The organism is Fibrobacter sp. UWB15 (assembly GCF_900177705.1).
Lineage (GTDB): Bacteria > Fibrobacterota > Fibrobacteria > Fibrobacterales > Fibrobacteraceae > Fibrobacter.
Genome location: NZ_FXBA01000003.1, coordinates 1 through 57671, shown reverse-complemented (window position 1 = coordinate 57671; position 57671 = coordinate 1). Strand labels below are relative to the sequence as shown.

At 48.6% G+C, this 57671-nt stretch carries 52 protein-coding genes and 1 tRNA gene; 43 read left to right on the top strand and 10 right to left on the bottom strand.

The window, feature by feature from the left end:
- Positions 1–17: 17 nt before the first annotated feature.
- The 14 genes from cobA (at position 18) to B9Y58_RS06425 (ending at position 14217) form a co-directional block, all read left to right on the top strand.
- Positions 18–1505, top strand: a complete 1488-nt coding sequence (cobA, locus tag B9Y58_RS06490; protein WP_085534841.1) for a uroporphyrinogen-III C-methyltransferase — start codon at positions 18–20, stop codon at positions 1503–1505.
- A 36-nt stretch (positions 1506–1541) separates the two neighbouring features.
- The gene (locus B9Y58_RS06485) at positions 1542–2423 is read left to right on the top strand and encodes an NAD(P)-dependent oxidoreductase (RefSeq protein WP_085534840.1); all 882 of its coding nucleotides are present in this window, start codon (positions 1542–1544) and stop codon (positions 2421–2423) included.
- 125 nt (positions 2424–2548) lie between these two features.
- Entirely contained in the window at positions 2549–4030 is a 1482-nt protein-coding gene (locus B9Y58_RS06480) for a hypothetical protein (RefSeq protein WP_073055115.1), read from the top strand.
- 87 nt (positions 4031–4117) lie between these two features.
- Positions 4118–5089: a porphobilinogen synthase gene (gene hemB, locus B9Y58_RS06475; protein ID WP_085534839.1), complete on the top strand. Its 972-nt coding sequence runs from the start codon at positions 4118–4120 to the stop codon at positions 5087–5089.
- A 177-nt stretch (positions 5090–5266) separates the two neighbouring features.
- Positions 5267–5650 (top strand): hypothetical protein, encoded by a 384-nt coding sequence (locus B9Y58_RS06470; RefSeq protein WP_144066149.1) that lies wholly within the window; start codon positions 5267–5269, stop codon positions 5648–5650.
- Between the two features lie 74 nt (positions 5651–5724).
- On the top strand, positions 5725–7011 hold the full coding sequence (gene hemL / locus B9Y58_RS06465; protein WP_085534837.1) for a glutamate-1-semialdehyde 2,1-aminomutase: 1287 nt from the start codon (positions 5725–5727) through the stop codon (positions 7009–7011).
- Positions 7012–7081: 70 nt separating this feature from the next.
- Complete coding sequence (gene nirJ2 / locus B9Y58_RS06460) at positions 7082–8074, top strand: putative heme d1 biosynthesis radical SAM protein NirJ2 (RefSeq protein WP_073055120.1); 993 nt, start codon at positions 7082–7084, stop codon at positions 8072–8074.
- A gap of 135 nt (positions 8075–8209) precedes the next feature.
- A complete protein-coding gene (tadA, locus tag B9Y58_RS06455) occupies positions 8210–8704 on the top strand; it encodes a tRNA adenosine(34) deaminase TadA (RefSeq protein WP_073055122.1) in 495 nt (164 codons plus the stop codon).
- A gap of 15 nt (positions 8705–8719) precedes the next feature.
- Positions 8720–9550, top strand: a complete 831-nt coding sequence (locus B9Y58_RS06450) for a hypothetical protein (RefSeq protein ID WP_073055124.1) — start codon at positions 8720–8722, stop codon at positions 9548–9550.
- A complete protein-coding gene (locus tag B9Y58_RS06445; protein ID WP_233247870.1) occupies positions 9547–10272 on the top strand; it encodes a right-handed parallel beta-helix repeat-containing protein in 726 nt (241 codons plus the stop codon). The genes B9Y58_RS06450 and B9Y58_RS06445 overlap by 4 nt, the downstream gene beginning before the upstream one ends.
- A gap of 10 nt (positions 10273–10282) precedes the next feature.
- Complete coding sequence (locus tag B9Y58_RS06440; RefSeq protein WP_085534836.1) at positions 10283–11179, top strand: hypothetical protein; 897 nt, start codon at positions 10283–10285, stop codon at positions 11177–11179.
- Positions 11176–12915 carry a fimbrial protein gene (locus B9Y58_RS06435; RefSeq protein WP_085534835.1) on the top strand — a complete coding sequence of 580 codons (1740 nt, stop codon included), beginning with the start codon at positions 11176–11178 and terminating at the stop codon, positions 12913–12915. The genes B9Y58_RS06440 and B9Y58_RS06435 overlap by 4 nt, the downstream gene beginning before the upstream one ends.
- Positions 12916–12917: 2 nt before the next feature.
- Positions 12918–13553, top strand: a complete 636-nt coding sequence (locus B9Y58_RS06430; protein ID WP_073055130.1) for an OmpA/MotB family protein — start codon at positions 12918–12920, stop codon at positions 13551–13553.
- A gap of 7 nt (positions 13554–13560) precedes the next feature.
- The gene (locus B9Y58_RS06425; RefSeq protein WP_085534834.1) at positions 13561–14217 is read left to right on the top strand and encodes a hypothetical protein; all 657 of its coding nucleotides are present in this window, start codon (positions 13561–13563) and stop codon (positions 14215–14217) included.
- A gap of 93 nt (positions 14218–14310) precedes the next feature.
- Here the strand turns inward: B9Y58_RS06425 and B9Y58_RS06420 are convergent, their stop codons facing one another.
- Positions 14311–15561, bottom strand: coding sequence for a hypothetical protein (locus tag B9Y58_RS06420; RefSeq protein WP_085534833.1), 1251 nt, complete (start codon positions 15559–15561; stop codon positions 14311–14313).
- A gap of 3 nt (positions 15562–15564) precedes the next feature.
- Positions 15565–16953, bottom strand: a complete 1389-nt coding sequence (locus tag B9Y58_RS06415) for a hypothetical protein (protein ID WP_073055136.1) — start codon at positions 16951–16953, stop codon at positions 15565–15567.
- 151 nt (positions 16954–17104) lie between these two features.
- Here B9Y58_RS06415 and B9Y58_RS06410 point away from each other — a divergent pair, with 151 nt between their 5' ends.
- The 11 genes from B9Y58_RS06410 to hisD all read left to right on the top strand — a co-directional run bounded on the left by B9Y58_RS06410 (position 17105) and on the right by hisD (position 31356).
- Positions 17105–17881 (top strand): YkgJ family cysteine cluster protein, encoded by a 777-nt coding sequence (locus B9Y58_RS06410; protein WP_073055137.1) that lies wholly within the window; start codon positions 17105–17107, stop codon positions 17879–17881.
- Between the two features lie 2 nt (positions 17882–17883).
- Positions 17884–18681 (top strand): SprT-like domain-containing protein, encoded by a 798-nt coding sequence (locus B9Y58_RS06405; RefSeq protein WP_233247869.1) that lies wholly within the window; start codon positions 17884–17886, stop codon positions 18679–18681.
- A gap of 121 nt (positions 18682–18802) precedes the next feature.
- Positions 18803–20308, top strand: coding sequence for a lysine--tRNA ligase (lysS, locus tag B9Y58_RS06400; RefSeq protein WP_073055141.1), 1506 nt, complete (start codon positions 18803–18805; stop codon positions 20306–20308).
- Between the two features lie 35 nt (positions 20309–20343).
- The gene (locus B9Y58_RS06395; RefSeq protein WP_234989096.1) at positions 20344–20712 is read left to right on the top strand and encodes a four helix bundle protein; all 369 of its coding nucleotides are present in this window, start codon (positions 20344–20346) and stop codon (positions 20710–20712) included.
- Between the two features lie 37 nt (positions 20713–20749).
- The gene (locus B9Y58_RS06390) at positions 20750–21997 is read left to right on the top strand and encodes an ABC transporter permease (RefSeq protein ID WP_073322069.1); all 1248 of its coding nucleotides are present in this window, start codon (positions 20750–20752) and stop codon (positions 21995–21997) included.
- A complete protein-coding gene (locus B9Y58_RS06385; protein WP_085534831.1) occupies positions 21990–22661 on the top strand; it encodes an ABC transporter ATP-binding protein in 672 nt (223 codons plus the stop codon). The genes B9Y58_RS06390 and B9Y58_RS06385 overlap by 8 nt, the downstream gene beginning before the upstream one ends.
- 13 nt (positions 22662–22674) lie before the next feature.
- Positions 22675–25212, top strand: coding sequence for an ATP-dependent Clp protease ATP-binding subunit (locus B9Y58_RS06380; protein ID WP_085534830.1), 2538 nt, complete (start codon positions 22675–22677; stop codon positions 25210–25212).
- A 123-nt stretch (positions 25213–25335) separates the two neighbouring features.
- The gene (locus tag B9Y58_RS06375) at positions 25336–25989 is read left to right on the top strand and encodes an adenylate kinase family protein (protein WP_085534829.1); all 654 of its coding nucleotides are present in this window, start codon (positions 25336–25338) and stop codon (positions 25987–25989) included.
- 176 nt (positions 25990–26165) lie between these two features.
- On the top strand, positions 26166–28325 hold the full coding sequence (locus B9Y58_RS06370) for a polysaccharide biosynthesis tyrosine autokinase (protein WP_073055221.1): 2160 nt from the start codon (positions 26166–26168) through the stop codon (positions 28323–28325).
- A 9-nt stretch (positions 28326–28334) separates the two neighbouring features.
- Positions 28335–30026 carry a citramalate synthase gene (gene cimA, locus B9Y58_RS06365; protein ID WP_085534828.1) on the top strand — a complete coding sequence of 564 codons (1692 nt, stop codon included), beginning with the start codon at positions 28335–28337 and terminating at the stop codon, positions 30024–30026.
- A gap of 40 nt (positions 30027–30066) precedes the next feature.
- Positions 30067–31356, top strand: a complete 1290-nt coding sequence (hisD, locus tag B9Y58_RS06360) for a histidinol dehydrogenase (protein ID WP_085534827.1) — start codon at positions 30067–30069, stop codon at positions 31354–31356.
- Here hisD and B9Y58_RS06355 read toward each other — a convergent pair.
- Positions 31353–32348 (bottom strand): GGDEF domain-containing protein, encoded by a 996-nt coding sequence (locus B9Y58_RS06355; protein ID WP_085534826.1) that lies wholly within the window; start codon positions 32346–32348, stop codon positions 31353–31355. The genes hisD and B9Y58_RS06355 overlap by 4 nt on opposite strands.
- 82 nt (positions 32349–32430) lie before the next feature.
- Between B9Y58_RS06355 and B9Y58_RS06350 the strand changes: the two genes are divergently transcribed.
- Positions 32431–33675 carry an amidohydrolase gene (locus B9Y58_RS06350; protein ID WP_073055152.1) on the top strand — a complete coding sequence of 415 codons (1245 nt, stop codon included), beginning with the start codon at positions 32431–32433 and terminating at the stop codon, positions 33673–33675.
- 8 nt (positions 33676–33683) lie between these two features.
- Here the strand turns inward: B9Y58_RS06350 and B9Y58_RS06345 are convergent, their stop codons facing one another.
- Genes B9Y58_RS06345 through nadB form a run of 3 tightly spaced genes read right to left on the bottom strand, consistent with a single transcriptional unit; the run spans position 33684 to position 37022 of the window.
- Complete coding sequence (locus B9Y58_RS06345) at positions 33684–34343, bottom strand: CvpA family protein (RefSeq protein WP_073055154.1); 660 nt, start codon at positions 34341–34343, stop codon at positions 33684–33686.
- A gap of 21 nt (positions 34344–34364) precedes the next feature.
- The gene (locus B9Y58_RS06340) at positions 34365–35426 is read right to left on the bottom strand and encodes a serine/threonine protein kinase (protein ID WP_143154652.1); all 1062 of its coding nucleotides are present in this window, start codon (positions 35424–35426) and stop codon (positions 34365–34367) included.
- 24 nt (positions 35427–35450) lie between these two features.
- Complete coding sequence (gene nadB, locus B9Y58_RS06335) at positions 35451–37022, bottom strand: L-aspartate oxidase (protein WP_073055158.1); 1572 nt, start codon at positions 37020–37022, stop codon at positions 35451–35453.
- Between the two features lie 147 nt (positions 37023–37169).
- Between nadB and B9Y58_RS06330 the strand changes: the two genes are divergently transcribed.
- The 3 genes from B9Y58_RS06330 (at position 37170) to B9Y58_RS06320 (ending at position 41429) form a co-directional block, all read left to right on the top strand.
- Positions 37170–39122, top strand: coding sequence for a peptidylprolyl isomerase (locus tag B9Y58_RS06330; RefSeq protein WP_073055160.1), 1953 nt, complete (start codon positions 37170–37172; stop codon positions 39120–39122).
- A 69-nt stretch (positions 39123–39191) separates the two neighbouring features.
- A tRNA-Glu gene (locus B9Y58_RS06325) sits at positions 39192–39264 on the top strand.
- Between the two features lie 125 nt (positions 39265–39389).
- Positions 39390–41429: a putative bifunctional diguanylate cyclase/phosphodiesterase gene (locus tag B9Y58_RS06320; protein ID WP_073055162.1), complete on the top strand. Its 2040-nt coding sequence runs from the start codon at positions 39390–39392 to the stop codon at positions 41427–41429.
- Here the strand turns inward: B9Y58_RS06320 and B9Y58_RS06315 are convergent.
- Entirely contained in the window at positions 41417–42220 is an 804-nt protein-coding gene (locus B9Y58_RS06315; protein WP_073055163.1) for a TatD family hydrolase, read from the bottom strand. The genes B9Y58_RS06320 and B9Y58_RS06315 overlap by 13 nt on opposite strands.
- Positions 42221–42342: 122 nt before the next feature.
- Complete coding sequence (gene greA / locus B9Y58_RS06310; RefSeq protein ID WP_073055166.1) at positions 42343–42810, bottom strand: transcription elongation factor GreA; 468 nt, start codon at positions 42808–42810, stop codon at positions 42343–42345.
- A gap of 127 nt (positions 42811–42937) precedes the next feature.
- Between greA and B9Y58_RS06305 the strand changes: the two genes are divergently transcribed.
- The 14 genes from B9Y58_RS06305 (at position 42938) to B9Y58_RS06240 (ending at position 56585) form a co-directional block, all read left to right on the top strand.
- Positions 42938–43885 (top strand): PD-(D/E)XK nuclease family transposase, encoded by a 948-nt coding sequence (locus tag B9Y58_RS06305; protein WP_073055167.1) that lies wholly within the window; start codon positions 42938–42940, stop codon positions 43883–43885.
- A gap of 353 nt (positions 43886–44238) precedes the next feature.
- The gene (locus B9Y58_RS06300; RefSeq protein ID WP_073055169.1) at positions 44239–44508 is read left to right on the top strand and encodes a hypothetical protein; all 270 of its coding nucleotides are present in this window, start codon (positions 44239–44241) and stop codon (positions 44506–44508) included.
- 171 nt (positions 44509–44679) lie between these two features.
- Entirely contained in the window at positions 44680–45882 is a 1203-nt protein-coding gene (locus tag B9Y58_RS06295) for a DegT/DnrJ/EryC1/StrS family aminotransferase (RefSeq protein ID WP_073055223.1), read from the top strand.
- A 54-nt stretch (positions 45883–45936) separates the two neighbouring features.
- A complete protein-coding gene (locus B9Y58_RS06290; protein ID WP_073055225.1) occupies positions 45937–46599 on the top strand; it encodes a sugar transferase in 663 nt (220 codons plus the stop codon).
- A gap of 6 nt (positions 46600–46605) precedes the next feature.
- Positions 46606–47451 (top strand): glycosyltransferase family 2 protein, encoded by an 846-nt coding sequence (locus tag B9Y58_RS06285; protein WP_073055171.1) that lies wholly within the window; start codon positions 46606–46608, stop codon positions 47449–47451.
- A 2-nt stretch (positions 47452–47453) separates the two neighbouring features.
- Positions 47454–48566 carry a glycosyltransferase gene (locus tag B9Y58_RS06280; RefSeq protein ID WP_146196831.1) on the top strand — a complete coding sequence of 371 codons (1113 nt, stop codon included), beginning with the start codon at positions 47454–47456 and terminating at the stop codon, positions 48564–48566.
- 192 nt (positions 48567–48758) lie between these two features.
- Entirely contained in the window at positions 48759–48977 is a 219-nt protein-coding gene (locus tag B9Y58_RS14745) for a serine O-acetyltransferase (protein WP_233247867.1), read from the top strand.
- Positions 48978–49004: 27 nt separating this feature from the next.
- On the top strand, positions 49005–50063 hold the full coding sequence (locus B9Y58_RS06270; RefSeq protein ID WP_158278334.1) for an EpsG family protein: 1059 nt from the start codon (positions 49005–49007) through the stop codon (positions 50061–50063).
- A 3-nt stretch (positions 50064–50066) separates the two neighbouring features.
- Positions 50067–50807 (top strand): glycosyltransferase family 32 protein, encoded by a 741-nt coding sequence (locus B9Y58_RS06265; protein WP_199220954.1) that lies wholly within the window; start codon positions 50067–50069, stop codon positions 50805–50807.
- A gap of 20 nt (positions 50808–50827) precedes the next feature.
- The gene (locus B9Y58_RS06260) at positions 50828–52012 is read left to right on the top strand and encodes a polysaccharide pyruvyl transferase family protein (RefSeq protein WP_073055177.1); all 1185 of its coding nucleotides are present in this window, start codon (positions 50828–50830) and stop codon (positions 52010–52012) included.
- The gene (locus B9Y58_RS06255) at positions 51999–53006 is read left to right on the top strand and encodes a glycosyltransferase (protein ID WP_073055178.1); all 1008 of its coding nucleotides are present in this window, start codon (positions 51999–52001) and stop codon (positions 53004–53006) included. Before B9Y58_RS06260 ends, B9Y58_RS06255 begins: the two co-directional genes overlap by 14 nt.
- 43 nt (positions 53007–53049) lie before the next feature.
- Positions 53050–54471 (top strand): lipopolysaccharide biosynthesis protein, encoded by a 1422-nt coding sequence (locus B9Y58_RS06250; RefSeq protein WP_073055180.1) that lies wholly within the window; start codon positions 53050–53052, stop codon positions 54469–54471.
- Between the two features lie 30 nt (positions 54472–54501).
- On the top strand, positions 54502–55338 hold the full coding sequence (locus tag B9Y58_RS06245; protein ID WP_073055182.1) for an SDR family NAD(P)-dependent oxidoreductase: 837 nt from the start codon (positions 54502–54504) through the stop codon (positions 55336–55338).
- A 116-nt stretch (positions 55339–55454) separates the two neighbouring features.
- A complete protein-coding gene (locus tag B9Y58_RS06240) occupies positions 55455–56585 on the top strand; it encodes an acyltransferase family protein (RefSeq protein ID WP_083532244.1) in 1131 nt (376 codons plus the stop codon).
- A gap of 196 nt (positions 56586–56781) precedes the next feature.
- Here B9Y58_RS06240 and B9Y58_RS06235 read toward each other — a convergent pair whose 3' ends face one another.
- Positions 56782–57243, bottom strand: a complete 462-nt coding sequence (locus tag B9Y58_RS06235; protein ID WP_073055186.1) for an integrase core domain-containing protein — start codon at positions 57241–57243, stop codon at positions 56782–56784.
- 3 nt (positions 57244–57246) lie between these two features.
- Positions 57247–57516 (bottom strand): hypothetical protein, encoded by a 270-nt coding sequence (locus B9Y58_RS06230; RefSeq protein WP_073055188.1) that lies wholly within the window; start codon positions 57514–57516, stop codon positions 57247–57249.
- Positions 57517–57671: the final 155 nt, after the last annotated feature.

Sequence of the window (57671 nt, the reverse complement as noted above, 5' to 3'; positions counted from 1 at the left end):
ACAAGGATTAGGTGCTGATGGCTGTTTCGGCTAAGGTTTACTTGATTGGTGCTGGCCCCGGCGATCCGGGACTCTTGACGATTCGCGGAAAAGAAATTCTGGAGAATGCCGACGTGGTGGTGTATGACCGCCTGGTTTCTCCGGCGATTCTTGGAATGTGCAATCCGAAGGCGAAGATGGTTGACGTAGGCAAAATGCCGACGCATCACAAGGTGAAACAGTCCGAAATCAATAAGCTCTTGGTACAGTTCGCGAAGGAAAATCCGTCGGGAGTGATAGCGCGCCTCAAGGGTGGCGACCCGTTCGTGTTCGGGCGCGGCGGTGAAGAAGCGTTGGAACTGGTGGATGCAGGTGTGGAATTCGAAGTCGTGCCGGGCATTACCTCGGCAATTTCCGTGCCTGCCTACGCGGGCATTCCCGTGAGCCACCGTGGCATTGCGACAAGTTTCCACATCATCACCGGGCATGAAAAGGCTGAATCGAACGGAGAACTTTCGCTCGATTTTGAAAATCTCGCGAAGTGCCCCGGCACGCTCATCTTCTTGATGGGTATTGCCAACATGGATTTCATTGCCAAGCGCCTCATTGAATGTGGCAAGGACCCGAAAACGCCGCTTGCCTTTATCGAAAAGGGCACGACTCCGTACCAGCGCACTGTTATGGCGACGCTTGAAACAGCGGGGGAGACGATTGTCCGCGAAAAGGTGACCGCTCCTGCGATCACGATTATGGGTGGCGTCGTGGAACTCGGGCAAACTCTTGCCTGGAAAAAGAATTTGCCACTTTCGGGCAAGCGCCTGGTGGTGACTCGCGCTGCAAAGCAGGCCAGCGGGATTACCGCCCGCCTTACGGCTCTAGGCGCCGAAGTCATTGAAACTCCGATGATTGAGACTCGTGTGGTCGAAGGCTCGTTCAATTGGGCGGATCTCGCAAACTTCGATATCCTTGCATTCACCAGCACGAACGGCGTGGAAAGTTTCTTCAAGCAGTTGTTCGCTGCCGGTTACGATGTGCGCGTGCTTGCAGGCAAGAAAATTGCTAGTGTGGGGAAGATTACCGAAAAGAAGTTGCTCGAATACGGCATCCGCTGCGATTACGTCCCCGAAGACCACACCGGCGAAGGGTTGGGGAAGCTGCTGGCTACGCTCCCTGTGGACCATTCCCGTATTCTCCTCCTGCAAGGCAACCTCGCCGACGACACTTTGCTCAAACTCCTCCCGCAGGCGACCCGATGGGTTGTTTATGAAACGCTCCCGGTGTCGGAATTGCCCGATTGGAAGCGTGAAGCCGTCGAGAGCGCCGATGCAGTCGTATTCGCCAGCACCAGCGCCGTCGAGAATTTTGTCAAACTTATGCCTCAAAGCATACCCCATACCTCTTTCTGCATAGGTCGCATGACAGAGTCTGCTGCCCGCAAGCATGGTTTTGAAACCGTTACCTCCGACGAAACGACCATGGATTCCCTCGTGAAAAAGATTGTAGAATTTTACACTAAAAATTCCTAATCACTGTCTACTTCCTACTGTCTACTGCTAACTACTATGAAAGCTATTCTGATTATCGCGCATCACTGCATCTTGCCTGGGGCTTACAAGGGTTTCGAAGGTATTTTGGACAAGCTTCATCATGATTTGCCCGGTACGCGTGTGGCAAGTACGAGCCTGTTGGATTTGGAAAACGACCTGCGCACGCTTTTGCGCGAAGACATAGAGTCGGTGACGCTCCTGCCGTTCCTCTTGTTGAACGGTCAGCATACCAAGAACGATGTCCCGCGTGTGGTGGCGAAATTGCAGGCGGAATTCCCGCAGATTCCCGTTACGCTCATGCCTTGCCTTGGCGACTGGAAAGAATTTGCCGACATGGTTGTGGATGGTATTCGTTCTGCCCAGAAGAAAACTGAACCCGTCATTGCGAGCGAAGCGAAGCAATCTACGCCATCACAGAATCGATCCCTCTTTTCCATCGAACTGAATCTCGAAGGCAAGAATGTTCTCGTGGTGGGCGGTGGCCGCATTGCCCTTCGCAAGGTGAAAACACTTTTGCCCACGGGAGCCCGCATTACCGTGGTTGCCCCGCAGTTCGATCCGGAATTTGCTGCGATACCGTCTCTCGTCTTGAAAAATCGTCCCTACGAGCCGCTTGATCTCCGCGGCATCTTTATGGTTTTCATTTGCACCGACAAGCCCGATGTCAATGCGCAAGTCTCTAACGATGCTCATGCTCGTCGTATTCTGGTGAATAACGCCTGTGACTACCTTGACGGTGACTTTATCGTGCCCGCTCGCATGGATTTTGGCGAAAATATCGCCGTAACGGTCTCCACACAGGGACGCGCCCCTTCACTTGCCAAAAAGCTCAAACAGAAAATCCAGACCGAATGGGCCGAAGAACTTTCGCAAATTGAGCGAAATTTCGACAAATAAGGCGATTCCTTTCTAAACCATTCGTGATTAATATCACCCCTATTCCGAGTTGGAATAGGGGTTGGCGTTCTTTTTCTCCAACAAAAGTATAGTTTTTCAAACAAAATTATAACAAGGAGCAAAATATGAAAAAGTCACTGTTCTTAGCCATGGCTATCTCCATGGGTTTACTGGTTGGCTGCGGCGACAGCTCTTCCGAAAATTCCAATCCTGTCGGAGGCAATGGTGATAGCTCCATCGTCAAAGATGGTGACGTTTCCCTTACGGCGTTTTTCCCTGCGGAACTTAATGCGAGCGATGTGGTGGCATGGTATGCAACCGATGTCGAGACCGAAAGTCGAGAAGGAGTGGCGCTGACTTATGTGTCTGCGGTATACTTGTTTAAGGACGGCTCCTTTATTGTGACAGAAAGTCAATTGAGAGATTCTAAAGGCTACCATAAGGGTGTCGTTGCTGAAGGTGGATGGTCCGGCTCCGATTACAGCAATGGAATCATTGAAATCACGATGAATGGCAATAAACTCCCGCTCGAAATCAAGAATGGAAAGTTCTCGATCAATCCTGATGGCGAGGGGGAAATGCACTACACTCTCATGAAATCGGACGTGCCGAAGGCCAGTAATGGCGGAAGCAGTGTAGAAGACAATAGCCAAGTCGTGGAAGAAAGCCGCAACGGCACTGAAGAACAGCTTGAAAAAGCGAAGTTGCTTATTCAGGGTTCCGGAGCAGAAGCTGCGGAGGGGATTGCCTTTGAAATTGCTGAACCGGAATGGGAACAAGTTGGCGTAGTGTATAAGGCTGTTTATACAATTACGGTAGCTTGGGATGACGAAAAATTCGCAATTGACGATTCTGAAAATGCGATAGGAATCGGCCAGTACCCGGTACACGCCATTGGTGTGCAGGAAGAGTCCTTGCCGCGTGATTGGAATAATAACGAGTGGGATCTTCTGAATATCTCTCGTGGAGAAAAATCGGTAACGGTAACCATTTCCCAGAAGATTGATAACCTGAAAATTGCTCGCGCTTATGTTGTCGGTCAGTATAAGGGAAAACTCTTGACGTTGTACAGCAAGGCTTTCTTCATTATTCCTCCGGGAACCGAAGTTGAGGGCTATACCTCTTCTCCGGCTGTTTCGTCCGATAATCCAGTTGATGTAGAGGATGACAATCCTAGTGAAGAAGACGAGGATATCCCGGGTATTGAATCTTACAGCAGTGCTTTTGGTCCGTTCTTCCCGGTTGGTTACGAAGCGGAAGATGTGGCTGCGTGGTACTTGACTGAATATGAAGAAGATGGTGAGTTCCCGAGTTCCCACATTGAAACCGTTTATCTTTTTAAAAATGGAACATTCCTGGTGACCAAGACTCGTTTGAAAAGGGGCGAGATCTCGCGCCGCATTACGGCTCAAGGTGAATACAGCGTCGAGAAAGAAAATGATTTCTTGAATAATGTTGTGAATGTTACTATTGTAGAAAACGGAGAATCCATTTCCGTTGAAGGTACAATTGAAGATGGTAAACTGTCGGCGCCGATGAGCTCCTATGTTTATACTTACATGAAGGAACCTGCGACATCTCTTATGAGCCGCGAACCTACAGAATAGAACTTCGGAAATGAGACTTGAAAAAGTGGGGCTGATGTAAATTGGCCCTTTTTTTTTTATATTGTAGGTGAAATAAGGAACTAAGCAATGATTATCCGTCCACGTCGTTTACGCAAGAATGCAACTATCCGCAACATGGTGGCAGAAACCGCCGTGAATCCCGATTCCCTCGTTTACCCGATGTTCGTGGTCGAAGGGGAGAATGTCAAAGAAGAAATTCCTTCGATGCCGAACCAGTACCGCTTTAGCATCGATGAAATCTTGAAGGAACTGGAAAGCTGCGTGGCAGTGGGCGTCAAGTCCATTTTGCTTTTTGGCATTCCTAGCTACAAGGACGAAATGGCAACGTCTGCTTATGACGATGACGGAATCGTGCAACGTGCGGTTCGCTCGATCAAGGCGAAGTTCCCGGAACTGTATGTGATTACCGATGTGTGCCTTTGCGAATATATGAGTCACGGTCACTGCGGTATTGTCAAGGAAGACGGCGATGTCGATAACGACCCGACGCTTGAACTTTTGGCAAAGACGGCGCTTACGCATGCCGAAGCGGGTGCCGATATGGTAGCGCCCTCCGATATGATGGATGGTCGTGTGGCGGCAATCCGCGCAAAACTTGATGAAAACGGATACCAGAATTTGCCGATTATGGCTTACAGCGCGAAGTTTGCGAGTGCCTACTACGGCCCGTTCCGCGATGCGGCGGATTCCGCACCGCATTTTGGCGATCGCAAGAGTTACCAGATGGATGTTCGCAATGGTCGCGAAGCCTTGCACGAAGTGGAACTTGACTTGGAAGAAGGTGCCGATATCGTGATGGTTAAGCCCGGGCTTGCCTTCCTCGATGTTTTGCGTGAGACTGCTGAATTGAGCAGTGTGCCTGTGGCCGTTTATAATGTCAGTGGCGAGTATTCCATGGTAAAGGCTGCTGCTCAACAGGGGTGGATCAACGAAGAGGCGATTATCCGCGAAAACTTGATTGCCTTCAAGCGAGCCGGAGCCGATATCATTATCACTTACCATGCAAAAGAAGCGCTTGAAAAAGGCCTTTTGAAGTAGAATTTAACGTAAGTCGTTGTTCTGTAATAGTTTACACTAAAATTTCATAATAAATGATGCAAGTTACAAAAAACTTTTTTTGTAACTTGTATGTTTTTTATTGACTTTGTAAAAAAAAGTATTATATTTGTAGGGCGTTTTAATAAAAACGTACATAAAAGTTAAATGGAGAATAAAATGAAAAAACTGATGATTGTTGCCGCTTTCGGCGCTGCCGCTGTCCTCACTGCTTGCGGTGATGATTCCTCTTCTAACGCTTCTGGTTCTTCCAAGACTCAGCTCGACGGCAAGGCCGTTGTTTCTTGTGACGTGGTTAGGAACATTGCTGGTGTTGAAAGCCACTCTTGCCATGCTATCGCCGCTGATGACGCTGGCGTTGATGCATTCTTGGCCAAGTGCGGCGCTAACAACGAATTCGACAAGGCTGTCTATACTCCGGGTCAGGGTTGCACGGGAGCCTTGCTCGCTTGCGATACGCCGGCTGGTGGCCAGGTGGAATACTTCTACGATGATGCTTCCGCCCATGTTGGTTGCGAAATGGCTAGCCCGCACGCATTCTAATCAAAGCTAAATTACATTCGTGTATTTTTCTGAGGAAATCCAGCTTTCGGGCTGGATTTTCTATTTTTGGTGGCATGAACCATTCTTTAAGCGAAAAACTTTTTGCAGAAGCCAAGGGCCTGATGCCCGGTGGCGTGAATAGTCCTGTACGTGCCTATGGTAATGTGGGGGCGACTCCTCCGTTTATCAAGCGTGCCAAGGGCAGCCACATTTACGATGTCGATGGCAACGATTACATTGATTACGTGGGCAGCTGGGGTCCCATGCTTTTGGGACATGCTCATGATGCCGTCATCAAGGCGGTGGCCGAAACGGCCCAGAATGGTCTCAGTTTTGGCGCTCCCTGCGGGCTGGAATCGGAACTTGCGAAACTCGTGATGGAGCTTGTGCCGAGTGTCGAGATGATCCGTATGGTGAACAGTGGTACCGAAGCGACCATGAGTGCCATCCGTGCGGCGCGTGGTTTCACGGGCCGCGATAAGATTGTCAAGTTTGAAGGTTGCTACCACGGCCATAGCGATAGCTTGCTGATTAAGGCGGGCTCGGGAATGCTTACCACGGGTAAGCCGAGCAGCAAAGGCGTGCCGGCGGACCTTGCTAAATACACGCTGACGCTGCAATACAATGACGTGGCCGGCGTCCGTGAATTGTTCGATAAAATTGGTGACGAAATTGCGGGCGTCATTGTAGAACCCGTGGCCGGGAATATGGGCGTGGTGCCCGCGAAGAGAGAATTCTTGAAGACGCTTTCCGAAGAAACCAAGAAACATGGCGCACTCTTGATTGTAGACGAAGTCATGACCGGTTTCCGCGTAGACATTCACTGCGCACAGGGCTTGTACGGCATCAAACCGGACCTGACGACTTTTGGTAAGATTATCGGTGGCGGCATGCCGGTGGGCGCTTATGGTGGTCGCTTGGATGTCATGCAGCAGATTGCGCCGCTTGGCGGAATTTACCAGGCGGGTACGCTTTCAGGTAACCCAGTCGCGATGGCCTCGGGGCTTGCCACGATGCGTGAACTGAAGACTCACCCTGAATATTACAAGCATGCCGAAGCGATGACGACACGCCTGATTGAAGGACTTAAAGACGCCGCAAAGACGGCGGGAATTCCGCTTGCGACAAATCAGGTGGGCTCCATGGGCTGCATCTTCTTTACCGAAGGCCCCGTGACATGCTTTGCCGATGTGCAAAAGTCCGACTTGGATTTGTTCCGCCGCTACTTCCTTGGAATGCTTGACGAAGGTATATACCTCGCTCCGAGCCAGTTCGAGGCAATCTTTGTGAGTGCCGCCCATACCGAAGCTGATATTGACCGCACCGTGGAAGCGGCCCGTAAGGTTTTCAAGGCCCTGTAATTTCTATATTAAGACTCCATTGCGAAGACCCGTAGGCGATACGGCAATCCGGTGATAAAGAGGTTTTTAAATGATTGTATCTTGGATGACCACCAACAAGTGTAACCTGACCTGCAAGCACTGCTACCAGGACGCGGGCGAGAACAAGGCTGCAGAACTCACGACGCCGGAGGCCCTCAAGCTGATTGACGAAATCGCGAAGGCGGGGTTCAAGATTATGATCTTTAGCGGTGGCGAACCCATGACCCGCCCGGACATTGTGGAACTTGTCGCGCATGCCTCGAGCAAGGGGCTACGCCCGGTGTTCGGCACCAACGGCACGCTCATTACGCACGACCTGGCCTTTGAACTCAAGAAGGCGGGCGCGATGGCGATGGGCATCAGCATCGACAGTATCGACCCCAAGCGCCATAATGATTTCCGCGGGCTCCCGAACGCCTTCGAACTCACGATGATGGGCATCGAGAACTGCAAGGCGGCGGGCCTCCCGTTCCAAATCCACACGACCATCATGGACTGGAACCAGAACGAGATTTTCGACATCATGGACTGGGTCAAGGAAATCGGTGCGGTAAACCACCAGATTTTCTTCTTGATTCCCGTGGGTCGCGGCAAGGAAATTGAAGGTCACGCCCTGCGCGTTGCCGAATACGAGGGCCTGCTCCGCAAGATTATGGAAAAGAGCCGCACGCTCGGAATCCCCGTCAAACCCACATGTGCCCCGCAGTTCCTGCGCATCGCAGACCAATTGGATATCAAGACGCGCTACAGTCGCGGCTGCCTTGCGGGCATTGACTACTGCATCGTGAGTCCCATCGGTAAGGTGCGCCCCTGCGCCTACATGATGGAAGAAGCGGGCGATGTTCACGACACGCCGTTCGACGAAATCTGGGCGAACGCCGAGGTGTTCAAGAAACTCCGCACCAAGGCGTACTCCGGTGCCTGCGGCAAGTGCAAGTTCAACGACCGCTGCGGCGGTTGCCGCGCCCGTGCCGCTTACTATCATGACGGCGACTACATGCAAGAAGACTCCTACTGCGCCTACGGAAGAGGAATTAAGTAGACAGTGGTTAAGTAAACAGGGCGGCTTCGCCGCAATTATAAAAACTTCCTAATTCCGAATATCTACTGTCTACTTCCTACTGCCTACTTCCTACTAACCACTAACCACCAACCACTAACCACTAACCACTTATCCATGGATAACACGAACGACGACGAAAAATTCATGCGCATGGCGCTCCGCGAAGCCGAAAAGGCTTTCGATGAGAAGGAAATCCCTATCGGTTGCGTTATCGTGAAAGATGGGGTTGTTATCGGTAAGGGTCACAATCAGATTGAGATGCTCAAGGACGCCACCGCCCATGCAGAAATCCTTTCGATTGGAACGGCGGCGAGTCATCTTGAAAACTGGCGTCTAGACGGATGTACTTTGTATGTAACGCTCGAACCCTGCCCGATGTGCGCCGGTGCCATTCTCAACAGCCGAATCAGCCGTGTGGTCTATGGTTCCCCGGATACCCGTTTTGGCGGTTGCGGCACCACAATCGACGTTATTTCGAACAACGCACTCAAACGTGAAGTCGAAGTGGTCGGGGGGCTCCTTGCTGACGAATGTCTGGGCCTTTTGAAGGCTTTTTTCCAGAAAATGCGCCTTGAAAAAGGCGATTCTGGGAATAAGGGAATTAGTTAATACTATATTCTAGACATGAATTTCTTTAAGTTTTTTACGGGCTCTGTAGCCCTATTCGCTCTTTGTGCTTGCGACGGGAATGAATTCACTATCTCGTTCAACACCCAAAATGTTCAACAGCAAACCTATTTCCTCGAATCTTCCTTGAACGCAATCCTTCCGACGACGGATTCTGTGTCCGGAACGCCCGAAGCGATGAATACGCACCTCAATGTCCGTGCGACCAATTCGCTTTTGACCGCGTATGACGATGGTTCAGCCAAGTTCCAGCTCAAAATTGATTCGGTGGACTACAAGTCCGACAAACGCACGGTCGAAGAATTCAGCAGCATGGAACGCTACATGTCTACGGAACATTTCCAGTTCAAAATGGCTAAAGATGGTGATATCCGCGATGCCGTCATCGAAGATTCCGTGATGCTCGGGACTGAGGCCCTGGATTTGATTCGCATCTTCCTCAAGGTGCAGCCCCTTTTGCCGGGCAAGCCGGTTAAACTGGGTGAAACTTGGGACCGTTCTGTGGAAATCCCGGGCAATTCGGGTAAGACCGTGGTGTACAAGTCCTTTACCCTAGAAGACCATTATGTTCATGACGGAATCCAGATGGCAAAAATCGGTATGAACCTGAAGTACAGGGAACTGGCCGACTCGACTTCTGACCTGCGTATGGAAAGCAAGGGCTTTATCGTAGGCTCGGGCAGCATACTCTTCGATATGACGAATGGTGTGATTTCGAGCGTGAAGATGGAATTGACCGGCGATCTCAGTGTAAACGATATCGTTGCTGACAATGTGATTCCTGACATGCATGTGATCCAGAAAATTAAACTGAGGAGTGAAATTTGATTCTAGGCTTAAAAAAATGGTCGGGGTTAGCCTTAACGACGCTCCTGTTTGCGTATAACGCCGTTGCGGGGGAGATGCCTTTCCCGCCGATTGAAAACGGCAAGGTGAAACTGGTGGTGGCGGATAGCCCTTACCTGTTGGAACAGGGTGCCGTATTTTCGGCAAAAGATACTTTGGAAATCGAACCGGGTGTAACGGTTCTCATGGGTGAATACGCAAAGCTCATGTTCCGCGGTTCAGTAAAGATTATCGGTACCGAGGCCGCCCCCGTGGTCTTCAGGAGTGCCGACTCCATCAAGAGCTGGAACGGCGTGCACTTCGTGTCTGCCAACCGCCCCTTTGAAATCAAGAACCTGATTATCGAAAACGCCTTCCGCAATACGGTGTTCCGTTCCAAGGGTATTTTCGAAAACGTGAAGTTCGTGAACAACTACTACGGCCTTTGGATTGACGACGTGCCCGAAGTATTCCTGGCCCGTTGTGAATTCCTGCGCAACCGCTTTGCCCTTTCCATTCGAGCAGGACAGGTGGTTGCCGCCGATACCAAGATCAACGATAACGTTTATGGTCTTTACCTGGAACCGGGCGGAAAGTTCGATGGCGACAGGGCTTTGATCAAAGACAACCTTGAAGCCGACGTGCGCAACGAAGCCGAAGAACTTGCGTCTCAAGGCAAGCGCGTGAACAGGAACATCTGGCACCGTATCGAGACCTCTTTCTAAGGGAACTTTCGTGCAAGAGTCCTTTCGCAGATCCATTCGCAAGATGACGGACAGCAGTGTCCGTCTTTCGGTGCGCCCGAACCGTTCTACTATGATGGCGACGCTTTCGCAGTCCATGATGGTGACGTGGTCGATTGTGCTGCACGAGCATTTGGATGCCATGCTGAACGACCCTGCAGTAAACGTGGGAACCACGGAACTGATTTCTTACAGCGAAACGGCGTGGAAGTTAGCAGATTCCAGCTTCCCGCAGATCAAGGCCGATGCGAACAAGCTCTACGACGAATTCCGTACCAAGTGGATGCAGCGCTTTTCGACTGACGAAGTGATGCGTCTGCTTTTGGAAGGCGGTGACTTCTTGCATCATGACGAAGAAAAGGGCTGGGCTCTGACGGTCAAGAACAACAAGCAAGATATTAACGCTTTTTATTCGGCGACAATTCACCTGCTGGTGAGCGACGCCGAACCGTTGTTCGTCCGCATGCACGGGCGCGTGATGCAGCTGCAGGAAAAGTTGTGCAAGTACTGGCTTTCCGAAAGCGCCGTGGATGCGGTATCCAAACTGCTTCCCAGTTTGGAAGCGTCGCTCCGCGATAAGGAAAACGCCCTGGTGGTATCTCTGCGCAGCTCGCTGAACGCCTTGGCTAAAAAGCGCTTTGCCGCTGCATTCAACACCAAGAGCCCTGCGCATTACTACAGCTCGGCAGCCTCTTGCGCACGCAACGTGGGCCGTTACTGGAATCCGCACTACGCTTACGAAAACGGCTTCTTGGCTTTTACGGATGATTTTTGTGATTACGCTCGCGGCTTAACCCTTCAGATTATTGAATGGTACCAGAGCAAGTGGGCGTTATTCTTGCGCGGGTTCTCCCGCGGTCAATTGAATCTATTTGAGGTGAAAACATGAAAAATTCATTCCATGTCATTTTAGCTCTTACCATTGTGGGACTTTTGGCCTTGGTGATTGCCGCTTGCTATTTCGGCGCACCGCTCTTTGGCTGGATTATCATGGCGGCAATCTTTGCTGTATTTGTCGGCGAACAGGTGGTTGCCCTCAAGACGGTGAAGCAAATTGCTGCCGAAACCGAAATCTTGGAAACTTGCAGAAAGCGCGGTGGCTATGTCAGTGGCGACGGCGTTGTCGCGAAGCGTGTGGCTTTGGCTCAGAACTTGATTTCCAAGAACATTCGCCTCGATTCTTCGATGGCCTACGAAGTGCTTTCTAACAGTGTCTCTATCGCGGTTCCCAAGAGTGCCGGCGGTACGGTGATTCTACTTGGCTTGATGGGTACGTTCTTTGGTCTTATGTATTCTGTGGCGACGGCCGGTGGTGCCATCGATAACTCGACGACGCAGGGCACGCTCGATACGATTCAGCTCTTGTTCCAGAATATGAAGGGTATTTTCGGCACGAGCCTTTGCGGCTTGTTTGCCGCCTTGATTTTGAACGCTAGCCGCAACATGATGGTGTCTGCTCGTGAAGATTTCGTGGCGGAACTGGACACCTTGACCTTGGACTTGCAGGGCGCTGCAAATGGCGAAAGCGATGAAGCGCAAGCCCAGACGGAACTCGAACGCCTGTTTGATTCTGTCGAAAAAAATTTGTCTGTCGTCGCCTCTTCTGTAAAGGAAGGCCTTTCGGGTGTTGTCTCGATGGTGGGCGACGAACTTTCTGCCATGACGACGAAACTAAACGAATCGCTTGCCAATGTTTCTCAGAACATGAACAAGGCTGTCGAAAACTTGGGCCCCTCAGTCAAGGATTCTTTGTCGGGGGCATTCACCCCGATGGAACAGAACATCAAGACGCTTTCTGCTTCTGTGGAATCGATTCCGTCTAAACTCGATGAAAAGTTGAACGGTATTTCTACGACGCTCAAGAACTCTCTCGAAGGCGTTTCGAACAATGTGGAAACGGCTCTTTCGAAGGTGGCTTCCGATGTGAAGTCTGGCCTCGATGGCGTTGCTTCTGCAACGGAATCGGCCATGACCGATTCGACGAAAAATATTGCTGCTGCCGTGGCCGATCAGGTCAAGCAGTCCGACGAACAGTGGAAATCCTTCATGGAACGCCTTTCTGCCGAAACGCTCAAAAACGTGGACAGCCAGAAAGAAGGCCTCGAAACCCTCAAGAACGTTGCCTTGCAGGTGGCCGAAAAGGCTCAGGCCGGTTCTGCCGAACTCAGCAATTCTGTTGCCGAAAAGCTTTCTGCTCTTTCTTCGGATATTCTCGGCGCCTTCCAGAAACTTTCGGAAACTTCTTCCGTGCTGCTTGAAGCTCAGAAGGCTCTCACCGAAAGCATTGACAACCGCGTGGTCAAGGAAAAGGAAGCAACCGACGCCCTGGGCGGCAATATCGTGGAAACCGCGGAACTCATGCGCGTGAACCAGTCCGAACTCAGCGCGAACCTCGAAATGCTGCGTGCCGGCCTCGAAACGATTCTCGAAAAGCTCTCTGGCGATACCGCCGAACGCGACGAAGAAGAAAGCTTTGTGGAACACCTCAACCAGTCTCTGGAGGCCTTCCACGAACGCGCCAGCGAAGTGCTTATGGAAAACGCCGTCAAGACGCAGGAAATCTTGCTTGAAGTTTTGGAACAGACTCAACGTTCTGCCGTTCAGCAGCCTAAGGTCGAGGGCTAAGCATGCGCTTCAAGAAAGACGAAAACAGCAATCCTTGGATGGCGTACACGGACTTGGGTGTTGCCCTGGTTTCGTTGTTCATCCTCGCGTTTGTGGCCATGGCAACCCTTAAGGAACAGAAGGCCGAAGACCTGACGCGTACCGAAGAAGAAGTGCTCAGCTGCCAGGAACAGATGCGAAAAATTGCGGCTGAACGCAACGCGCTTTTGTCCAAGAGCCTGCAGACTTCTATCGAGGCGGGGCTCATTGCTCTCGAAGACGGCAAGATTCAGATTCAGGCTTCGTTCTTATTTCCGATTAACGGTGCAGACCTTACCAAAGAAGGTGAGGGCGTGATTCGTGGCATTAGCAAGGGTCTTCTGGAAGCCCTTGATTCTACCGACGTGATTATGGTGAGTGGCTTTACCGACGATACTCCGGTGAAATCCAAGACTTACACCAACTGGAACCTTTCTACTGAACGCGCGGTGAACGTGGTCAAGACGCTCATCGCTCAAGGGTTTCCGCCCGATAGGCTCTTTGCTGCAGGCTTTGGCGAACACATGCCCAAGTATCCTAACGATAGCGAAGAACACCGCCGCCTGAACCGCCGTGTAGAAATCGGCGTCACCCCGCTGCAGAAGACGACTCAGGAGTAGGGTTTCGATGCAAGAACGCTTGGATACCATCCGCCAGAATATCGATGCAATCCGCAAGAGCGGAAAACTTTCGCATTGGCGTATGGTCTATGCCGAAAACCTGCTGAACCGTGCCGGAGAATATCTGGCGGTCGATAGGCTCCCTGAAGCGAACATGGTGGCCGATAAATTGGAACGTTGGATCAAGACGCATACGCCGCGTGTCGATTCGTCTGAACGATTCTCCGAAAACCCCATGGTTTTCTGGAATGCTGAAATGCTTTTGGGCATGTCTGCCAAGCTTAAGCAGACGCTTCTGGAAAAACGTCAGTTGGTGCCGTCGACGGAACGCGATTCGACGATCCGTCGCCTGACCCTAGTAGAAGGCTGGATTCGTGAAGGTCAGCTGCTGCAGGCTCATGATGAACTTTTGGCGCTCCGTACCGCCCTTATTGCCCGCTTAAGGCGAAGCTTCCGCGCGCGTCTCGTGGCGACCGACCTTTATCGTGGAACGGCATCGGTGCCGGCCGGTAGCTTGGTGGGGCCGTACAACGCCCTCCATACGCTCGAAGAAACCTTCCACGTGGTGGGCGAGCGTGATCCTATATGGGTCGAAGACTTCCTCGAAATCTATAACGACTTGTTCCGCGTGGTAGAACGCCTCGTTCCGCAAGACAAAAAGTGACACGTAGTGTCATCCTGACCCTGAACTTGTTTCAGGGGAAGGATCTAAAAAAAGAGCTCCCGAAGGAGCTCTTTTAAACTTTGGCGGGTCAAATTAGAATCCGATACTCAGCTGGCCCATGTAAATACGTTCTTCGTCCTGGCCGGTGTAGTAACCGAGTTCTTCAGCCCAGGTAGCGAATTCAACCGTAATGAAACGCAGGGCTTCGATGGCGAAACCGGCAGAGGGGTAGCCGCCCTTGAAACCGCCCGAAAGACGCAGGGCGAGCATGCGGATTTCGTTGTTGTAGCCCGGCCAGGCGAGCAAGTTCTGTTCTACTTCGAGACCCATGTTCAAGTGAGAGAATACCTTATAGTTTCTTTCGTTGTTGAATGCATCGGCGTAGTCGCAAGCGATATTGAACTTACGGGCGTAACCGGTGTTCTTGTTGAAGAATCGGGGGCTGTAGTTGAAACCAGCCGTGAGGTTCGGCGTAATCTTGTCACCGGCGAGTTCCTTGAAGTACACGTCGCGCAGCGACATACCGACTCTGAATTCGCGAGTCAGCTGGTAGAGCACGCCCATATCGATACCGGCAGAAACAGATTCAAAATCGAAAATGTTGTCGGTGACGTCGTGGTAGCGGTCTTCAAGAGTATCTTGCAGGGCGTCGTAGTTCAACACGTCTACGGTAATCATTTCGACCTTCTGGCGCTTGGCCATCTTGACGCCCAAACCGACAGACAGGTTGTTGGTGAATCCGTAAGAAAAACCGGCCTGGGCCACACCGTCCACGTAGAAGGTGTCAATAGCGAGGAAGGGGAGCACAAGGCCTCCGTCCAGGTAAGGTGCGACGTTACCGTCTACCCAAATTGCACCGCCGAATCCGTGGAACGCCATTTCGGCATCCATCTTGATTTTCATGGTCAGGTATTTGTGGTCGTAATTGTTCAGCTTGTGAATCAGTTCCGGGTGAGTGGCGAGCGTATCCATCAAAACATTGGATTGGCTAAGGCCCAGGGCCTCAGCAGTATTTCTTGCATTCTTGTAAATTTTCTGCAAGTCCCTAGCCACGCTGTAAGTTGAGAAGTAGGTTTCGAACGGACCGGCTCCGCCCAAGTTCAGGCGCATGTCGCCCAAAAAATTGCGGGGGTAGTAACCTTGTTCCGGGCGCTTTTCGTAGTTACCCAGGCGGTTAATCTGGCTCAAACCGGCGTAGTTGAAGTAGATTGCTTCTTTGTCGTCTACAAGGGCCACGTGGGCGTTACCCATGGCTTCGGCACGCAGGGAATGGTGGGTCGGAGCTTTAGCTGCATACGTGGCGACAGCAAGTACAAAAATCAAGAAAAACAGAATCTTTTTCATCGCTTACTTCCTCCCTTCGAACCACTGCATAAAGCGTTTTTCGTCGTAGTTTGCCCAGCAACCTCCAATGTACTGCTTTCTGAACGCCAGGTCGTATTGGATATTGTTGATGTCCTTATCCTTGGCGATAGCGTGCTTGTAGGCGTTGTATTCTTCGGGGGGCAGACCCTGCGGGTTGAAGGTCAGGCCTGTTGCAAAGACCAGTCGGTGGTTGTTGTTGCTTACGCGGTCCTGATACTTGGGGTAGACGAAAGCCCATTCGGTTTCGAGTTCGTCCCGGTTGTCTGCGACAGTCTTGCCGTTCATGTCGATATCGACGGTTTCGTACTTTTCGTTCGGATTGACCCTGCTGATAACACGGAGGTCCCTGATTGCAGTCTTTCCTGCGGTAACGTTTTTAAGGATCATGTCGTTATCGTATTCAATCTTGTTGGTCTTGTCGCTCACGTCCTCGTCGATTTCTCCATCGCCGTCGTTGTCTTCGCCGTCGTAGAGTTCTTCGTCAACGCAGCCGTCGCCGTCGTCATCGATAATGTCGCTGTAGCCGAACTGGCCGATAATGATATTCAATGTTTTGGTTTGCTGGTCTTCGTTATCCTTGGCCTTGTCGGTTTCTTGGGCCAGAGCGCCGCACATGCTGCTCACGGCAGAATGCTGTGCTTCTTCTTTAAGGTTGTCGAAGCCCTGCAGGTAGCTGTCGAACATCTTGGTCATGCTTTCGGGGCTTTCTTCGCAGGTCTTGAAGACGGCGTTGAAAGATTCCACGGTTTCTGCCGGATCGTTCTTGATGTTGTTCAAGACGCTGGCCATGTCGCAGGAATTTTGCTGGCCCTTCTGCAGCGAACAGCCTTCCATACTCTGGGTCGTTTTTCGCAGTACCAGCATGGTTTTCATCATCTGGAGAATCATGTAGCCTTCAGAAATAGTCTTGTAGGTGATCACGCTGTCGGTTTTGCCAGCCTTGTCGCGTTCGATAAACTGGTTTGCAATGGCGTTCACGGAATCAATGGCATCTTGAAGTTGGACTGCAATGGCATCGGACATGCCCGAGAAGGGCACCTTGGAGTCGCGGCTTGCGTTCACGTAAGAAAGCAACGAGAACACGTTGGTTTCTTGGGTGGTGTTCAGCTTGCGGTTCAAGATGGCCTTCATGAGGCCGAACCAAGCTTGAGAATAGCTGGAGTCGGCCACAATTGCTTTGTTGAAATAGTATTCTGCGTTAGAATATTCGTTATCACGAATTTTCTTGTAGCCTTCGTAGGTAAGCGCCTGGGCATCGTCGTCTTTGATGTTGATGCTTTCGGTGGGGTTAAAAATGTTGCATCCGGCTATACTCAACGAGAGGACAAGTGCCGAAGCCCATAAGAACTTGGATTGAAGTACGTTTCTCATTACACTATTCCCATTTTCCTAAAAGATAACATTATTCTTACAAAAAGAATTTCTCAATCTGTTTTTTTTGTAGTTTTTTGAAAATCTTGTGATATTTGTGGCTTTTTTTTGATGTTTTTTCGGATATTGGTAAAATATCTATCTTTGTTGTATGGAATCTTATCGAGAGTATTTTCCGACAAAGGCGTTTCGCTTGGCCGAAATGCGCCTGGCAAGCCTTTTGAGGGCGGAAAGAGATCGCCTGGATGCCGTTGCGGCGACCATGGGCCGAGAATCGGCGATAGGTCCTGATAATTTACTCGAAGAACTCCCTAAAATCAAGGAATTTACGCGAGAATACCACCGGCTTTTTTCGGAGTATTTAGACGCGGTTTTGCCGCAACAGCCGCGCCCAATCCAGTGTAGACCTGCTTGCGGAAATTGCTGCCACCATTACCCCATGTCGGTAGAACCCTTTGAATTGTTGACTCTGTATTGCGACCTACGGGGGCGGAATGACTTGCTCGATATTATGGAGGCCTGCCAGGTAAGGTCGTCGCTGTTCGGCAAATTTTTTGAGGCGAGACGTGCCGAGGGTGCAGTGCCTGACCAGATGGATTTGGACGATTACGCCGAAGACAAGGCCCTGCATGACTATTTTAGCGCCTGGAACCCGTGCCCGTTTTCGGACAAAAAAGGCGATTGCACGGTGTATCCGTTGCGTCCGGTGTCTTGCCGCATGTATTTTAGCGAGACAGACCCCAAGTTCTGTACGCCGGAGCATTTGCAAACTCCCGAAAACGATAGCTATATTGTGTATTTGCCGGACAGCATCGAAGATGCGGTGTACGGGATTTCGGAACATTTTACCCTTTTGGATTTGCCGGAAAGCTATTTTGGCGGACTTTTGGCAGTAAACCGTTTCGAAGGCCTGATTGGCGGAAACTGAGAATGAATTTGTTTGGAATGCAGTTAGACCTGTTCGGGAATAATTCCGATGTTCCCAAGGAACCGGCAAAGCCGAAAGTACCGGCTTCGGTTTCGCAGAATGGGCTGGTGCATTTCAAGTACAATACGCAACTCAAGAAGAGCATCCGTTGCAAGGGGGGAGTGCTGTTTGGCCATCCCGAAGTAATTTTGCCTGCCTACATGAAGGACCCCGAGTTTGCGCCGGCGCGTGAACTTGCCGCCGAATGGGCGGAACACGCCATCAAACGCAAGACGGTGAAAAATAAGGCGATTATCAAGGACCTGGTAAGCCGCTTTTGGACGCTGGTAGAACAGATTCTTGCAGACCGTGGCGATGAGTCGCTTTCGAGTAAGGGGCGCCTTCCGCCTATAAAGCCGCAGGGCAAGTACCATAACTTGAACGATGTGCTTGCCGCAATCAACAGTACGTATTTTGAAGATAAATTAACTTGTCGTATCACGTGGAGTAATCGCATAGGCGGGCTCAGCTTCCATTCGGTCCGTCAGGACCCTGTGACCGGCGAAGAATTCCACCTGATTAGCATCAGCAAGGGCTACGATGCCGCCAACTGCCCGGAGTATGCCGTGGCCGGTGTGGTGTATCATGAATGCTTGCATATTGCGATTCCAGTTGAAATCAAGAACGGCCGCCGCATTGTGCATGGCCGCAACTTTAGACGTCGCGAACGCCAGTACATCTATTACGACGAATGGATCCACTGGCACAATCACGTGCTTCCGCTGAATATCCGCAAGATGCGGAGACACGCAGAATTGTAATGCAGTAGACGGTAGACAGTAGGCAGTAGACAGTAATTGGCGCTGAGTCCTTCCTACTTCCTACTTCCTACTTCCTACATTTTTCTACATTTAGCGCCGTAAAATTAACAAGGACCAAATTATGGCAATGCAAGATATGAATGACCAGGTTCAGGCACGCCTCGCGAAGCTTGAAAAGTTCAAGGAAATGGGTGTGGAGGCTTATCCGCACAAGTTCAACCGTACGCACGATTCCAAAGTTTTGAAAGAAAACAAGGCTGCCCTGATGGCGTCTGGTGAAGAAGTTGCTTTTGCTGGCCGAGTGGTTCGCTTCAACCGCAAGGGAAAGATGTGCTTTATGCACCTGAAGGACCGTTATGGCCGCCTCCAGGTGGTGGTGGCCCGCGACGAGGTGGGCGAAGAAAACTATGAAATCGTGAAGATGACCGACCTCGGTGACTTTATTGGCGTAAACGGTTTCATGTTCGAAACCCAGACGGGCGAATACTCCGTGCACGTGAAGAAGGTGACCATGCTTTCGAAGGCTGTGCGCCCGCTTCCGGTCGCTAAGGAAAAGGTGGACGAAAACGGCAACAAGGTCGTGTTCAACGAATTTGCCGACGTGGATACCCGCTACCGTCAGCGTTACATTGACATGGCCTTGAACGACGACGTGAAGGACGTGTTCATCAAGCGTTTCAAGATTCTGCAGGCTATCCGCGAATACCTCATTGAAAAGGGATTCATCGAGGTCGAGACCCCGACGCTGCAACCGATTTACGGCGGTGCAAACGCTCGTCCGTTCACCACGCACCACAACGCTTGCGACATGACGCTGTACCTGCGCGTGGCTCCGGAACTCTACCTCAAGCGCTGCATCGTGGGCGGCATGGAAAAGGTTTTCGAATTCTCCAAGAACTTCCGTAACGAAGGCATGGACCGCACCCATAGCCCGGAATTCACCGGCCTCGAATTCTATGAAGCCTACGCCGACTACAACGACATGATGGTGCACTTCGAAAACATCTACGAACGCGCCTGCATTGCCGCGAACGGCACCACCAAGATTGACTACCAGGGGAAGGTTATCGACTTCAAGGCTCCGTGGCCCCGTTACAGCATGATCGAAGCCATCGAAAAGTTCGGCGGTCTCAAGGTCAATGACATGAGCGACGACGAGATCAAGGCCAAGATGGAAGAACTCGGCGGACACCTGGATGGTGAATTCAGCCGCGGCCGCGGTATCCTCGAACTGTTCGAGCTCACCGTGGAAGACAAGCTCATCCAGCCGACCTTCATCAAGGACATGCCCACCGAAAGCACGCCGCTCTGCAAGAAGCACCGCACCATCGAAGGGCTCATCGAACAGTTCGAGCCCTACGCTAACGGCTGGGAGCTGGGCAACGCCTATACCGAACTGAACGACCCCATCCGTCAGCGTGAGCTCCTGGAAGACCAGGTGCGCCGCGGCCGCGGTGGCGAAGGCGAAACGCACCCGATGGATGAAAACTTCATGCACGCTATCGAATCTGGCCTGCCTCCTACCGGCGGCGTGGGATTCGGCATCGACCGCATGGTCATGCTCCTCACGAACCAGCAGACCATCCGCGACGTGCAGCTCTTCCCGCTGATGAAACCCGAAGCGTAGCTTCGCAGTAGACAGTAGACGGTAGGAAGTAGACAGTGACTCAAGGATATAGAGACTTGGTTGTCTGGCAACAAGCGATGAATGTTGCTGTTGAGACTTATCGTCTTACAAGTGCATTTCCTAAAGATGAAATGTTTGGCTTGACATCTCAAATGCGCCGTGCGGCTGTATCTATTGCGAGTAATATTGCAGAAGGTGAAGGTCGTAAATCAAGAAATGAGTTTTCGCATTTTTTAGGGATTGCACTTGGTTCTAAATCGGAATTAGAAACGCAAATTGTTTTGAGTGAACCTGTGAACCTATTGAAGACTTCTGAGACAGAATCGATAAAAAAGTCTCTTGATGATATTTGGAAAATGTTAACCGCTTTAAGGAGAAAATTGGGTACAAGGGATAAGACGTAGGGCCTTCCTACTTCCTACTTCCTACTTCCTACTTCCTATGAATAAACTTGAGTGGCTCATCGCCTGGCGTTACTTAGGGGCTCAACGTAAGAGTCTCTTTGTCTCGCTGATTGGCATTTTCAGTATGTTAGGCGTTTCTATCGGCGTGTTTGCGCTGGTGGTTGCCCTTGCTGCGGTCAACGGCTTCGAAGAAGAAGTCACGGCCCAGATGATTGGTAAAGACGCACACTTCGAAGTGATGGCTTACAATGGCGATTTCATTGCGCCTTACGATAGCCTTATGAAAGAAGTCCGCGACCGCGATTCCCGCGTGGTGGCGTCGTCTCCGTTCATCATTTACAAGGTGGGCGTGAGCTCCAAGAAGGTGAATGACGGCATTGTCATTTACGGTATCGATGCTGAAACCGCCAAAGGCGTAACCGATATCCACAAGTACATCAAGTGGGGCAACTACTCGGTCGATAGCCTCGAAGACTTGAGCGGAACGCTCCGCCCTGGAATCATTCTCGGTTCAGGCCTTGCCAACAGGCTTCGTGTGGTGGTGGGCGACAAGCTTGTGCTGCAGACCTTCCAGAGTCCTGATGCTATGGTTACAAGTGGTGGCCCGAAGATGATGATGTGCGTGGTGAGCGGAATCTTCGAGACGGGTACCTATGAATACGACGGAAATCTCGCTTACGTGGGCATCCCGGAATTGCAGAAGTTGCTTGGCCTGGGTGACGTGGTGACGGGCATTCAGTTCCGCCTGAACAATCATTGGCTTGCCGGCGAGGCGGTCGATAGCCTTGCGTCATGGTTAGGTTATCCGTACTACGCCATGGACTGGAAAACGAAAAACATCACGCTTCTCAAGTGGATGAACTACGAAAAGTTCATCGTGGCGGCGGTGATTTGCCTCATCATCTTGGTGGCCGCATTCAACATCATCAGTAGCCTTATCATGGTGGTCATCGACAAGACCAAAGAAATCGGCATTCTCCGCAGCATGGGCTTTAGCAAGGCGGGCATCATGCGCGTCTTTATGCTCATGGGAAGTTTCATTGGCGTGGGCGGTACGATTGTCGGTGGCACCATCGGCCTAGTGCTTTGCAAGCTGCAAGAGGCTTACCACTTTATCAAGCTCCCCGGCGATGTCTACGTGATTCCGTACTTCCCGATTTCGGTGCATATTCTTGACGTGATTTTGATTTTTGTCATCGGCATTGCGCTTTGCGTGGCTGCAACCTTGCTCCCCGCATGGAAGGCTAGCCGCTTGGATCCGGTGGGGGCCATTAGACATGAGTAGCTTGTTACAAACTATTGACCTTCGTCGCGTTTTCTCCGAGACGGGCGAGGACCTTGAAATCCTCAAGGGCGTGAACTTCTCCATGGAAGCGGGTGAGCTGGTGGCTCTCACGGGTTCTTCGGGGTCGGGTAAGTCGACTTTTTTGAATTTGGTGGGGATGCTCGATACGCCGACTTCTGGTGAAATCCTCTTTAAGGGGAAGGCGCTTTCCAAGTTCAACGACGCCGAGCGTGACCGCTACCACCGCGTGCAGGTGGGGTTCGTGTTCCAGTTCCATCACTTGCTGAGTGAATTTACGGCGATTGAAAACGTGTGCGTGCCGGGCCGCATTCTCGGGACTTCTGAAAAGGAATGCAAGGAACGTGCCGCGATGCTTTTGGAAACGGTGGGCCTCAAGGACCGCTTCAAGCATTTGCCGCGTGAACTCAGCGGCGGTGAACGCCAGCGTGTGGCCATTGCCCGTGCACTCATGAACCATCCGGACTTGGTGCTGGCCGACGAACCGAGCGGCAACCTCGATGAGGCGAATTCTGCGATGCTGAACGAATTGATTGGTGAACTCAACGAAAAGTTTAATCAGGCTTTCTTGATTGTGACGCACGACGAAAAATTGGCTAGTTTTGCCAAAAGGCGTGTCGTGATGCACGGCGGCGTCATTCAGTAGCTTAAGGAGAAATATGTCAGATATCAACGGTATTTTTTCGAAGAAAGCAAAGGCTGTTTTACAGGCGGCCCGCATTGCGGCCCGCAACTTGGGTAGCGACAGCGTTACGACCGAACATTTGCTGCTCGGCCTCGTTCGCGAAGATTCCGGCTTTGCTGCCGAAACCTTGCGCGCTCTCAAAATCAATTTGAATGAACTTGGTGAAAATGTACAGCGCTCGTTGACGACGAACGGTGGCATTATGACCGTGGGCGATGCTCATGGTGCATTGCTTTCTTTTACGACTCGCTGTAAGGCTGCCCTTTTTAATGCGGCAAAAATTGCAAAAGAAGAAGGCGACCAGTACATTGGCCCGGAACACTTGATGCTTGCGATTTTGCAGCAGGCCGAATCTCCGGCGGCGGGTACGCTTTCGACTTTTGGTGTGACTTACGAAAATTTCGAAAGCACTTTGCAGCAAATCAAGCGCGAAGCCATGAATGGTCAGCCCTCCGGCGAAGAAGGCGAGGGCATGGATGGCGATGACCGCTTTATGGGGCAGGGTCGCGGTGACACGCGCCAGCAGGTGCGTAGCCAGAGCCGTTCCAAGACGCCGATTCTCGATCACTTCGGTCGCGACTTGACGGCGCTTGCCAAACAGGGCAAGCTCGACCCGATTATCGGCCGTGGTCGCGAAATTGAACGCTTGATCCAGATTCTTTGCCGCCGCAAAAAGAACAATCCGGCGCTTATCGGTGAACCGGGCGTAGGTAAGACGGCGATTATCGAAGGCCTTGCCCAGAAGATTGTCCAGAAGAAAATTCCGGAACTCTTGATGAACAAGCGCGTGGTGACGCTTGACGTGGCCGCCATGGTGGCGGGCACCAAGTACCGCGGCCAGTTCGAAGAACGCGTGAAGGGCCTGATTATGGAACTCCAACGCGTCGATAATTCGGTGATTCTCTTTATCGATGAACTTCATACGATTGTGGGCGCGGGCGGCTCCGAAGGTAGCCTCGATGCCAGCAACATCTTTAAGCCGGCGCTCGCCCGAGGCGAACTCCAGTGCATCGGTGCCACGACGATCGATGAATACCGCAAGTACATCGAGAAGGATGCCGCGCTTGAACGCCGCTTCCAGACGATTGTCGTGAATCCGCCTAATTCCGAAGATTCTATCCAGATTCTGGAAGGGCTTCGTCCGAAGTACGAGCAGCACCACAAGGTGCATTACACGCCCGAAGCGATTCGTGCCGCAGTGACGCTCGCCGAACGCTATATCAGCGATCGATTCTTACCGGACAAGGCAATCGACGTACTCGACGAAGCCGGCGCCCGCGTGCGCTTGAATTCGATTCGTACGCCGCAAGACCTTAAAGAAATGGAAGACGAACTTGCCGCGACCATGCAAAAGAAGGAAGAGGCCATTGCCGACCAGCAGTACGAAACGGCTGCAACCCTCCGCGACAAGATTGAAGAATTGACGAACCGCATCGCCGAACGCCGCGAAGCCTTGAATAAGGAAGACTCGGCAGACTTGCCGGTGGTAGACGAAAACGAAATCCGCGACTGCATCAGCAAGATGACGGGCATTCCTATCAGCCGTCTCGCTGGTGAAGAAACACAGAAACTCCTGAAACTCGGTGACGAAATCAAGGAACGCGTGATTGGCCAGGACCAGGCGGTAGACGCCGTTGTGAAGGCCATTCGCCGTACCCGTGCAGGTATTCGCAGCGCGAAACGCCCCATGGGCAGTTTCTTGTTCCTTGGCCCTACGGGTGTCGGTAAGACGGAACTGGCGAAAGTCCTAAGTCAATGCCTGTTCGGTAGCGAAGATTCCATGATCCGTATCGACATGAGCGAATACATGGAAAAGCATAGCGTGAGCCGCTTGATTGGTGCGCCTCCGGGATACGTAGGCTTTGAAGACAGCGGTGGACAGCTCAGCGAAAAGGTGCGCAAGCGCCCCTATTGCGTGGTTCTTCTCGATGAAATCGAAAAGGCGCATCCGGACATTTACAACTTGCTGTTGCAGATTTTGGATGACGGTATCCTTACGGATAGTTACGGCCGCAAAATCAACTTCAAGAACACCATCATCATCATGACGAGTAACGCTGGCGCTCGCGAAGTGCGCCACAGCAGTGGCATGGGATTCACCAAGATGGGCGAGACCGACGACTACGAACGTATGGAAACCGCCATTCGCGAAGAAGTCAAGCGCGTGTTCTCGCCGGAATTCTTGAACCGTGTCGACGAGCAGATTGTGTTCCGCCCGCTGACCAAGAAGGACCTGTCTTCTGTTGTAGATATTCAGCTGACCTTCTTGCAGAAGAACTTGTCCGAACGCGGAATACTCTTGGAAGTTTCTGAAGCCGCCAAGGAATTCATAGTGTCTCACAACTACGATTCTGCACTCGGCGCGCGCCCGATTCGTCGCTCGATCCAGAATCTGGTTGAAGACGAAATTGCCGAAGGCTTGCTCCTTGGAATCTACAAGGATTTCTCGACTATCTCCATCGATGTCGAAAACAACAAACTCAAGTTCACCTCCGAGGCTTTACCTAGTTAGGAATGTGAAGTGTGTGGTGTGTAATGTGTAATGAATTTAATTTCACATTACACACTGCACATTCCACATTTTTTATATTTACACGCAAATTTTTAAACAACACACAACCCAAGAGGTTATACAATGGCTAAAATTCCTGCAGTTCTTATCTTTGGCGCACCGGGTTCCGGCAAGGGTACCGTCGGCGCAAAGCTCGCTGCTACTACGTCTCTCAAGCACATTTCCACGGGTGACATCTTCCGTGGCATTGCTCCGTCCAGCGAATCCGGCAAGCTCCTCGCTTCTTACTCCAGCAAGGGCCTCCTGGTTCCGGACGAAGCCACTGTGGAAATTTTCGGCCGCTTCATCGAAGGCCTCATCAACACGAACAAGGTGAACCCGGATAAGGATACCCTCCTTCTCGACGGTATTCCTCGCACGGTTGCCCAGGTCAAGCTCATTGAATCCGTGGTCGACGTGAAGCACATTTTTGTGCTCGATATCAAGGACGAAAAGACCATCGTGGCCCGCCTCCTCAACCGCGCGAAAATCGAAGGCCGCAAGGACGACGCCGACGAAGCCGTGATCAAGAACCGTCTCAAGGTTTACAAGGAATCTACCGCCAAGGTTCTCGGCAAGTACAGCAAGTCCATCATCAGCCGCATCAACGGCGACAACACTCCGGACGAAGTGTTCTGCGACACGCTCGCTGCCTACGTGAAGTTCTGCAAGTCTGCTTGCAAGGCTTCTGCAAAGAAGGCTCCGGCTAAGAAGACCGCAAAGGCTAAAAAGAAGTAGTAAACTACGCTTGGCCTTTGCTCTCGCCTCGACGACTCATTACGATGAGTCGCCAGCGGCTCACGGAAGAACGCTAAGAAGAAATAAAGCTTTTCTAGCTTATACAAAGAGGTCGCGGACATGCTCTGCGGCCTCTTTTTCTATTTTTTATAAAAGAAGTACAAGAAAGGATGAAAATGGAACCGAACAATCAGTATAATTCTACTGGCTCTACATCTTCTGCAAACCACAAGGATGATGACGAAATCGATATCCTTGAAGTTTTGGGTTTGTTGCTGAAACACAAATTTTTCTTGGCTTGTTGCATTGCCGTGGGCTGCGCCGTAGGTTTTTTGGCCTCCAACTTTATGCGCCCTCAGTATACGAGTGACGCTCTTTTGCAGATTGACGTGAAGGGTAACAAGGCCGGTAAGGCCATGGGTGAAATGGGTGCCCTTTTGGATGTGGCTAGCCCGGCCGAAGCTGAAATCGAACTTTTGAAGAGTCGCATGGTCTTGAATTATGTGGTCGACAAGGAACATCTTTGTTTTAACGCCTACCCGAAGGGACTCATCGACCGCCTGCTCCATACGGAAGGCCGCATGGATCTCGAAGACTTGTACATTCCTGAAATCGCTCGCGACGAAAAGTGGATGGCCCATGTGGTGGGCGAAAATGAAATCGCCGTGTTCACTCCCGAAGGCGTCAAGCTTTTGCAGGGCAAGGTGGGCGAGTCGCTTTCGGCCCCTTATGGTGGCGACACGCTCCGAATCCATGTAAAGCACCTGCATGCAAGGCCGGGACAGGTGTTCGTTATTGTGCAGTCCGAACCGCTAGATGCGGTCCGAGGCTTGGTTAAGCAGCTCGATGTGTCTGAACGCGGCAAGCAGACTGGCATTATCGGCGTGTCTTACACCAACCGCTATGCAGACAAGGCTGCATCGGTCCTGAATACCATTGCAAACATCTACCTGCGCCAAAATGTGGAAATGCGCAGTGCCGAAGCCGAAAAGACTTTGGAATTCCTCGAAGATCAACTTCCGGGTGTCAAGGCGAAACTCGATACGGCCGAAAAGAAGTTGGCTGACTACCGTTTGAAGATTGGTTCTGTGGATATGACGGGCGAAACCAAGGCCCACTTGGAAAAGGTTTCGGAACTTGAAAAGCAGGTATTGGAACTGGAACAGCAACGCCAGGAAGCAACCCGCCTGTTCAAGGAAGAACACCCGGCTGTTCAGACGATTATGCAACAGCAGAGCCGTTTGCGTTCCGAACTTTCTCGCCTCAAGAAATCTGCCGAAAACATGCCGCGTACCCAGCAAGACGTGATGAGCTTGCAAGAAGAAGTGGCGGTGAATAACGCCCAGTATACGGCCATGCTTAACAACATCCAGCAGCTGCGCGTGGTGCGCGCCGGCGAAGTCGGTAACGTGCGCATTGTGGACTACGCCCAGGTTGAACGTAAGCCCTCTAAGCCCAACAAGAAGGTGGTGTTTGCCGGTTGTGTAGGCGGCTCCTTCCTTTTGGGTGCTTTGCTGCTTTACCTGTTGCAAATGACCAAGCGCGGAGTGCGTAGTTCTCTCGAAATTGAACGTGAAACGGGCATTAGCGTGTACGCCAAGATTCCGAAGGCCGAAAACGCAATCCTCCTCAAGCGCAACAAGGGCAAGAATACAAAGCCCCTGGTCGAAGATGACCCCGATTCGCCCTCGAGCGAAGCGCTGCGTTCTCTTTATACGGCTATTGAATTTGCAACGAACGATTTGCGCGTCATGATGGTGACGGGCATGATTCCGGGCGTGGGCAAGTCCTTTGTCTCTAAGAACGTTTCTGCCCTTTTTGCAGGCTCTGGCAAAAAGACTTTGCTCATTGATGCCGACATGCGTCGCGGCGTGGTGTACAGCCACCGCAAGCAGGGCCTGGGCGATGTACTCGAAGGCAAGTGCTCCTTGGATAACGCTGTGGCCGATTCCATTACCAAGAACCTGTATGTGCTTGGTGCCGGTAAGACCGATGTGTCGCCGAGTGAACTCTTGCGCGGCGAAACCTTCAAAAACCTTTTGGAAGAGGCCAAGTCCAAGTTCGATATCATTATCGTGGATACGCCTCCTCTAGAACTCGTCACCGATTCCGAACTCATTTACCCCATTGTGGACTTCGCCTTGTTCGTGCTCCATTACGGCAAGCATTCCATGGATCAGATCAAGGAATCCATGATGAAACTCGACCGTTGCTGCGAAGGCAAGCCTCGCGCGTTCGTGATGAACCATTGCGAATCCGATGGTCATGGCTATGGCTACGGCAGCTACGGTTACGGCAAGTACAGCTATTACGGTAAAGACAAAAAAAGAAAGTAAATACAACTCATGAAAGTTTTTCTCTACGACACGACTCTCCGCGACGGTAACCAGGACCGTAAAATAAGCCTTTCTCTTGCAGACAAGCTGCAGATTGCGCGCATTCTGGACCATTTCGGCTTTGACTACATCGAAGGCGGCTGGCCGAACCCCAGCAACCCTACCGACGAAGAATTCTTCCAGAAGATTAAGGAAGTCAAGCTGAAGCATGCGAAGATTGCTGCCTTCGGTTCGACGCGTCGCCCCAAGGTGCTGCCCGAAAAAGACCCGCTGCTACAGGCTTTGGTAAAGTCCGATGCTCCGGTCAAGACGATTTTCGGCAAGAGCTGGGACTTGCACGTGACCGACGTGATTCGCACGACGCTCGAAGAAAACCTCGACATGATCGAGTCTTCGGTGGCATACCTCAAGGAACATTCCGAAGAGGTGATTTACGATGCGGAACATTTCTTTGACGGCTACAAGGCCAATCCGCAGTACGCGCTCGAAACGCTCCGTGCAGCAGAATTGGGCCATGCCGACTTTATTGTGCTTTGTGATACCAACGGCGGAACTATGCCGTGGGAACTCGAAAAAATCATGGAGGACGTAAAAAAGCACGTTTCTACGCCGATAGGTATCCATGTTCATAACGATGCGGGCCTTGGCGTGTGCAACAGCATTTACGCCGTGAAGAGCGGTGCGACCATGGTGCAGGGTGTGGTGAACGGTTACGGTGAACGTTGCGGTAACGCAAACCTCACGACCATTGCCGCTGACCTCCATTTCAAAATGGGTGCCAAGTTCTTTGCGGCTAAAAAGATTGCCCGTCTCCGTCAGCTGAGCAGCAATGTAGACCAGATTGTGAACTTGCCGAGCGATGTGCACGCCCCGTATGTAGGCGATGCGGCTTTTGCCCATAAGGGTGGAGCGCATATCGATGGCGTGATGAAGGTGTCCCGCAGCTTTGAACACATCGACCCGCACGCCGTCGGTAACGACCGCGTATTTGTTACTAGCGACCAGGCAGGCGGCTCTCTCGTCGTCGAAAAACTTAAGGCCATCAAGCCGGGTATCGACAAGAAGGACCCGGTGGTGGCAAGTCTGCTTTCTTTAATCAAGGAACGCGAAAACGCCGGCTGGCATTTTGACAGTGCCGAAGCGAGCTTCAAGATGCTTGTGTACCGCCACTTGGGAATGATTCAGGAACCGTTCAAGGTCTTGGGTTACCGCGTCATTGAAGACAAGACTCCGCAGGGCGTTTCAGTGTCGCAGGCGACTGTAAAGCTCCAGATTGGCGACAAGATCAGCCATCAGGTGAGTGAAGGCGATGGCCCAGTGAACGCTTTGGATGCAGCCCTCCGTAAGGCGCTGCTCCCGTTCTTCCCGAATATGGCGAAGGTCAAGCTCGACGACTATAAGGTGCGCGTGCTTGGTTCCAAGGTGGCCTCTGATGCAACGGTTCGCGTGTGGACGACTTTTGGCGACGAAAAGGGCTATTGGAATGTAGTGGGCGTTTCAAGCAACATCATCGAAGCTTCTTGGATGGCGTTTGTCGATGGCCTCACCTACAAGATTCTGGTGGACAACAAGGTTATTGAAGGTGCCTACAAGCATCTGGATGTAAAGCCTGTTGAACCGGCCAAGGTAAAAGAAGAACCTGCTCCAGCGAAGCAAAAGAAATTAACGAAACGCCAAGTGAAACGCGTCGCAGGTCTCTAATCACAAACCACTGTCTACTTCCTACTTCCTACTGTCTACTATGATTATTACAAAAGTAAATCCGAAGTCTGCTGAAATTGAACGCATTTGTGGGCGTGAAGTCGCCCCGTCCAAGGAAATTCACGACAAGGTAATGCAAATCCTTGCCGATATTAAGAAGGGTGGCATCGCCAAGGCGACTGAATACGCCCAGAAGTTCGATGGCCTTAAGGGCAAGAACATTCGCGTGCCGGCGTCTGTCATTGCGAAGTCTGCCGCCAAGTGCCCCAAGGAACTCCAGAAGGCCCTGAAGCAGGCAATCAAGAACGTTCGCGACTTCCACAAGAACCAGATGGAAGAATCTTGGCTTATGGAAGGTGCCGACGGTGTCGTGCTCGGTCAGCGCATTCGCCCCATGAAGCGTGTGGGCCTCTATGTGCCGGGTGGTGCGGGCATTTACCCGAGTACCGTGATTATGAACGCCGTTCCGGCTCTGGTGGCGGGCGTTCAGGATATCGTGGTGGTGACCCCGATCAAGGGCGAAATCAACCGTGCTGTGGCATTCGTGCTGCAGGAACTCGGCATTGAAGAAGTCTACCACATCGGTGGCGCTCAAGCGATTGGCCTGCTTGCATACGGTGCCAAGGATGTCAAGGGCAAGACGGTTGTGGAACGCGTCGACAAGATTGTGGGACCGGGTAACGTGTTTGCCGCTATCGCCAAGAAAGAAGTCTTCGGCGTTGTCGATATCGACATGGTGGCAGGTCCCTCCGAAGTGCTCGTGATGGCCGACAACACCTGCGATCCGGACTTTGTCGCTGCCGACCTTTTGAGCCAGGCCGAACACGGTTCCGGTTTCGAAGCTGCCATTTGCATTACCGACAATATGGAAACCGCCCAGATGATTTCTGCCTGCGTCGATGTGCAGGTCGAAAATTCCCCGAAGAAGGAACTTCTCGAAAAGGTGCTCGGCAACTTCGGCCGCATTTTGGTGGTGAAGGACTGGTTCGACGGTGTTGAAATCGCGAATCGCATTGCTCCGGAACACTTGGAAGTGATGACCGCCGAAGCCGAATCGATGGCCGCTCAAATCGAGAACGCTGGCGCCGTATTTATCGGCCCGTGGTCCTCTGAGCCGGTGGGCGATTATTTCGCGGGCCCGAACCATGTGCTGCCGACAAACGGCACGGGCCGTTTCTTCAGCCCGCTCGGTGTCTACGACTTCTTAAAGCGCATGAGCATTATCCGCTACAGTGAGAAGGCCATCAAGAAGAATGCGAAGGCGATTGCCGCCGTCGCGACCGAAGAAGGCTTTATCCATCACGCCGCCGCGGTCCTCAAGCGCCTTTAAAACAAAAACATAGTATCGTCGCCCAGGTTCAAGCACACTCGGTTGCGTCCTGATTCCTTGGCGAAGTATAGAGCGTCGTCGGCGCGTTTAATAATCGTCTCGACAGTGTCTTTGTTTTGACGTTCGGTGAAACCGACGCTTACCGTTACCGAGAGCTTGTCGCCGTTGGGCAAGCTAATCGGCAATGCCTCGACAGCGGCGCGCAGCCTTTCGCCGACAATTTTTGCGTTTTCGACGCTGGTTCCCGGCAAAAAGATGGTGAATTCCTCGCCGCCGTAGCGTACGGGCATGTCGGTGGGGCGCAAGCATGCAAGAATCACCTTAGACACCGCGATCAGCACCTGATCTCCAACGAGATGACCGTGAGTGTCGTTGATATTCTTGAAATGGTCGATGTCGACCATGAATGCCGAAAGGTGCAAATTGCCCGCATTGCTGCGCTTGAGTTCGCGGGTGTACATTTCTTCGAGCCAGCGGCGGTTATGTAATCCCGTAAGGGCATCGACCTTCGCGTTTTCTTCGATACAGCGAATGTGGTATTCTTCTTCGCATACCATCTTGTTGCTGTTGCGAATACGGTTGCTTAGAATCTGCAAAAAGTTCAAGCAAAGGTCGTGCGATGCGTTCAGCATGGCTAGCGCCGTATTCGCCTCGATAATCAGAATCTTGCAGTTCTCCTTGGCGTAAACTTTGGCGCTGGGCTTTACATTTTCGAAAATGGACATTTCACCGGCGCAGTGCCCCGTCTGAATGTCGTTTTTGAAAATGCCGCCTTGCGATTCCACCTGCACTTCCATGAGTCCTTCCAAAAGCACTAGAAGCCGCCGCTGCGGTTGCTCCGGATCAATCAGCAATGTGCCCGGTGCGGGGTAAATCGTTTTACAGCCTAGCAGGTAACCCGCCAAGCTTTCGAAAGCGACGTTCTTGAAAATTTCTAGTCGCTGAAATTCTGCCCTGGAGATGGGCAATGTTTCCAACTCGTAGTTGCTCATACCATAATTATATACAAAAAATGGTCAAATAGCCTTTTATAATTTATATTTTGGGGCAAAACAAGGCGAAAAACGGGCATATATGGCTAAGATAATACTCCAATCTGTACTATTTCAGGGCAAAAAACAAGATATTTTGATTTCGGGCAAGAAATTTGCCAAGGTCGGTCGCGAACTTTCCAAGCGCGATTACGACAAAGCCGAAGTGGTCAAGTGCGATGGGCTTGCCATAGTGCCGCCGTTCTACAATGGCCACACTCATGCCGCCATGACACTTTTGCGTGGCTACGCCGATGACATGCCGCTGCAAAAGTGGCTTACGGAATATATTTGGCCGTTCGAGGCAAAACTCACCGCCAAGGATATCGAAATTGGAACGCGCCTTGCCGTGCTTGAAATGATCAAGTCCGGAACGGTATTTTTTTCGGACATGTACTGGCGTCGCGAAGTCACTATGAAGGTCGTCAAAGAAATGGGAATCCGCGCCTCGATTGGCGTGACGATTGCCGAAAATCTGGACACACCTGAACACATCGAAGAAAACTTCAAGTTCTTGCAGGACCACCGATTTGAATCGGAGCGAGTCAAGCTTGCCGTGATGCCGCATAGCATTTACACTGTGGGTGAAAAAGTCTTTAAGCGCTGCGCGAAAGTCGCCCGCGAAGAGGGCTACATTCTGCATACTCATTTGTCTGAAACGCTCAAAGAAGTCAAGGATTGCAAAAAGCAGTATGGCCATACGCCGGTCGAAGTGCTTGACAAGTGGGGAATCTTAGGTGAAAATTTTGTCGGCGCACACTGCGTTCATTTGAACGATTATGAAATGTCGCTGATGGCCGAATCGGAATCGGCGGCGATACTGAATCCGTGTTCGAACTTAAAGCTTGGTAGCGGAATTCCGAAGGTGAACGCGCTCATGGACAGCGGCGTGCTTGTAGGGCTTGGTACTGACGGTGCTTCGTCGAATAACAACTTGGACATGCACGAAGAAATGAAACTGATTTCGCTGCTTGCAAAAGTGGAACCCAAGAGCGGCAAGGCGGAATCCTTGCCGGCGATAGAGGCGCTAGAAATGGCGACTTGGAATACGGCGCTCGCTTATGGAATACCGGCGGGGTTAATCGCCGATGACTTTTTGGCAGACGCCTTGCTGCTTGACCTTAAGAACGAACGCCTGGTGCCGAATTATAACTTGGTGAGCAACTGGGTGTACGCAGGGGATTCCAGCGCCATTCATTCGGTTATCTGTAACGGTAAATTCGTGATGCGCAATCATCACGTCGACGGTGAAGAAGACATCATCAAGGACGCGACCGTCCTCCACTAAAGTCATAGCTATTTCTTCAGAGTATCCACAGCGTTGCTTACAGCGCCTTTCACTGTTTCCTTAGCCGCTTCGGTTGCTTTTTCAACTGCCTTGTCAGCGACATCTTTAGCGGCTTCCGCGGCTTTTTCTGCTGCTTTGTCCGTTGCGTTTTTAACGACTTCGCTCGCTTTTTTCTCGGCGACTTCCAAAAGGTCGACCGGCTCCGAAGAATAACCCATCAGTTCAAGGGTTGCCTTGTAAGCGTCGTAGGCGAAGGCGTTGTCGCGAGTTTCAGGAACAATTCCGCCGAAGGGGAACAGGTGCAAAATCGTCAGCAGCACAAAGCAAATGAGCAATGCCTTAATAACTCCAAAAATGCCGCCGAGAATTCGGTCGGCCTTGCCGACTTTTGTGCCTTCGGTAATGTGTTGCAGAAAATGCCCCACGAACAAGAAGAAAAGGAACGGCACCAAAAAGCCGATGCACATGCAAACGAGCTTAGTCGAAAACGCGCTGGACTGCAAAGTGCTCGAAATAAATTCGGCCAGCAAGCCGCATGCAAAATAGGCGCCCACAATGCCTGCGGCCCAGGCAATCAGTCGAAAAATTCCTCGGAAAAAGCCGTGCCACAGTCCCAGTAACATTAAGAACAGGATGATGACGAGGCAGACGATATCGATGGCGTTCATAAAATTTGTTTTAAATAGGTTTTAAATAAATCGTGTAATTAAAAAACAAATTAAAGAACCGGCCAAAGCTCCCATGCAAAAACCCTTGAATAACAGGAACTTTCGGTGAGTGGGGTAGACCGGGGGTTCAGTATAAAGCGTTTCGTCAATAGATTCTGTCTTTTGCTTGATAGAATCTTTAATAGCGTAAATCCACATGGCCATGTAGGGGACCATGTCGCGGGGGAAGTTTCGCATGACTTGCGAAACTTGCTCGGCGGCATCGAATGCGGTGAGCGGGCGCTTGCGCGGATCCTTCTGGAGCATTCGTTCGATCAGCTTTCTTAAGCGGCGGGGGATTTCCTTACTAAATGCCTTTTCGGTAACACGCAGCTTTTGGATGCGCGTGAGCGTGTCGCTAAAACTTGTGCCGCGAAACAGATTCTGGCCCAGTAGCATTTCACTTGCGATGATGCCGATCGCGAACAAGTCCGAAGCGGGGGTTGCCTCTTCGCCTAGCGTTTGTTCGGGGCTCATGTAAGTGACAGTGCCGAGTATGGCGCCTGTTTGCGTTAAGCGTTCGGCATCTTCACCTTTGCTAAACTTGAGCGGATTTTCGGTGTGGGCAATACCAAAGTCCAGCAGGTGCACGCGACCGTCGTTGTCGACCATGATATTTGCGGGTTTCAGGTCGCGGTGCACAATCCCCTTGCGGTGGGCTTCGCCCAAGGCGCAAAGAATCTCGTGCAAAATGTTCAGCACCACCCAGAGCGGCGGTTGCGGTACTTTGTCTAAAATCTGGCGAAGTGTAAGCCCGTGCACGAATTCCATGGAAAGCGAAAGCTTGCCGTCTTTTTCTTTCCACAAGGCGTAGGGTTTGGTAATAGCCGGGTGGTTCAGGTGCGCAAGAATGTTGCCTTCTTGCATAAAGCGGCGGATGTTCACATCGCTATCTTCGATGTCTTGCTGCATCTGCTTGACCACGACCATTCGGTCGAGTGACTTGTCATGGCAAAGCCACAGCTGGCCCATGGCGCCGGAACCCAGTTCCTGCGTCGGTGTGTATCCACCTATCTTTGCGGGTTTCTTGCTCTCGCTTGCCACTTCCAACTTCCTACTGTCTACTTCCTACTTTAAGTAAATCGTATGATGCTTCGTCTTGGGATCCAGATTCGGGTAGTCCAGAATGTAATGCAATCCGCGGGATTCCTTGCGGTGCAGTGCCGCAATCAGAATCATTTTCGATACCTGAAGCGCGTTCAAGAATTCAAGGTAATGCAGATTTTCTGTTTCCTTGTTCTTGATGGCTGCATCGATATCTTTTTCCAGTTCCTTGATGACTGTCAGGCCTTGGTTCAGGCCCGCCACGGTACGTACGATTCCGCAATGCGTCCACATCATGTCTTGCAGAATCTTCTTGCGCTTGCGCCAGTAGGCCGCCTTGCCGAACGAAACTTTTTGCGGCTTGGCTTTGCCGGGTACCAGCTTTTCTTTAAGGAGACCGCTTTCGCAAATGTTGTCCACGGCGCGAATGGCGAAGACGACACTTTCCAAGAGGGAGTTAGAGGCGAGACGGTTAGCGCCGTGAACGCCGGTGGCGGCGACTTCGCCGCAGGCGTACAGGCCCTTGATTTCAGTCCTAGACCATATGTCGACCAGTACGCCTCCGCACATGTAATGTGCGGCCGGCACCACCGGAATCCACTGCTTGGTAATGTCAATTCCTGCCTCGAGGCATTTCGCGTAAATGTTCGGGAAGTGGCTCTTGATGTCTTTCGGCGTGCGACCGCTCAAGTCGATAAACATGTTCGGCTTGCCCAGTCGCTGCATTTCGCTGTGAATGGCGCGTGCCACAATGTCGCGCGGTGCAAGGGAATGCAGCGGGTGCACCTGGTTCATGAATTCTTCGCCCTTGTCGTTCTTCAAGATTCCGCCAAAGCCGCGTACCGCTTCCGAAATCAGGAACGGCTTCTTGAGGCTCGGCGCATAAAGGCTCGTGGGGTGGAACTGCATGAATTCAATGTCTTGCAGCGCGGCCCCTGCACGGGCAGCAATCGCCATGCCGTCGCCGCAGCTGTCGGGCGGGCAAACGGTGTACTGCCAGATACGACCGGCACCGCCGGTAGAAAGAATAGATGCCTTGGCGTAAAGGTCTTCGACAATGCCCGTTTTTTGGTGAATGATCTTTGCGCCGACGCAGCGCTTACTCTTGCCTTCGCCCTTGCAAATCAAGTCCTTGATGTAGCAGTTTTCGATGTAGTGAATGTTCTTGTGCTTGTGCAGTTCGCAAAGGAGTGCACGCATAATCTCTTTTCCGGTGAGGTCTGCGGCGTGCAAAATGCGGTGGTGGCTGTGACCGCCTTCCAGGTGCAAGTCGAACTGGGTCTTGTCGGCGGGCGAGGGGGTAAACTGCACGCCCCACTTGACCAGCTGGCGAATGGTGTCTGGGCCGCTTTTTGTCAGAATATTCACCGGTTCTTTTTTGCAAAGGCCTGCACCGGCTTCGAGCGTGTCGTCGATATGGAACTTGAACTTGTCCGTCTTTTCGGTAACGGTGGCGATTCCGCCCTGGGCGTAGTTCGATGATCCGTCCGGCTTGGCTCCCTTGGTGAGAATGACTACCGAAAGGCCCTTTTCTGCTGCGTGCAACGCTGCGCTTAGGCCAGAAATTCCTGCTCCCAGAACCAAAATGTCGTACATGACCGAACTCCGTTGGCTAAACTTTGTCTTTACGTGGTATATAGATAGAAAAAAAGCGCTATTTCGGCATTATTTGAATGCAAAATAAAAGAAATAGATTTTTTTTGCTACATTTTGCCCGACAAAAATTTCTATGGAGTCTACTCTATGTTAACGTGGATTAATGAAAAAGCCAAGTGGATTATCGTTATCTTTGCCGCGGGTATCGTGGTTGGCCTTTTGGCCATGGACCGCGTGCCCAACCAAGGACACAGCTATCCGGTCGGCGTTGTAAACGATAAGAAGATTACTTATGCCGAATTCGACTCCCGCATCAAGAATATCGTGCAGAACCAGTACCAGGGCCAGCACCTCGAAGACGAACAGTACAACCAGCTGCGCACCGAAGTGTTCCGTAGCTTCGTTCGCCAGATTCTCTTGAACGAACAGTTCGAAAAAGCCGAACTGAGCGCCTCGGTTGCCGAACTTGAATCTGAATTCGTCCGCAACCCCGATGCCGTTCGCGCCCGCCTTTACCAGGAAGCCCAGATGCGCATCCGCATGATCCAGCAGCAGTCCTCTAGCCAAGAAGACTTCATGCAGCGCTACCAGGCTTATGTGTCTACGCTCCCGAAGTTCATGACCGATTCTACCTTCGACAAGGCTGAATACGAAGCATGGCTCAAGACTCCCGAAGCATTCCGCTGGGGCGTCATGTTGCAGTTCGAAGAAGACCTCAAGACCAACACCATCCCGATGCGTCAACTGCAGATGCTGGTCGGCGCTTCTGTGCATGCTACTTCTTTGGAAGCTAGCTGGGCTGTCAACCGTCGCTTGACCGACTACGAACTGCAGGTGGCAGTTGCTTCTAACAACGACTTCAAGGTCGACGACAATTCTGTGGACAGCGTGATGGTGGCAGGCTACTTCAACGCCCACCGCGACAGCTTCTTTGTCAAGAAGGACATGGCCCAGTTCGAATTTGCCTACCTCCCGGTCGAAGCTACCGCTGCTGATGACGCCCGCATTCGCGAATACGCCATGACGCTTTACTACCAGCTGACCGATTCCTCTTCGACCACCACGTTCGAAGACATGGCCCGCATTTCTTCTGAAGACGCCGGCACCGCCGAAAAGGGCGGCATCTTGAGCGACGACTACGTGGGTCGCGGCGTGTATGTCAAGGAATTCGAAGACGTGGCCTTCGGCCTCGACTCCGGTGCAGTTTCTGAACCGGTTCGTACCCGCTTCGGCTACCACATTATCAAGAGCCTTGGCAAGTCCAAGGATTCTACCGGTGCAGACCTCGTGAAGGTCGCTCACATTCTCCTTGTCGTGAACGCTTCTTCTGAAACCATCGACAGCCTCGAAGGTATCCTCACCAAGATCAAGGCTTCTGTGGATGCCGGCAAGACCTTCGCCGAAGCAGCCAAGGAACAGAACATCGACACTCATACTTCTAACTGGATTTCTCGCGGCGAATCGATCGACGGTGTCGGTTACCTCAAGGGCCTTACCTCTTACGCATGGCCCAACGAAAACCTCCCGGAAGAATCCAGCAAGGTTTCTCCGATCATGAAGAACAACAAGTGGGTCGTTGTCGCCCTCAAGTCCAAGGAACTCAAGGCCGGCGAACGTAGCCTCGACCTGTACTTCAACAACATCAAGAGCACGCTGCTCCGCAACAAGTCCGCTGCCGCTGCCGAAAGCTACCTGAATTCCGTGGCCGACAAGGTCAAGGCCTGGGCTCCGGCCGACAGCGCCGCCGACTCTGCCACTGTTGCCGCCAACAAGATCGAAAAGGTCGAAATCGAAAAGATTACCGCCTCGGTCGATGGTTTTGTTCCGGGCTTCGGCTACGGCAACACCCACCTCGCCAAGGTGCTCGAAGGCGCTAAGGTTGGCGAATGGTCCTCTGCCATTGCAACCGACAACGGTGCCGTGATGGTCAAGGTGCTCTCCAAGAAGGCTCCCGAAGAAGATGCCGTGAACACCGCCGTCAAGAGCGACGTGGCCAACGCCTCTAGCTATGTGGCTATGAGTTTGTTCAACGAATACGTGAACAACCTCGAAAATTCTACGGCAGTCGAAAGCAACCTCGACCTGTTCTACAGAGACTAATCCGGGCTAGACAGAATTTTACGGTTTTGCTATATTTGGCGGCGCAAAACGCCAAATACGGCGAATTTCGGTGCCATCGTCTAGTGGTCCAGGACACTGGCCTCTCACGCCGGTAACAAGGGTTCGAGTCCCTTTGGCACTATTAAACGGATCCTGCGGGGTCCGTTTTTCTATTAGCGGTGTAATCATCGACTATCAAAAAAAACATAAAATTTTTAGTTACACTGTTAAAATTTATTTATATATTAAGCCCATACGGATGGGTAAATGAGATTATTTGAAGAGAAAGTTTTTTTGCGACTCTTGCTGGTTTTGGCAAGTGTTTTCTTTGCTGCTTTTATTCCCGAAATCGTTGCGACCAAGGACAGTCTATTGTGGGCTGTTCCTTATTTTTTAGCGGATTTCTTCTTGGTGGTCGTGGCCGTGATGTACCGGTTCCCGGTTATCGGCAACCGCAAGCGCATGCGCGAAGATGTCGAAATTACCGCTCCTGCCCCCGCGCAGACCCCTATCCGCGATTTCAAGAAAGACCTCATGGAGCGCGACGAACTCTTCCAGATGATGGTGGACGTTTCTTCGAACGGTTTTTGGACGTTCGACGTCGTAACGGGCAAGGTTTACTGGTCCAAGCGCGCCATTAAGCTGCTGCAGGCCCAGGCGAGCCCCATTCAAGATTCTTTTGACCTGCTCAGGGAACGCATTGTCGAAAGCGACTGGCTCCGCTTTAAAGAAGAACTAAAGTTGGCACTCGAAACGGGCGAAAAATTCCACCTGATTGTTTCGCTGCTTGACAATTCCGCCGAAGCCGACAAGCTGGTAATCTCGGGCCACGTGCAGCTGAACGAAGACGGTCACCCCATTCGCATTGTGGGGTCCCTCGACGAAAATTCCGACAAACAGGCCCAGGAAAAGCAGAACTACTATTACGTGTACCAAGACGCGCTCACGGGTGTCTACAACCGCAAGTTCTTCTTGGAAAAACTCAAAGTCGATGTCGACATGGCCCTGCAGCGACCGGACTACCTGTTTGCCGTGGCGCTTTTGGATATCGACCGCTTTGGCGCGATCAATACCTCTTATTCCATTAACGTGGGCGACAACGTGCTGCGCGTAGTGGCCGACCGCATCAGGGCCCAGTGCCGCGTGGGCGACACCATTGCCCGCATTGGCCCCGACGTGTTTGCCATTGTGCTGCATGACATTCAAAAGAACGACGACAGCGACGTGAAGTCGATTGTGCGCCGCATTCACAGCGCCGTAAAGCAGCCGATCCAGCTCGATGGTCGCGAACTCTACATTGGCGTCTCGATGGCAGTGGCGCTGAACCGCGAAGTGGACTGCGTCGAAGATATCATGGCGAACGTGACGTCTAGCCTTCGCGAAATGAAGAAGAGCGTGAACCACGGCGGAATCCAGTTCTTTAGCGGCGGTATCCGCGAAAAGGCCATGCGCCTTTACAAGCTCGAATTCGACATTCGCAAGGCCATTCAGGCGCAAGAATTCGTGCTGTTCTACCAGCCCATTGTCGACATTACCGACGGCAACCGCATTGTGGCCTTTGAAGCCTTGGTGCGCTGGAACCAGTCCAAGAGCAAGTTTATTTCGCCGGCGGAATTTATTCCCATTGCCGAAGAAACCGGCTTGATCATTCCGCTCGGGGCGCAAATTTTGAAGATGGCGTGCCTGCAGACCAAAAAATGGGTTGACGCGGGCTTTACCGACATTCAGGTGGCGGTGAATTTTTCGGCCAAGCAGTTTGCGCTCGACAACATGATCGACGACATTAAGCAGGTGCTGCTGGAAACCCAGCTGAACCCCAAGAACCTCAAGCTCGAAATCACGGAATACACCGCCGTGTGCGAAGCCGAAAAGACCGTGCGCATCATGAAGGCGCTTTCGAGTATGGGTATCCAGATTTCGATCGACGACTTCGGTACGGGGTACAGCAGCCTTTCTTACCTAAAGCAGTTCCCCATCCATACGCTCAAGATGGACAAGTCGTTCATTGACCACGTGACCGACGACGAAGAAGACGCCTCGTTTGCCCGTATGGTGATCGGCATTGCAAAATCCATGAATCTGGACTTGATTGCCGAGGGTGTGGAATCCGAAAGCCAACTGCAGTTCTTGCGGGACGAAGGCTGCCGCCTGATTCAAGGGTTCTACTTTAGCAAGCCGCTCTCTGCCGAAAATGCCCGCGACTACCTGCAGGAACATTACGCGCCCGCCACGACCGCCGTGGCCGAAAAGCGCAAAGAAATCCCGATTATCGAAAGAGGCTACGTGGGGGAAAGCTATATCCCGTAACAACGGCGAGTGTTTTCGCGACAGGCCCTGTAGAGTTCTTCTACAGGGATTTGTTTTACCTGGGCGAGGGCTTGTGCAATGTAGGGAATGTAACCCGAATGGCAGGGCTTGCCGCGGTAGGGGACAGGTGCCATGTAGGGGGAGTCGGTCTCCAGGAGCATTTGGTCCAGGGGCACAAGGGCTGCCGCATCGCGTACGTTCTGCGCGTTCTTGAAGGTGACGATTCCCGTAAAGCCCACGAAAATACTTGCGCCGCGGTACTTGAGGTCTAGAAGCTGGCCGCAGAATTTGGGGCTGCCCGTAAAACAGTGTATGTGAATCTTGGCGCCGCGCAAGTCGGCGTTTCGCAGCACGGCCAGGGCGTCGTCATCGGCTTCGCGCAGGTGCAAAACCAGCGGCTTGCCCGATCTGAGCCCGAGTTCCAGATGGCGTTCGAACAGCTTGACCTGTTCGGCCTTGGTGTCGGCCCCGTAGTGGTAATCGAGCCCGAATTCGCCGCACGCCACGCACTTGGGGTGTTCTAGGTATTCCAGCAGGCGGGCTTCGTCTTCGGCGGTTTCGGTCAAGACATATTCCGGGTGAATGCCGTAGGCGGCGTACACGTTCGGGTATTTTTCGGAAATTTCTTTGGCGCGCTCAAAGTCTGCCGGGTCGCATGCCACATGGACAAACGCCTCGGGCAGCTGCACGTTTTTATCGGCGTCGTGGGGGAGCCTTGCAAGCAGCGCCTCAAAACTTTCCCCCGCATGCCCCTCATAAGAATCTATATGACAGTGTGTATCGATGAACATGGGTTAGTAGGAAGTAGACAGTAGGAAGTAGGCAGTAGGAAGTAGGCTGTGGTTAGTGATTAGGCGGTGTCATCCTGAGCTTAGGATTTGTCATCCTGAGCGAGTGTAACGAGTCGAAGGATCTAGTAAGTGACAGCGATTATTTCGTACGTTATCACTCCCTTGGGGGCTTGCACCTGCACCTGGTCGCCTTGCCTTTTGCCCATCAGGGCCTCGCCCACAGGCGACTTCATGCTGATTCGCCCCTGCAGCGGGTCAATCTCCTTTTCGCCTACAATGCTGTAGGTGCGTTCTCGCTTGGTCTTGATATCCTTCATCTTGACTGTGGCGCCAAAGCGTATGGTGCCGTCGTCGCTAGCTTGCGATTCCACCACCTGGGCGCCGTCTAGAATGCGGTCCAATTCGCGGAGTCTGCGGTCAATCTCGCGCACGCGCATGCGCCCGTACGTGTAGGCCGCGTTTTCGCTGCGGTCGCCCTCGGCCGCTGCCGCTTGCACCTGGTTGATCATGGCCGGCCGTTCCACGTACTTCAGGTGTTCCCATTCGGCCTTGAACTTTTCAAAGCCTTCTTTCGAGATTAAATGTTTCATTGCCCGCTAATGTAGAAAATATTCTCGTTTTTACAAAAGTTTTACAGAAATTTTGGCATCGGGATGCTGAAAAAAGCGTGTTAAGTAATAAGGGGGTGTGCCATAACTTAACCCGAAAGGAAAATACATGTCTGCAACCAATCAACCGACCAAAAATTACATCGTTAAAAACGAACGGGGCGAAGAATTCCTGCTGCCCAAATACGCGGCGACCTTCCGCATCTTGATGGACGACAAGGACACAATCCGCGATGTGCTCAACAGCTTGCTCCAGCTGGACCATGACCATGAAATTGTCGACCTTGAATACGAATTCGAGAAACCCATCGACATCTTTATGCCCGAAAATGACCCCGCACGTCTTGACGTCTGGGTGCATACTCGGGACAATCGGTATCTTAACATCGAGATGCAGAATAAAGTGCACTCGTTCTTTTTCGACTGTATGCAGCTTTACAATTCGTACCTCACGCTGCGCGGCAAGTACGAGTTCAACCGTTCAGACTATTTCATGGGCCTGCCGGAAGAGGAACGCCGGTACCGTTACTATGAACTTCCGGAAACGGTATCCATTTGGCTTTGCAACAATCCGGTACTCCGGTCAAAGGAAATTTATAAGGATGTGTGGTTAACATACAGTGAATACGAAGTCAAGTCGGGGAACGCTCTTCCCATTTTGCGGAAAAATAGGTATATTGTAGTAGACCTGCCCAACTTTTTGCAGTTGCGTAAAGGCGTGAAAACTCGCGAAGATTTCTGGCTCCGGCTCATTTCAAGAGGCCCGCTGCAGGTGCCCGAAACGGAAGACCCGATCTTTGCGAATGCACTTGACCGTCTGCGCGTAAGTCGCGTGAACCCTGAACTTTTGAAAGCACTGGAGGCAAACATGTTCGACCATCATGAATACGAAGCTCTCGAAGCCGAAGCCTTCTTGAAGGGCCAAGCGAACGGCGCTAAACATGAGCGCGAAAAGAATAATGCTGACAATGCTGTTCGCGACACCAAACGAGCCGACTACTTGCGTTCGCAGAACGTGCCAGAGAACGTGATTTCGGCGATGCTCGCGCTGAAGTAGCAAAATCCCCTTCCCCCGAAAACTTTTGTGCCCGGATCCGTTGGATTCGGGTGCTTTTTTATTTGCGGTAGGGGTGGGTGGTCGGGGAGCGGAGGCTGGGGGAGATTCCCTTTTTTACAAAAGTTTTACAAAAATTTTGGCATCGGGATGCTGAAAAAAGCGTGTTAATAAAGAGGGGTGAATCAGCTTCACTCCGAAATAAAATATCTTGACAATATCTAGATAGAAATATATATTATGGACATAAAGATTAGTGAACACGCAAAGCAGAGGATGGACGAGAGAGGCAAGTTTAGGTTGGTCTATAACGCTCTCACGGACACTTTAATTACGCTTTTTCCGAGGAGGTGATTATGACGAACAAGGAACTGGCTTTAGCTCTTGAGAAAGAGTATGAGGAAACAGGTGATAATGCGGGTACCGTTATGCCACCGGTATCCTCGATGGATGCGGCCGTGGCCATAGTCAAGAAGCGCAAGACCAAAGTCGGGACAAGTTTTGATCCGGGTGTCTTGGAGGCGTTCAAGGCGAAGGCGGAGCGCGTAGGCATTCCGTACCAGACGCTTCTCAATTCCGTGGTCAAGCGTTATACCGAAAGCAAACTGGACATCGAGGTTGCGTAGCGTTTTACGCAAAAAAGTAAGATTTCTGTGATAAAATAGGCTCAATTCACCCTGAGTTACGTAAAAAATACTTATATTTGCTCAGAATAAATTCACATTCCGGTCGGACTGGGCGCAGCGGTGGTCGCTAAGCGCCAGAAAGGCCGGGTAACACCGAAGGTTGCGGCGCGTATGAAGATTTCTTTTTCTCCTCCTGATATCACTGATTTGGAAATTGAAGAAGTCTGCGAAGCCTTGCGCTCTGGCTGGATTACTACGGGTCCGAGAACAAAGAAATTCGAAGCCGAAATTGCCAAGGTGTGCCATACCGACAAGGCAGTCTGTTTGAACTCTGCTACGGCGGCGCTTGAACTTATCCTCCGCATTTTGGGCATTGGCCCTGGCGACGAGGTAATCACCTCTGCCTACACGTACACTGCTTCGGCTAGCCCGGCAATCCATTGTGGAGCGACAGTTAAGTTCGTGGACACTGCCAAGGATTCCTTCGAAATGGACTACGACGCCCTCGAAAACGCCATTACCGAAAAGACCAAGGTGGTTATTCCGGTGGATATCGGCGGGGTGGTTTGCGATTACGACCGCATTTTTGAAATTGTTGAACGTAAAAAGGCCCTTTTCAAGCCGAACAACGACATTCAGAAGGGGTTTGGCCGCGTAATCGTGGTGGCCGACTGTGCTCACGCATTCGGTGCTAAGTGGCACGGCAAGGTGGCAGGCGAAATCGCCGACTTCTCTAGCTTCTCTTTCCATGCGGTAAAGAACCTTACCACGGCCGAAGGCGGTGCCGCTACGTGGCGCACCCGCGATTTTATCGATAACGAAGCCGTTTACAAGCAGTTCCAGTTGCTCTCTCTGCACGGACAGTCCAAGGACGCCCTCGCCAAGACGCAGCTCGGTGCCTGGGAATACGACATTGTTGCCCCCAACTACAAGTGCAACATGACCGACATCATGGCGGCCATTGGTCTCAAGCAGTTGGAACGCTATCCGGGACTTGTCGAACGCCGTCACCAGATTATCGAAAAGTACGATGCAGCACTCAAGCCGCTCGGAGTAAAGACCTTGCCGCACGCTACAAACGACAGTTATTCCAGCGGACATCTGTACCTCTCGCGCATTCCGGGAATCAACGCCGAACAGCGCCACGAAATCATCGTGAAAATGGCCGAACAGGGAATCGCGACCAACGTGCACTACAAGCCGCTCCCGATGATGACCGCCTACAAGAACTTGGGCTTTGATATCAAGGATTACCCGAATGCTTACGCCCAGTTCGCAAACGAGATTACGCTCCCGCTTCATACGCTGCTGACCGACGAACAGGTTGATTTTATTGTCGAAACCTATATTAGCATTTTGATGCCGGAAATCTAAAAGGTCTGGAGTGTCGCCTTGTTTCTTGAAAAATGGGACAACCTGCCTGCCGAAATGCGCTGCGACGAAGTTCGCAAGTATTACGACATTCTGGCAAAGCGCCGTGGCCAGCTGGCCTTGAAGCGAGGCTTTGACTTGGCTGTAGCCTTGATTCTGTTTGTGATTCTTGCGATTCCCATGGCTGTTATAGCTGTCATGATCAAGCTAGACAGCAAGGGCCCGGTTTGGTACCGCCAGGAACGCGTTACCACCAACGGCAAGCACTTTAGAATCCACAAGTTCCGCACCATGGTCAGCAATGCCGACAAAATCGGTTCTGCCGTGACCGTGGGGAACGATAGCCGAATCACGAGAGTAGGTGCGAAACTGCGTAGCCTTAGGCTTGATGAACTGCCGCAACTGTTCGATGTGCTCAATGGCGACATGAGCTTTGTGGGAACACGGCCCGAAGCTGTGAAGTATGTTGAAAAATACAAGCCGGAATACTATGCGACTCTCCTGATGCCTGCCGGAATTACCAGCGAAGCCAGCATCCGTTACAAGGACGAAGATAAGCTCTTGAACGCCGCCGATGACGTGGACAAGGTTTACATAGAAGACGTTTTGCCGGCAAAGATGAAGTGGAACCTGGAATCTGTAAAGCGGTTCAGTTTTTTGCGCGACGTGCTGACCATGCCGAGGACCGTGCTTGCCGTGCTGGGGAAGGAATATAGGTAGGACGGTATGGTAGAAGGTCTTGTCTCGATTATAATGCCCTCCTGGAATACCGCCAAGTTTATAGCGGCATCCATAGAATCTGTTATTGCCCAGACATATACCAACTGGGAACTGATTATCGTTGATGATTGCTCCACCGACAACACCGATGAAGTCGTGAAAAAGTTCACTGAGCCCGCCGAAGTGAACCAAACGTGTCATCCTGAGCGAAGCGTCAGCGAAGGCGGGGATCTCCTGTCCCAGAAAATTCGCTACTTCAAAAACGACCACAATATGGGTGCCGCTTTAACCCGCAACCGCGCCCTGCGCGAAGCAAAAGGTGAATGGATCGCCTTCCTTGATTCCGATGATTTGTGGACTCCGCTAAAATTGGTGAAACAACTCAGTTTTATGCGTGAGCATGGGTATGTTCTCTCTTACACGGAATACGAAAAGATTGACGAGGACGATAATCCCCTGAACATTTACGTGACCGGCCCGGAAGTCGTTAACAAGCGTAGAATGTACAACTACGACTATATTGGTCAACTCACTATGATGTACAGCGCCAAGCACTTTGGTCTGATTCAAATCAAGGACATCAAGAAGAATAACGACTACGCAATCCGCCTGCAACTTTACAAGAAACCGGGAACGGAAGCGCATTTGCTTAAGGAAAATCTGGCAAAATACAGGATCCGCAAGAAGAGTATTAGCCACGACAAACTGAGCAAAAAACTCCGCAGTCATTATGACCTGTTCCATCTATGCGATGAAAAGCCGGCACCGATTGCGCTTTGGTACGCTTGTTGGAATATGTGGTATGGGCTGTGGAAGAAGAAAAAGTTTGAAAAAAATACAATAAAGGATTAACGGTGGTAAGAATTCTACAGATTGTTGATAATATTTCATTAGCTTCGGGGGTATCTTCCGTTGTAATGAATATGTATAAAAACATCAATAGAGAAAAGATTCAATTCGATTTTCTTGTTTATTGTAAAACTGCCGTATCTTATGAAAATGAAATTCTTCAAATGGGAGGCCGGATTTTTTATGTCGGGAATCCCTTGTCGGTGCGCACTTTTTTTTCTGCACTGAACACAATAAAATCTTTTTTTAAAGAACATGCTAGTTGTTATCAAGCTGTTCATTTGCATTCTCCTACAACAGCTTTTTTTTCTTTACGATATGCACTTAAATATGGCATGAAAAACAGAATTGTTCATAGTCATTCAACAATGATGAGCCCAAATAGAATAAAAACTGTTGTAAATGATTTTTTGATATCCCGAATAAAAAAATACGCAAATATATATTGGGCTTGTTCAACGGAGGCTGCAATATTTTTATATGGAAGTGAATGGTTAACGTCTAATAAGTACACTATTATAAACAATGCTGTCAATTGCGATAAGTTTTGTTTTAATGATGAAAAAAGAAATCTTGTTCGCAGTCGACTAAATTGCTCTAATAAAATTGTTTTTTGCCATGTTTCAAATTATAGTCCCATAAAAAATGTTCTTTTCCTTGTTGATGTCATGGCGGAATGTATCAATTTGAATAACAATATAATTTGTTTGTTAATTGGAGATGGCCCTACTGCCCCATTGGCACTATCAAAAATTGAGGAATATGGATTAAAAGAGAATTTTAAGTTCATTGGAAAAACGAATGAAGTTAATGATTTCTTGTGCGCCTCTGATTGTCTTTTGTTACCGTCGTTGAAAGAAGGCTTGCCAGTTACTGTTGTAGAAGCTCAAGCATGTGGCTTGCCCTGTTTTATTAGTGATACTATTACTAAAGAAGTTCATGTTTGTGATGTAAAATATTTCTCTTTGAAAAAAAATGTTTGGCAAAATGCAATATCTTCTTTTGAACCATTAAATGATGATTTGCGAAATGTTCGGTCTCAGGCTTTTTCCGATTCTAAGTTTAGCATAAAAACAGAAATAAAGAAAATAGAGTCTTTGTATTTGGAGATGGTATGAAAAAAAATTATGGAATTGTAATGACATTTTACAGAATTGAAAGATGGCTCTATGTTCATAAATTGAAATTTATGGCTAACATCGTTTTTCGTCTAATTTACTTGATTTTCAACTGCTATATTCCGCCTTCTGTAAAAATTGGAAAAAATGTTGAGATTGCGCATGGGATAGGAATTGTTCTAAATATTAATTGTGAAATTGGGGATGATTGCATCATTTATCAGAATGTTACTATCGGTAACGGGGGGGGGGCGAATTGGAAACAAGTGTGTATTGGGGGCCGGAGCCGTTATTTTGGGGAATATTACAGTTGGTGATAATGCTAAAATCGGAGCGAATGCTGTGGTGCTAAAGGATGTTCCTGCAAATGCTACTGCAGTTGGTGTTCCTGCAAGAATAATTGTTCGATAAGATTTTATGCTTTTCTATTTGATTTTAATGAGCCTGTTTGCTTTTGCAAGTTTTTTTTCGCCACAATATAAGAAAGCTGTCTTGATTGTTTCAACAGCTTGTTTGGGCTCCTTAATGGCGTTCAAAGCTTTGACAATAGGGAATGATACGCCGAGTTACGTTTATTTTTTCAATCATTTTTCTGATGTATCAACTTTTTTTGATTATGAGTTAAGATTTGAATATGGCTTTCAATTTTTTTCAAAATTAATTTATTTAATTTTCCATGATGTTCAATTTCTTTTCGTTTTTACAGCGATAATTTGTATGTTTTCTTTGTCTAAAACTATATACAGATTTTCCGAGAATGTTGCATTCAGTTTTTTCTTGTTTATTTCTTTACGTTTCTTTTACTTCTATTTAAGCGGAATTAGACAAGCTATAGCTCTTTCATTGACATTTTTTGCCTTCAAATATTTAGTTAAAGCTAATTTGAGATTTTTTCTTTTTTTTGTTTTCCTAGCCTCATCTTTTCACTCATCTGCATTGGTGTTTATTTTTGCATGGCCTCTCTCTCGAATGCCCTTAAACAAACAAGGAATTCTAGCCTTGATTGGTTGTTTTTTTGTGTTTTATCTATTATTCGCAAATATAATACCATTTGTATTTCAGTTTCTCCCCGTCTATTATGGTCATTATGTTGGCTCTGAAGCTTTTAAATCGAATAATTTGGGTAACTTCGTAAGTTTGTTAATAAAGTTACTGGTTGTCGCATTTATAGTCCTTTCTGGTTATATAGAACAAATAAAAAAAGATTTTTTGAGCACCGAACAATATAAAATGAAAACTATTCTAGTCTATTTTACCATTTTTTCAGTGTGCTTGTCATTGATTTCAACTCGTGCATCATTATTAGATAGATTTGAATATTATTATTGGATTTTTGTGATTCTGTTGATTCCGTCGGTGATTGAATATATGGAGAAAAATAAAAAGTTGTTTTTTTACTATGTGTTTTTTATTGCTACTACAGCATACAATATGTTTCTTTTTGTTTATCGACCGGAATGGCATAAAATTGTTCCCTATCATTTTTTTTGGAATTAAATTATGGAAAATGATATTATTCCTAAGCAAATTCACTATTGCTGGTTCGGAAAAAATCCGTTATCCCCTTTAGCATTAAAATGTATAGATAGTTGGAAAAAATTTTTCCCTAATTATGAAATTATAAAATGGGATGAATCAAACTTTGATGTAGACGCATTTGAATATACTCGCGAAGCTTATCGTGCTCAAAAGATGGCTTTTGTTTCGGATGTTGCGCGGCTATTCATTTTGGCGCAACATGGTGGAATTTATTTTGATACAGATGTTGAGGTTGTTCGGCCTTTTGATGATATTCTTGAAAAAGGTGGATTCATGGGTATTGAAGCATATGATGGCGAAATTTGGGTGAATCCTGGTTTGGGATTCGGTTGCTCAAAAAATTCTAAAACGATAAACAACCTGTTTGAAATATACCGTCATCAAACATTTGATGAAACAAAAATGACAAACTGCAATATTGTTACCTTAACAACGGAATATCTAAAAAAGAATGGTTTAGAAAAAGAGAATGCGATTCAGTCTATTGATGATATAACGATATATCCAAAAGAATACTTTAATCCCTGTAATATGAACACGGGAAAAATTGATATTACAGAAGTGACAAGATCAATACACCATTACGCAGCTAGTTGGGCTGATAGAAGTAGCTTGATTAGGGACTGGGTATATAAAAAAATATATCAATTGTGTGGAAAACGAATTGCTCTTTTTTTGAGAAAAATATTTGGTCGTCGCTAACTTTCTTTTTTAGGGAAAAAATGAAGGAAAAAATCGGTTTAATTACATTCTATCAAAATAATTACGGCTCAATACTTCAGTGTTTTTCTACAAAAAGTTTATTAAGGACGTTAAACTATGATTGCGATGTTCTTTGTTTGAGCGAGTATCAAAGAAACGATATAATAATAAGATTGTGTAAATTCGTTAGACTTGTTGGAAAAATTCTACGTTATCCCTCATTTTGCATATCCTTAGCGAAGTCAAAGCTATATGGAAATTGTTTGACAACAAAATTGACAACAAGAACTATAGAAGAAATGAATAGCTTTGTTAAAAGCTATCTTAAGCCTGTTGAAATTTCTAATAAAGTTTTAAAAAAAGATGGCGAAAAACGATATAATCTATTTATCGCAGGAAGCGATCAAATTTGGAATTTAAGTTCCCTTTTTTATTCTTTTTATTTTTTAACGTTTGCTCCACGAGAAAAGCGAATATCTTTCGCTGTTAGTTTTGGTATTTCCCAAATACCTAAGTATAACCAAAAGGAACTGCAAAAAGTATTAAATGAATACAATTACATTTCTGTACGTGAAGAGACGGGAGTAGAGATAGTCAAGAAGTATTCCAATACCAAAGTCTGTCGAATTGCTGACCCAACTTTTATTTACAATGCCGATGAATGGCGTGATTTTGCAAAAGATGCCGTTATTCCTTCTCAAAAATACATCTTGGTTCATTTCTTGAATGAGCCAAATGAAATCGCCTTAGAATCTATGGCTTGGCTTTCAAAACAATTGAATTTAGATGTGATTGCTCTTGGTTATAAATACGATGTTTTCGATAAATTGAAAAGATTTACTTTTATGGATGGAGGACCATGGGAATATGTTTCCATGATTGACCATGCCGAATTTGTATTGACAGACTCTTTCCATTCGTCATTATTTTCCATAAATTTCAACAAGCGCTTCTTTGTTTTTCATCGTGATTATTCAGTGTCAAAGCAAACTAGTCGAATTAGTGATTTGTTAAAACGATTTGGTATGGATAATCGTTTGATTGAAAATGTTGATATATTAAAGAATATCTATTTGGAATATCTGCCTGAAGAAACGAGTGTGGTGTTGAAAAAAGAACGCGCTACTATCCGTGATTATATCCAAAAATCTATTTCAGGTCAAATTCCTCAGTGTTTTTTACAAGGAGAAAATGATGCAACCTAAAGTATCCCTTATCGTTGCTATATACAAGTCTGAGAAATTTCTGGACAAACTCATAACATCTATCATAAATCAGACTTACAAGAATATTGAAGTCATCCTTGTTGATGACGGCTCTCCTGATAATAGTGGTGTTATTTGCGATAAGTATGTCGATCAAGACAATAGAATTCAGGTCATTCATAAAAAGAATGGTGGGGCTTGTGAAGCTCGAAATGTAGGCATGGATGCGGCTACCGGCGATTATATTTGCATCATTGATGGCGATGATTGGCTTGAATTAGATTATGTTGAATATTTAATGCGCCTAATCCAAGAAACAGATTCTGACATGGCAATGTCAGATAAAATTTTTACAACTAGAGATAGAATTCAGATTGAAACAGATGAAATTGAAACTTGGTCTGCTGAAAAAGCCGCTTGTGCAATCATCTACCCTCGAATACCGATTGGTCCATGGAATAAAATTTATAGTTCAAAATTGTTGAAAGAGAATAACATCTCTTTTTGTACAAAATGGTCTGGTGAAGGCTTGTATTTTAGCGTAATGGCAGCGCAATATGCAAATCATGTAGGGGTTGGTCACAGGAAGGTGTATAACTATCGATTGAACAATACACAATCTGGGTTGACTCATTATAATTTACAAATGGCTACGAATGCTTTAGAAAATATTAAACTGATAAAAAAACAATTGCATATAAATACTAAACGGCTGCAAAATGCGTGTGATTGGCACATTTGGAAAAACTATGGTTTTGTACTTCGTTTAATTATTGCAACGCATTCAGAAATAGAAAATCATGATATTTATAAAGAAAGCATAAAAAATATTCGCAAAAGGTTACCCAAAGTGTTGTTGTGTAGCGAATGGGATTTTGGAGGAGGCTTAAGAGGAAAACTCAGCATGCTTCTATTCGCGCTATTTCCTGTTATTCGCTCAAAACGTCAATTAGAAAACGCTGCAAAGGCATTGGCAAATGATATAATGGAATAGTCTTAATAAAATCTTTATTCTAAATTAGATTGGATTATAGATAATGAAGGAAGCGAAATATCTTGCAAAGAATATTGGCTTGCTAACATTAAGTCAGTTTGGCACAAAACTGCTTAGTTTTTTTCTTGTTCCTCTATATACGAATGTTTTGTCAACAGAGGAATATGGTACATATGATTTCTTCAATACAACGGTATTGTTGCTGATCCCTTTATTAACGCTCAATATATGTGACGCAACTTTACGCTTTTCTTTAGATAAAGAATCGGATAGCAGGGATGTATTTTCAATAAGCATAAAGTTTTTTGTTATTAGCGTTTTGGCTATCGTTTTTTTATCATTCATAAATAAATTAATGAATCTATTTCCAATATTTAATCAATATTTGTATTGTTTTATACTAATGTATTTTAGTTCTGCAATAACAGGAATATTGAATAATTATGCTAGAGGCATAGATAAAGTAAGAACTGTTGCTGTATCGGGAGTTTTAGGCTCTGCAACCATGTTAGTGCTTAATGTTTTATTTTTACTTCCTCTGCATATGGGACTTAAAGGATACTTTGCGGCCAATATTATCGGGTTACTCGTCCAATTCTTGTATATAACTTTTTCCATAAAAGCATGGAAATTGTTTAAATGGGTTGGCATGAAAAACAAAATGCTAACCAGTAATATGTTGTCTTTTTCTGTCCCACTAATAATAAATAATATTTCGTGGTGGGTCAATAACGCTTCGAATCGTTATGTGATTATTTGGCTTTGCGGCATGTCTGCTAATGGTATATTCTCAGTAAGCTATAAAATTCCTTCCATTCTTATGATCTTTCAAGGCATTTTCTCTCAGGCTTGGACTCTATCTGCTGTAAAAGATTTTGATCCTGAAGATAAAAATGGGTTCTTTTCAAAAATGTACAATTCGTACAATGTGTGTATGACTATTATCTGTTCGTTAATCATTATTTTCTCAAAATACATTGCCAGACTTTTATATGCACAGGAATTTTATACTGCTTGGAAATATTCGCCTTTATTGTTGATTGCTGTTGTATTCGGGGCGCTTTCTGGTTATATAGGAGGAATTTATTCAGCTGTAAAAGATTCCAAGGCTTTTGCGAAATCAACACTATATTCAGCAATAATTAACATTATTCTTAATATTGTTCTAGTTAAAACAATTGGAATAATGGGTGCGGCGATGGCTTTAGTTGTGGCTTATGCTTTCGTTTGGGCGTTCAGGGTAATAACAGTAAAAAAATATATTAGACTTGAATTGAATTTGGGACGAGATGTTTTATGCTATTTCGTATTGCTTTTGCAAACGATTTTGCTGTTATCTGTGGAAACTAATGTTGTATATTTGTATGAATCCATTTTATTCTTTATACTTGTATTATTGTTCAAGAATTCTTTGTGTGAAATAAAAGATAAGTTATTTAGCTTTGCAAAGAAAAAACGTGAATAATAGTGTTTAACAATCTCATGGAGATATAATATGAGCAAGATATACCAACTGCTAAGAAAAGTATTTCTGTTGGCAAAAGAAACCAAAACTATTCCAATAAATCATTATGTAAAACATGGTGAAGAACTAAAGGATAAGGTTGCTTTAATAACTGGTGCTACTGGAGGCATTGGCCTTGCAATCGCGAATAAGTATGTAGAAGCAGGATGTAAAGTTATTTTGGCTGCTACAAATAAGACTAAATTAGACAATGCTCTAAGCAAATTTCCAACAGGTATGGCTTCCTCTATTGGCTTTGATTATTCGAAGCCCAATGAATTTGAAGAAAAAATACAAGAAGCTATAAGTAAATTTGGGAAAATAGACATCTTTGTAAGTTGTGTCGGAATTCATGTAGATAGAGATGGTTTGAGTTTTCTGAATTCAACCATTGAAGAATATGATTCAATAATGAATACTAATTTAAGAGGAACTTACTTTGCTTGTCAAACCGTAGCAAAATATATGATAAAAGAGGGAATTAAAGGTCATATTTTATTGATATCTTCACAATCGGCATTGGAACCGTCCTGGTCACCATATAGACTATCAAAGTTGGGGGTTTCGGGGCTAGTCAAAGGATTTGCTCAGGCGTTGATTCATCATGGCATCGTTGTCAATGGAATTGGCCCGGGGCCAACGGCGACAAAGATGCAAAAGAGTTATCAGGACGACAATATCTGTACTCAATTAAATCCGATAGGTAGATTTACAATGCCTGATGAAGTTGCTGAATTTGCCCTTATGTTGGCAAGCGATATAGGAAATACAATTGTTGGCGATGTGTTGTATATGTCTGGTGGACGAGGTCTTATTGAAATCCGTTAATTGCTGAATCGTTTGGTTTAATCGGCCTCTTTTATACAGATTTTCAGCGAAATAGGTTAGATTAAACATATGAATTAGAAACATCCTTAAATCGCTATACCCCGAAGATTAAGTTTATGGAAAAAACGAGAGAATCAAATTTTGAACTTTTGAGAATTGTATCAATGTTTTTGATAATATGGCATCATTTGTGCCGACACGGCATTTTCTTTGCTCCAAATGTCGCGATGGATTTTAATACAATTATTGGAAAAGGATTTCTCATTTGGTCGGGAAACCTTGGAAATTATTTGTTTATATTTGTTTCTGGTTATTTTATCTCAAATTCAATTTTTAATTACAAAAAAATGTTTAAGTTGTGGTTGCAAATTTTTTCTACCTCGGCTATAATTGGGCTGATTCTCTATGTGTTTAAGATACAACTTGTGACTGCTGATGTGGATTTCTTTGGTTTTTACAATTCAATAGATAAAATTGGAATTTTGGGGAGGGCGTTCACATCAAGGGATTTGATAAAATCTTTTTTGCCGACCCTATTGGGAAACAATTGGTTTGCTTCATCATATCTAGTTTTTTTCATGTTTACACCGTTTTTAAATGAATCATTGAAGTTCCTTGATAGGAAAAAATTCAGAAATTTAATAATTCTTTTAACTTTTTGGGGAACAATTGTATGCATGTTTCCAGGACAAGGAATATTCCAAAAGAATAATTTATTCTATTTTATTCATGGATATTATATTGCAAATTATATAAGAATCTATGATCCTATTTTTTTGAAGAATCAAAAAAGAAATCTTGGACTTGTTTTGGCGATTTCGTCAATATTTGTTGTTTGGATAGTTCTTGTGTTAAAATACCGGGATGTATTCCCCTTTATAAATTCACATTTTGGAGATGTGTTCTGCTATCCTTTTGCATTGGCAAAATTTCCGGCGCTTTTAAATGCTGTTTTCTTGTTTGCTTTTTTCAAAAATTTAAGAATTCGATATAGTAAGTTAATAAATCTTGTTGCAGGAACAACCTTTGGCGTCTATCTCATTCATGAGAATTTATTTTTCAATAAAATTTTATGGCACCGAATCTTCAAAATGGATGACTTTCTTGCATCAAATTTATTGTTGCCGTATATGATATTTGCGGTAATATCGACATTTGTTGTATGCAGCATAATAGATTTGATTAGGAAAAAAATTATTGAACAACCAATACTTGCTTTAGTTGATAAAAAATTGAAACAACCTTGATTACGTTACCTACGCAGAAATGGTAAATTTGTTCGCGATTTTGCCGAGAGCGAACGCGGGGCGTTGATTTATTATGCGGATTCACTTGCGGGAGTATCTCCTATACGCCACTTTGGCATTGCAGTTTCTCCTGTAGTGTAAGCTTCCCCATAATTGTCAGCTACCCATTTTTAGGACCGGTTTAAAGTATACAAAATCACCCAGTTCTTGCCAACCGATATTCCATTGGAGCGAGGTTGTTTAAGGCGTCATGGGGTCTTTCGTTGTTGTAGTAGTCCATCCATTTTTCGGTAACTTCCCTTACATCGTCTAGAGTCCTGAAAATATATGCGTCCAGAACAGCCCTGCGATACGACCCGTTGAACCGTTCGATATAGCTGTTTTGAGTTGGGCGTCCTGGCTGCGTGTACAAGATCTTGATCCCGTTACCCTCGCACCATTCCTGGAACTCATGCGAGATGAATTCAGGACCGTTGTCGCAGCGAATGTTGTTCGGTTTACCCTTCTCCCAAATGATTTCCTCCATGAAGCGAATCAGGCGAGATGCCGGTATGGAGTGCGCCGCTTTTTGAGCGACGGCAACTCTATCGCTGTCATCGATGATGTTCAGTACGCGGAACTTGCGGTTGCTTTGCAAGACATCCGTCACGAAATCCATAGACTAGGTTACGTTTTCCTGCTCCGGAGTCACGAGCGGATTCTTGACTCGGGCAGGCAAGCGCTTGCGCAACGGCTTGCGCTTGTTGAAGTGAATCGCCTCGTAGACACGGTGGACCTTCTTGTGGTTCCACGGATGCCCATCCTTGCGAATCAGCCTGAATATTTTCCAGAAGCCCTCGTTGGTGACCTCGGCCTTCTGCCGGATCGCGGCCTCGACCTCGGAATCATCCTTGGTTGATTCGTAGTAGAAGAACGACTTGTGGATGCCCATCAATTTGCACGCCCGAGTAATGCTGATATCGTATTCCTCTGCTATTTCGCCCGCAATTTCTGATTATTCCGGAGCGGCGGAGCCGCCAGTCCGGAGAAGTGAGAGCCACTAGTCCGGCCTGACGGAGCCACCTGTTTTTTGCCCTACTGGGCTTC

What these genes read in the sequence shown, in the direction of transcription:
- B9Y58_RS06290 (WP_073055225.1), top strand. Translation starts at nt 45,937, where the DNA reads ATGCGCTGCGACGAAGTTCGCAAGTATTACGACATTCTGGCAAAGCGC.
- B9Y58_RS06270 (WP_158278334.1), top strand. Translation starts at nt 49,005, where the DNA reads ATGAGCCTGTTTGCTTTTGCAAGTTTTTTTTCGCCACAATATAAGAAA.
- cimA (WP_085534828.1), top strand. Translation starts at nt 28,335, where the DNA reads ATGAAAGTTTTTCTCTACGACACGACTCTCCGCGACGGTAACCAGGAC.
- hisD (WP_085534827.1), top strand. Translation starts at nt 30,067, where the DNA reads ATGATTATTACAAAAGTAAATCCGAAGTCTGCTGAAATTGAACGCATT.
- B9Y58_RS06375 (WP_085534829.1), top strand. Translation starts at nt 25,336, where the DNA reads ATGGCTAAAATTCCTGCAGTTCTTATCTTTGGCGCACCGGGTTCCGGC.
- B9Y58_RS06320 (WP_073055162.1), top strand. Translation starts at nt 39,390, where the DNA reads ATGAGATTATTTGAAGAGAAAGTTTTTTTGCGACTCTTGCTGGTTTTG.
- B9Y58_RS06480 (WP_073055115.1), top strand. Translation starts at nt 2,549, where the DNA reads ATGAAAAAGTCACTGTTCTTAGCCATGGCTATCTCCATGGGTTTACTG.
- B9Y58_RS06350 (WP_073055152.1), top strand. Translation starts at nt 32,431, where the DNA reads ATGGCTAAGATAATACTCCAATCTGTACTATTTCAGGGCAAAAAACAA.
- hemB (WP_085534839.1), top strand. Translation starts at nt 4,118, where the DNA reads ATGATTATCCGTCCACGTCGTTTACGCAAGAATGCAACTATCCGCAAC.
- B9Y58_RS06235 (WP_073055186.1), bottom strand. Translation starts at nt 57,243, where the DNA reads ATGGATTTCGTGACGGATGTCTTGCAAAGCAACCGCAAGTTCCGCGTA.
- B9Y58_RS06230 (WP_073055188.1), bottom strand. Translation starts at nt 57,516, where the DNA reads ATGGGCATCCACAAGTCGTTCTTCTACTACGAATCAACCAAGGATGAT.
- B9Y58_RS06470 (WP_144066149.1), top strand. Translation starts at nt 5,267, where the DNA reads ATGAAAAAACTGATGATTGTTGCCGCTTTCGGCGCTGCCGCTGTCCTC.
- B9Y58_RS06415 (WP_073055136.1), bottom strand. Translation starts at nt 16,953, where the DNA reads ATGAGAAACGTACTTCAATCCAAGTTCTTATGGGCTTCGGCACTTGTC.
- B9Y58_RS06370 (WP_073055221.1), top strand. Translation starts at nt 26,166, where the DNA reads ATGGAACCGAACAATCAGTATAATTCTACTGGCTCTACATCTTCTGCA.
- B9Y58_RS06300 (WP_073055169.1), top strand. Translation starts at nt 44,239, where the DNA reads ATGACGAACAAGGAACTGGCTTTAGCTCTTGAGAAAGAGTATGAGGAA.
- greA (WP_073055166.1), bottom strand. Translation starts at nt 42,810, where the DNA reads ATGAAACATTTAATCTCGAAAGAAGGCTTTGAAAAGTTCAAGGCCGAA.
- B9Y58_RS06265 (WP_199220954.1), top strand. Translation starts at nt 50,067, where the DNA reads ATGGAAAATGATATTATTCCTAAGCAAATTCACTATTGCTGGTTCGGA.
- B9Y58_RS06420 (WP_085534833.1), bottom strand. Translation starts at nt 15,561, where the DNA reads ATGAAAAAGATTCTGTTTTTCTTGATTTTTGTACTTGCTGTCGCCACG.
- nirJ2 (WP_073055120.1), top strand. Translation starts at nt 7,082, where the DNA reads ATGATTGTATCTTGGATGACCACCAACAAGTGTAACCTGACCTGCAAG.
- B9Y58_RS06250 (WP_073055180.1), top strand. Translation starts at nt 53,050, where the DNA reads ATGAAGGAAGCGAAATATCTTGCAAAGAATATTGGCTTGCTAACATTA.
- B9Y58_RS06345 (WP_073055154.1), bottom strand. Translation starts at nt 34,343, where the DNA reads ATGAACGCCATCGATATCGTCTGCCTCGTCATCATCCTGTTCTTAATG.
- B9Y58_RS06355 (WP_085534826.1), bottom strand. Translation starts at nt 32,348, where the DNA reads ATGAGCAACTACGAGTTGGAAACATTGCCCATCTCCAGGGCAGAATTT.
- B9Y58_RS06305 (WP_073055167.1), top strand. Translation starts at nt 42,938, where the DNA reads ATGTCTGCAACCAATCAACCGACCAAAAATTACATCGTTAAAAACGAA.
- B9Y58_RS06385 (WP_085534831.1), top strand. Translation starts at nt 21,990, where the DNA reads ATGAGTAGCTTGTTACAAACTATTGACCTTCGTCGCGTTTTCTCCGAG.
- B9Y58_RS06285 (WP_073055171.1), top strand. Translation starts at nt 46,606, where the DNA reads ATGGTAGAAGGTCTTGTCTCGATTATAATGCCCTCCTGGAATACCGCC.
- B9Y58_RS06260 (WP_073055177.1), top strand. Translation starts at nt 50,828, where the DNA reads ATGAAGGAAAAAATCGGTTTAATTACATTCTATCAAAATAATTACGGC.
- nadB (WP_073055158.1), bottom strand. Translation starts at nt 37,022, where the DNA reads ATGTACGACATTTTGGTTCTGGGAGCAGGAATTTCTGGCCTAAGCGCA.
- lysS (WP_073055141.1), top strand. Translation starts at nt 18,803, where the DNA reads ATGGCAATGCAAGATATGAATGACCAGGTTCAGGCACGCCTCGCGAAG.
- B9Y58_RS06405 (WP_233247869.1), top strand. Translation starts at nt 17,884, where the DNA reads ATGAATTTGTTTGGAATGCAGTTAGACCTGTTCGGGAATAATTCCGAT.
- B9Y58_RS06240 (WP_083532244.1), top strand. Translation starts at nt 55,455, where the DNA reads ATGGAAAAAACGAGAGAATCAAATTTTGAACTTTTGAGAATTGTATCA.
- B9Y58_RS06435 (WP_085534835.1), top strand. Translation starts at nt 11,176, where the DNA reads ATGAAAAATTCATTCCATGTCATTTTAGCTCTTACCATTGTGGGACTT.
- tadA (WP_073055122.1), top strand. Translation starts at nt 8,210, where the DNA reads ATGGATAACACGAACGACGACGAAAAATTCATGCGCATGGCGCTCCGC.
- B9Y58_RS06315 (WP_073055163.1), bottom strand. Translation starts at nt 42,220, where the DNA reads ATGTTCATCGATACACACTGTCATATAGATTCTTATGAGGGGCATGCG.
- cobA (WP_085534841.1), top strand. Translation starts at nt 18, where the DNA reads ATGGCTGTTTCGGCTAAGGTTTACTTGATTGGTGCTGGCCCCGGCGAT.
- B9Y58_RS06425 (WP_085534834.1), top strand. Translation starts at nt 13,561, where the DNA reads ATGCAAGAACGCTTGGATACCATCCGCCAGAATATCGATGCAATCCGC.
- B9Y58_RS06295 (WP_073055223.1), top strand. Translation starts at nt 44,680, where the DNA reads ATGAAGATTTCTTTTTCTCCTCCTGATATCACTGATTTGGAAATTGAA.
- B9Y58_RS06450 (WP_073055124.1), top strand. Translation starts at nt 8,720, where the DNA reads ATGAATTTCTTTAAGTTTTTTACGGGCTCTGTAGCCCTATTCGCTCTT.
- B9Y58_RS06245 (WP_073055182.1), top strand. Translation starts at nt 54,502, where the DNA reads ATGAGCAAGATATACCAACTGCTAAGAAAAGTATTTCTGTTGGCAAAA.
- B9Y58_RS06430 (WP_073055130.1), top strand. Translation starts at nt 12,918, where the DNA reads ATGCGCTTCAAGAAAGACGAAAACAGCAATCCTTGGATGGCGTACACG.
- B9Y58_RS06255 (WP_073055178.1), top strand. Translation starts at nt 51,999, where the DNA reads ATGATGCAACCTAAAGTATCCCTTATCGTTGCTATATACAAGTCTGAG.
- B9Y58_RS06330 (WP_073055160.1), top strand. Translation starts at nt 37,170, where the DNA reads ATGTTAACGTGGATTAATGAAAAAGCCAAGTGGATTATCGTTATCTTT.
- B9Y58_RS06410 (WP_073055137.1), top strand. Translation starts at nt 17,105, where the DNA reads ATGGAATCTTATCGAGAGTATTTTCCGACAAAGGCGTTTCGCTTGGCC.
- B9Y58_RS06390 (WP_073322069.1), top strand. Translation starts at nt 20,750, where the DNA reads ATGAATAAACTTGAGTGGCTCATCGCCTGGCGTTACTTAGGGGCTCAA.
- hemL (WP_085534837.1), top strand. Translation starts at nt 5,725, where the DNA reads ATGAACCATTCTTTAAGCGAAAAACTTTTTGCAGAAGCCAAGGGCCTG.
- B9Y58_RS06485 (WP_085534840.1), top strand. Translation starts at nt 1,542, where the DNA reads ATGAAAGCTATTCTGATTATCGCGCATCACTGCATCTTGCCTGGGGCT.
- B9Y58_RS06380 (WP_085534830.1), top strand. Translation starts at nt 22,675, where the DNA reads ATGTCAGATATCAACGGTATTTTTTCGAAGAAAGCAAAGGCTGTTTTA.